Origin of the sequence: Bacillus sp. AR4-2 (genome assembly GCF_008274865.1) — a bacterium.
GTDB classification, from domain to species: domain Bacteria; phylum Bacillota; class Bacilli; order Bacillales; family Bacillaceae_G; genus Bacillus_A; species Bacillus_A cereus.
On record NZ_CP031062.1, the window covers coordinates 2,745,474 to 2,803,144 of the forward strand.

Consider the following 57,671-nt stretch of genomic DNA (forward strand, 5'->3'; position numbering starts at 1 on the left):
AAGTCATTACTGTAGTCACCTATAATTTCTTATTACACTCGTTTTTTCTAAATCATTTATAAAGGGGCAATTATTTTATGAAATTTAAAGTATTCTTTTTAACCATTACCATTCAAAGAAATAAATTTTCTGAGTCTGAAATGCTTCATGAACGACAAATTAATCAGGCTATGAATTCTGTAAAAGAAAGACAAAGTCATTACTGTAGTCATCTGTAATTCCAATTCGAAAGGAGGAATTCACATATGAAGTTTCACCTTTTCTTTTTAACGATTACGATTCAAAAAGAAACAATATCTCAAAATGAATTAAAACAAGAAAGACAATATAAACAAGTTATTGATGAAATTCGAGATCGTAGAAGCAAGTACTACACTCACCTTTAATCGTTTAACTATATAGAATTGAAAGGAGTCGATTATGATGTTGATAGCACGCTGTAAGGAAATGATTTGGATAGTTCAGAGGGATTCCACATAGTTTTATAGAGCTTATATCACACAAGTTTATCACTGAATTTGATGTATAAAAAATATATAATAAAATCAAATCAACCCGCTTTTAATTATTTATTTATAAACAAAAGATACACCACTTAAAAAGCGGTGTATCTTCCTCAGTTTTTACTATTTTCGGTTACTTCTCTTCGTCTTAAACAATCTCACTAAGTTCGAAACAACTGTTTTTGTTACTGCATAAACTGGTACTGCTAAAATCATTCCGATGATTCCAGCAAAGTTTCCTACCCCTAAAATTAGGATAATAATTGTTAATGGGTGGATGTTTAATTTCGAGCTCATAATACGTGGTGAAATAATATTACTTTCAAACTGTTGTACAATTGTTACGATAATAATTACGTATAAGGCTTGCATCGGAGATACGAACAGTCCTACAATAACAGCTGGTGCTGCCCCGATAAATGGACCTAAGTTAGGAATGATGTTTGTAAATGCTGCGATAATTCCTAAAACGAAAGCGTACGGTAAATCGATAATTAAATAACCGATAAAAGTAAACGCACCTACAAATATACAAACGAGCGCTTGCCCTTGAATATATGCAGATAATGTTTCGTTCGTTTCCTTAATGATACGAAGCCCCTCTTCACGGTAAGACTCTGGTAATAAACTTACCGCTTTTCCTGGAAAGGCATGTCCATCTTTAAACATGTAAAATAAAATGAACGGTACAGTAAATACAACTAATGCAACGTTCGTGATAATACCAAATAAAGCCGTTGCACTCGACGTAATTGTATTTGGTATATCTTTTAAGTATTCAATCGCATTTTTTTCAATTGTTTCAATGGAAACGTAGTTTTGTGTAGATAACCATTCAAACAACCTATGATGTGATAATTCTTGTATGTATACTTTTCCCTCTTTTATGTAGCCTGGCATATTTTTTACTAAGTCCATTAGCTGTTGTGAAATCGTAGGAACAACTACTCCAACGCCAACCGCAGTTAATGTTATGATAAAAAGATATAACAGCAATATCGCTAAATTTCTAGGTACTTTTTTATTCTCCAAAAAGATTAATACAGGATTAAATATGAAGTATAAAAAAAGCGCGATTAAGATTGGGAAAAATAATGTTGATATGAAGATACCAATCGGTTGAAATAAAAATGATATTTTTGTGCAAATAAATATGATTCCTACAACCATTAGCACTTCTAATGTCCAAAAGTGCACTTTTGATTTCAAAAAAATGGCCTCCTTTAAACTAGCACTTCTCTTCATTGTACCAAAATAAGTATGAATTTCACATAATATTTTCCTTTACAATATTCCAAAATACCGATAAATACACTACAATGAGATTACATACAAATTTGCAGGTAAAGGTGATAAAAATGACACAATGCATCATTTGCAGAAAAGATACGAAAGAACTTAGTGAACAATATGTCATTCCAGAAATATTATGTGGATATTATTTCACAAACTCAATTTGTGATACTTGTCATGAACAAATGACAACAAATATTGATCGTCCTTTAATTAGGCATAAATTGAGTCAATTTAAGATTGAACAAATGAAAAGACAAATTGATTCCCCACTCTATACGAATGAGCACGGTGAGGAACTTGCGGCTGCTGAGACTGATGTTGTCGAAGTAAGCGACGAAATTCTTTATTCTAATGCATTAATTATGAAACTATGTAAAAAGCACGATATTTCCTTACATAATGAAATTTGGAAAGAGGAACGTGTAACGAAAGTAGCGAGTTCTATTCAACGTGAATTACTATTAGATAACCGTAAATATAAAATGAGTATATTAAAAATGGCTTATACATTCGCTGTACAAGCAGTTGATGGCTACTTTGAAGATCAAGATGCAATTGATATTTCTACCATTCTCTCAAATGCAGATTTCGTGGAACTAAAAGAAAAAAGCATTGTACGTGATTTAAGCAAAAGTTCTTTATGGAATACGCTAAATACAAGTAGTGAAAATCATTACTTTATTTTACTTAGCGATAAAGACGGTCTGTTTTGCTTCATTCGCTTGTTTGACATCTTTGATGTTGTCGTTCATTTATCAGAAAAAAGATTTGACCTTCCATCACCCATTGTCGGTGTAAATAATGTGAATACACAGAAATTTTATGTCCAAAGTTTAAAACAGTATATGGATGGGCTGTTTAAAGAAAAAGCACCTACTATATAATAGTGACCAGAACATACGGTCTCCTTTCTTGATGAAAAGACACTGTGTTATAATGAGTATGAAAAGAACAATACAATCACATAAACCAATTATAAATTGTATATAAATAAAAAAGACTAGTGTGCGGCTACACACTAGTCCACGTAACTTAGCAGATTGGATTGTTCATTTATCCTATTTGTTTCTTACAAACAAAACAACCCACATTCTATAGGCATAGGTGGGTTGTTATTTTTTGAGCTTGTCTATTAAAACGACGACGAACGTTAACAATGCAACGAGAAACAGTCCACCTTGCAGTAGCAACGCTATTTCACTCACGTATTATCACCCCCCTCCTACTCGGAGAAGTGATAATTGAACAACCAACCGCACCTTAAGTTACCCTTTAATTTTACCATATTTTCTAATAATTTACGATGAAAACCCGCAAGCGAATAACTTGCGGATTTTTTATCCCGTATTAACAGGCAGTAAACAAAATGAAGCAATAAATAAGTGAAACTTTATTTCTCACTATCTTTTTAATGCATATGCATCAGCAATCATTTCACCAACAATTTTATTTTCTTCTTTCTTCTTGTCTTTCAATAATGGGAATAACAATTCTGCCACTTCATACGCTTCTTCTAAATGCGGATATCCTGATAAAACAAACGTATCAATTCCTAACGATTCATATTCTTTTATCCTTTCTGCTACTGTATGCGGATCGCCTACAAGTGCAGTACCTGCCCCACCTCTTACAAGTCCGATTCCAGCCCATAAATTAGGGCTTATCTCTAACGACTCTCTCGTACCTTTATTTAAATGTGTCATCCGTTTTTGACCAACCGAATCATATCTTGCAAATGTCTTTTGAGCAAGCTCAATTGTTTCATTATCCACATATTGAATTAAACGTTCGGCCTCTTCCCATGCTTCTTCTTCTGTCTCTCTTACAATTACGTGTAATCTAATGCCAAATCGTACTGTACGCCCCTTCTCTTCTGCAAGTTTTCTTACTTCTTCTATTTTCTCTTTCACTTGCTCTGGCGGCTCTCCCCACGTTAAATATACATCACTATGTTCAGCTGCTACTTCTTTTCCAGCAGCTGATGATCCTCCGAAATATATAGGAGGATATGGCGTTTGAACTGGTGGGAATACAACTTTACTATCTGTAACTTTAATATGTTTTCCTTCTAAAGAGATCGTTTTACCTTGCAATGTCGATTTCCAAACTTTTAAAAATTCATCCGCTGCTTCATATCTTTCATCATGATCAAGATATAATCCATCTCCTTGTAGTTCAACTGGATCTCCTCCAGCTACTACATTAATAAGCAATCTCCCATCTGAAATTCTATCAAATGTAGATGCCATCCTCGCTGCAACTGTAGGTGACATTAGTCCTGGCCTCACTGCTACTAAAAATTTTAGTTTTTCTGTTTCAGCAGCAAGAGCTGAAGCTAACACCCAAGGGTCTTCACATCCTTGACCAGTTGGAAGTAAAACACCCGTATATCCTAAATAATCAGCTGCCGCAGCAACTTGCTTATAATAACCATATTCAGCTGCTCTTCCTCGTTTTGTCGTTCCTAAATATCGACCATCTCCATAAGCCGGAATAAACCATAATAATTCCATACCTTTACACACCCCTTATTTATTTTGAAACGTATACTAACACATTCTATATAAATTACCCCTAATAATTTATATGTTAATTCCCAGTCTCACCTTTAAAATTATCTCGCCATCTTAAAAACTTCACTTCTAGTAAACGTACTAGAGAGTCAGAAAACTTCCCAACAAATGCAAAGATAATTATGCCGACAAATACGATATCTGTATTTGAAAATTGCCTTGCATCCATAATCATATAACCAATACCTTCTGTAGATCCCATAAGTTCTGCTACTACTAAACTCACCCATGCAACACCTAACGATAACCTTGCTCCTAGTAAAAGGTTAGGCAATGCAGATGGTAAGATGAGTTTCGTAATTAGTTTTCTTTTGCTAAACTCTAACACTCTCGCAACATCAAATAACTTTGAATCCACACCTCTAATACCTAAAAATGCGTTCACGTATAAAGGAAAAAATGCACCATCTGCAATTAATAACACTTTCGATGTTTCACCAAAACCGAACCATAATACGAAAAGTGGCGCAACAGCTAGATGAGGTACAGTTCTTAACATTTGCACAGATGGATCTAAATATTGCTCACTTCTCGTTGAAAATCCAACAATCGTTCCTAAAATGATTCCTAAGCCCCCACCAATAAAGAAACCAGCCGCAGCCCTGAATACACTAATACTTAAATGGCCGAATAACTCTCCTGTTTTAATAAGCTCTTGGAAAGCTAGAAAAATATCTAATGGTGTTGGTAAAACTGTTTTAGAAACAAGACCGAATACGCCAGCTAACTGCCAAATTATTAATATAATAACCGGTATAGTAATCGCCCTTACTAAAACTTTTACATTTAACTTTCGCACATTCTTAACGCTGTTTTTCTCAATCGTTATACTCGCTGGTTTCATAACAGCTTTCGTATTTTCCACTTTACAAAACCTCTTTTCACTTCGCTTTCAATGCTTTTTCTACGAAAGAATTATCTACAACTTTTTCCGCCTTAATTTCTTTCTTTATAGAACCGAGCTTATATTGAAAATCCGCTGTCTTTTGTTGTTCTGCTATTATTTCCTTCGTTACCGGAACTAAAATTGGTTTGTCGTGATTAAACACTTCTTTTACGATCTCCGCATCTATCTTTTTTACAGAAGTATATACTTTTATTGCTTCATCTAAGTTAGCATCTTGCCATACACGTGCTTTCTCATAAACTTCGAGGAATTTCTCAACTAATTCTGGATGTTCTTTCGCAAATTTTGTTCTCGTAATTAAAAATTCTGGCGAAGAGACATTTAATGTTTCACCGTCTGCAATCACCTTCGCACCTTTATTTAACGTATGTAATGATATGAAAGGGTCCCAAATCGCCCATGCATCTACTGATCCTGATTCGAATGCAGGCTGCGCTTCATCTGGTTGTAATTGAATGACATTTACCTCTTTTGCATCAATCCCTTCTTTATCAAGTGCTCGATACAATAAATTAAAGGCACTACTTCCTTTTGCTACTGCAATTTTTTTACCTTTTAACTCTTTTACACTCGCAATTTTGCTATCTTTTTGAACGAGAATTCCAGTTCCTTTTCTTGCATAACTTGTATTGGCGATTTCGGTAAATCCAATACCTGCTGCTTGCGCTGAAATGACTGGAGAATTCCCTACTTCACCAAAGTCTAATCGGTTTGATGCGATTGCTTCAAAATAAGGAGGTCCACTTTGGAACTCTGTCCATTTCACTTTAACTCCTTCTTTTTTAAACTCCTCTTCAAACCACCCCTTTTTCTTTGCTAGTAATAGCGGGCTTAACCCTTGCTGTATACCAATTTGTATTGTTACATCTTCTTTCTTACTACTTGCTGTACTTTTTTCACATCCTAATAAACATACTGATATAGCTAAAGCAAAAGAAAGAATTTTAAATTTTTTATACATATAAAATCACCCTTTTCCTATATACTTGTTTGAATCAACCCTCCATATTCAAACTGCTGTAATACTTTCGTTCGAAGTTGTTGGAACGATTGAGAAGTTTTATTTCGCGGATAAGGCAAATTATTTTCAATCACTTTATGTATTTTCCCTGGTTTTGCACTCATAATGATGATTCGGTTTGAAAGATATATCGCTTCGTCTATATCATGTGTAACGAATATCATTGTTGTTTTCTTCTGCTCCCAAATATTTAGCAATACTTCTTGTAAATGACTTCGAGTAAAAGCATCCAGCGCTCCAAAAGGTTCATCAAGTAATAATACATTTGGATCTCTTAATAACGCTCTCGCTATCGCAACACGTTGTGACATCCCACCTGAAATTTCTTTCGGATACGATTTTTCAAAGCCATTTAACCGAACGATTTCAACCCATTCTCTCACCTTATCTTTCACATACTTATCTTTTAACGACAAATCAGCTGCAACATTTTCTTCCACTGTTAGCCATGGAAACAATCGATGCTCTTGAAATATAAATCCTTGCTTCTTACTCGGTTTTGTTATACGCTCCCTATCAATAGTGATCTCACCTTCAAAATCGCTGTCTAAACCTGCAATGATTTTTAGTAATGTACTTTTTCCGCAACCACTCGGACCAATTACTGTAACGAAATCCCCTTTTTCTAATTGAAAATTAATATTCTCTAATACTTGAACCGTACCAGTTTGTTTCGAAAAATATTTTGATACCCCATCAATTGAAACAGTCATTTCTTCCCCTCCTTAAAATGATTCATATAAATGAACAGATTCAGTATTTATGCAATAAAAAAACCAAAGGCATTTTATCTGTTGATAAAATGCCTTTGGTTTCTCCAATCAGCAATACGTTATGGAATTAAGTACATATTATACAAATATTTCCGATAAGTCAACTAGGTTTTATTAAAACATACATATGATTTGTTTGAACATTTTACTTTTGATTATTTAAACGATATCGTTTACTTACTATTTTTTCTGATCTTTAATCCACTGTAACCAATAAGAAAACTCACACGCTAAATGCATTTGATGGGATTTAATTAGACTATTAGGACAAAGGGCTGGGAACTCAACAACTAGACTTACTTCTATCCCTGTATCAGTATCTTTAAATTGATGTCGAACTCCACCAATAGTAGTACCATCTTTCATACGTGCAACACCTGTTGATTGATATTGATAAGATTTATCTCTTGGTGTTTTCAATCCAGTTTCGTCACCAAAAACAATGAAAAATTGAACTGGAAACGGAGAATTACCAGTAGTTTCGATAACCTCTAATTCATTTTCCCCAAAGGGTCTTAGTACATAGTGATCAGGACAAGCAGATAAATTCACTTTGTTATTTTCACGTGATTGTTCAAGCATAAAACTATCAATTCCATGTATGGCTTCTTCTGCTGTAATCCCGTCTAAATAAATACTAGTTTTTGAAAATTTTCGTCTATCGCCAGATAAAAGAGTACAGATACGCATACCTATTGCACTTAATCTAAGTTTTGATTTCAACTTTTCGTACATTTCATTGTATGTATATCGCAACTTTATTTCCGTTAGCTGTTTTATCATAACGTCTGTATCATTTATTTCAGGCTCTTTATGTCCTAATATATATAATACTTTTTTTATCCGTTCTCTTTTCCATTTTATAAGTTGCTCTTGTGAGATATTATTTTCATCGATAATAATCTTCATATACTCTCTCCTTCCTTTTGATTGTATCGTAGTGTAGTTAATACTAAATTAACCATTTCTTGTTTTGTATCTAGATTCAACTTTACTTCTGAATGAGCAATACTGCTAAGACCGTATAAAATAAACCCAGAAGCTAATAATGAGTTATCAGTATAAAAAATCCCTGTTTTCACTCCCTCTTCAATTACTTGTCTAATTAACGGTTGCATACGTGCGAATAATTTCTGTTCCAGTTGAAAATGTTGTTCCGTCTGAAACGAACTCACATTTTTATAGGGTGCTAACTTTTCAATAAATGTCCAAAATATATCTAGTGAATCTTTCATCTTTTGCATGACAGACCGTTCATTTGAAATAAGTATTTCTTCAATTAACTCCATATTTTTCACAATAAAGTCATTTAAAACTTCATCAACAAAATTCTCTTTAGACTTGAAGTAATAATAAAATAAGCCCGTTGCTACACCTGCATGATTCACAACATCTTTTATGCCAAATCCTTTCATACCATTTTTCATATATAGTTCAAAACCAATATCCATTAACTCTTGGCGTCTTACATCTGGTTCTTTTGATATTCTTTTCATACGTCATCTCCTACAATGTTTTCACCACGACTGAATCTGATTCAATCATAAACGACTGAACTTGATTCAGTCAATATTATTTCATAAATTTAAAATCGATTTAATAACTAAGCGACGAAATTTCTACAAAAAAAGAGTAATCTCAAGAGATATGCTACTAACCTTAGTTTTATCAAAAAAGTTAGATCATATAACTTGAGACTACTCATTCCCATTCAAAATATTTATGTAATTAAATTTTATTTCCTCTGCACCCTGGCTGTCTCCAAAACTATTGGTGGCAGCTCTTTTTGAATGATTTCTTTTAATCCATAAAGAGCTTTCTTCACATAACCACCTTCGAAATTTCCTAATGGTTCTGGTAATTCATCCTCATCCAATATGAAGTATTCTCCATTTGGAAGTACCATAATATCGATGATTAAATCTTCAAAGGAAACCACTTCATCTTTTATTTGTGTGTTTTTTACGATATTAAAATAGGAACCTAAATACTTTCCTTTTATATCTCTCCATACGTATAAATTGTACGGACGATCTTTCCAGTAATATGCGATTGTATAACTCCCTTTTGGGATTATTAACTTAGTATCATTTGCAGTCATTGTAAATGAATACTGCACCTCGTGAAATAAAACGATACTTTGTGATTGCTTTTCAAGTAATAAGCAATTGTGATCTACTATTGTTGAGTTATACCGGATTTTTCTTTCTATAATTTCAATTTTCGATGTAAGTAACTTATTCATTATTTTGTTTCCCCTTATGCTAGTTCTATCCTCAATTATATCCATTTATGTAGTAATAAAGAAGTGTATAGTTTTTTATATAATGATTTATACAAGTACATAATAAAAACTCCTTCTTATTTAGAAAGAGTTTTTCACTATCCATGTTTCATATTTTTTCACTTCTAACGGAAGCTCATTTGTTTTTATGCAACTAACAGTACTATTACTCATGTTTTAACTTTTCCTTAACCGCATCATAAAATTTTCGTTCTTCATCAACATTTAAGTAAACACGACTTACTGTTTTAGAAAAGCCGTATAACAACTGCGCTTTCACTGGCTCTTTTAATGTTATTTCAAAAGTAGCAGGTTCTTTTATGAACTCCATAACAGTTGCATCCAATACCTGTCTCCCTTCTTTTGCCGTTAGCAATTCACCCTTGTAGAACGCAATATTATCAATTTGTGTAAATGGCATAACAATTTTCTTTCCTAATCCGATTTGAATGATTACTTGTTCTTCTGTTACGACAAGTGGATTTTTGCGCATCGCTTGTATTTCAGCTATAAAATAAATCATCGCGTATACATTTAAAATAAGTAAAATCCATGCTATTACTGGATTCCACTGATGTAGTAAATAATGAAAACCAATGCTTTCAATTGCTGTTGCGTGAATAATCATGATATACACACCTATAGCACCAGTCTTTTTATGATATGAGTATACAGATTTACCTGTTGGTACTTTTTCACGCCACGATAAAAACGCATAATAGATTAACTTACACTCTGTTAGAATGACATCTATTAACTTACCTCTTTTCATAGTAGCGTCAAACGCTGCATCAATTGCATAAGAAAAGGAATACTTTTCTCTTCTATATTCTTTATATTTTTTTATTATTTTAGGAAGCACTCTAACAATTTTATAGAGAAGGAATAATTCTAAACCTACAAATGCAATTTCAGCCGCAACAATAATATAAGAGATGAATGAAAAAGTTTGTAAATAGTCACTTGGAATAATAAATCTTGCAAAAATATAACCAGCTATTACAACAGGAACTATATATGTTAACGAGTATCTTTTTTGAATAATGAAGAAATACGTGATGATTGGAATGACAAACATGCAATCTAATAATGACCCAAGCACAACTTCTTTCGGCGCAACTGATACAATTGGAAGGGCATACAATAAATAGTTTGATAGCATAATTAAAGAGACGAGTCCAATCCAAATACCTTTTCGCCTTCGTGATAGTGTAACCTTCATACGTTCACTCCTTTATTTAAAAACCTCATTTAAATGGTCTTTATAAAATGAAATGGCACGTTCAAATTCTTTTACTTCCTCTACTTTCACGACAGTTTCAAGTAATAATTTCATCGCTGATTCGTGATCGTTTACGTTATATTTTGCTAATGATAAAAATACTTTCATTGGAGCGTTCTCTGGGAATTTTTTCACCCCAGCTTCTAATACTGTAATTGCCTTTTCATATTCCCCTATACAACGATATGTACTTCCTAAACCAATATAAGCACCGCAAAGCGATTCGCCATCAAGTCCATTTGCGATTGCCTGCTCATAATACGGAACTGCTTCTGTTTCTAGCCCCATTACATCATGTATCCACGCACACTGATACAGTACTTCTGCATCCTTTGTAAAGTTTGTTAATCCTATAAGCATCTCTTTAGACTGCGCATATTTCTTTTCATTTCTAAGTTTAATAGCTTGCTTTAATAAATGTTCCATAGAATCCACTCCTCACCAATTATTCTGTGTATAGCTCTTGATTGGTATACGCTTCACATTCGTGTAAAAGTAAAATTCCCACCAATTAAAGTTTCGCTTACTTATTACTATGCGGATTCATTCTCATCTAAAAACTTAATTTTAAAAAGCAGTGACACGATTACATAATACCTCTAAGCTTTTGACAATTTCTTTCGCTGTTTCATCTTTCCCATTACACAACTTCCCTTTACCATCCTGTCCAATTACATAATGCACAGCCCCGCGCGAATATAAAGAATGTGGTGAATTCGCAATCATTACATTCGCCCTTGCTTCTTTCATTCTATTTTTTGCTCTTTCAAACAGTTCCTCTTCATTTAAATCACTTTCAAGTTTAAAACCAACAAGTACTGTTTCTGGGTCCCATTCTTTTATTTGTTTTAATACCTTTGGAGCCTTTTGAAAGTGAATAATCGGTGCTATATCACTTGAAATTTTTCCGTTCATATTAAGAACATTACCATCTTGATCACAAATTTTCTCTACAATCCAATCTGATCCAGCTGCTGCCATAATGACTGCATCAACCTTTTCATGTGATATGATACTTTTCATTTTATCTTGTAAATCAACGATTCCTTCAAATGGATGTAATTCTAACCCTCTATGTATATCACTCGGTTTCTCCGCAAAATAACCGTGTAAATATATAACATGTGCCCCTTTAGTTAGAAGTTCTTCTGCGATTATCCTTCCGATTGTACCTTTGGCCATATTCGTATGCCCGCGTACTTGATCCCATTTTTCTAGACAACCACCGCTTGTAATTAATACCTTTTTCCCCTTCATTGTAACCATCCCTTACTAATTTTTCTTACGAAACCATTCTGTTCCAAAGTCAACTATATCACGCTGTTTCATTAGACGACACGTTGCATTCCCTATCTTCCCATTTTTTACAGTTCCTTTTCGCTCAAACTCCACACCAATTTCTACAAACTTCTCAGATTCGTAATCCATTTCAACAAACTCTTTCCACACTCTTTCACCGTTTTCTATAATAGGTGCTCCTACTTGTATTAACTCACATGCACCAGAACGCACCTCGGATAAATGAACAGATGTATTGGAATCATATCCAACACCAATTAATAATACGTACCCGTCTAAATCATATATTTTTCTTAATGGAGATTCTTCTCCAAAGCTCATTGATAACGAATGGTTCATTGTTATTTCTACTGCATGTTTTCCCCATGCAGCAAAACTTCCTAACGGATGATTACTACGTACTACATTCGGATATGTACGAAAACATTCAACTATTTCACCCATTCCCCTTGTTGGGGTTATACGTGAATCAAATGCTGGGACGTTATCTCGGATAATTTGCCACCAGTCTTCCGGTACAGGTGGTCTTGACCAATGTTTCGGATCGGACAAATCCGAAGATTGCGTTGGCATTATTATCGTTCCTTCTTCCGTAACAACTTTCATTAATGCTTCTACTACAGCAACCGCACCACCCGATATCCACCCGATAGAACTTAGTGATGAATGAACGATAATTGTCATTCCTTTTTCGACTCCTAATGCTTTTAAATCTTTTGTGATTGTTTCGATTGTATTTGGAAATTGTGTACTTGCTACTATTTCATTCATTTTCATATTGGTTCCCCCACTAGCCACGTAAATTTAAACTTTTATATAAATATATTATCATATTTTTCTTAATTTTTAACTTAATCATTTTTCATATCTATAAAAAATGGTAATATTATTACACAAAAAATTTTTAAATTATAATATCCAGATTTAAAACACAAAAAGAAAGTGAAAATTTTACATCCAACCATAAAAAGCTGTTTTATACATAGACGAAAGAGCTCATCACAAATGATGAGCTCTTTGTTTATTTTATCCTTCAATTGTAACCCCAGTAAACATTGATAAGTTTCCCGTTATTTTCTCACCTACACGTAAAAATAAGCCTGCTGCTCTTCCGCTTATACAGTGAGAGCCAATTAATAGTTTACCAGTATATGGACCATCCCATGTGTCAATGGTATAGTCAGGCATTTCTATGTATTGCTGGTATATCTTCCTTTGTTCAAAGTAATACTCTGTTTTATCTTCAGCTAATAATTCATCATTTTCGTATATAGATACTCCGCCACCTTCACGACCAAATACAGGTTTGGAAACGTATGATTCATGTCTTTCTAGAAATCGCTTATTTGAAAAATATGTTGGTAGAAAGTATTTATAAATAATGTCTTGCTCTTCTTCTGTAAAGAAAACACTTTCTTCATAAAGCTTCCAAATTAGTGCGAGTACACTTTTGTTTTGCATAACAAATGCGGCTGGCGGATTAATAATTTTCACTCTTTCTTGCGCAATATGATCTAAAAATTGTAAACCAATCCTTTTTCCATTCTTATCAACGTCCGTTACTAAATACTCTATTGGATACAGTCTATATAAATATTTTATTTTTTCTCCACTCGGCGTATATATACCATCTTCCGCAACGACAATGTCTTGTATTCCTACATAGTCCGTTGACTGATTTAAGCAATACGTTCTTAAAAACTGAACCGTTTGACTATCTTCATCGTGCCAATCATAACTAGTAAAATATATCGTCTCTTCAGGGCCTATATGATAGTCATGTTTAATTTGTTCCCATGCCTGCACAATATGCTCTTCTATATGGTTTGGGTGATTTACATCATGATAACGGCATAACACTTCATTTGCGACAGACGGTTCTAAATAGCCTGTTGGCGTATCACAATTTACTTCTATTAATTTTATATCGTCACCATTTACGATAAAATCAAACCTTGTAAAATATGAAAATAAACCATTATGTTTCATTCTCGCCATTTCCCACGCTTCAGCTGGGAATCCAAGTTTTTGAAAATCTTCTGTCGTATTTACAATATATTGATACGTTCTATATAACACATACATGATTTCTTCTGTCGCTTTTGAGATAGCAGTATAAGTTTTTGCTGGCATGCGATACATCCCTGTTGCCATATATTGATTCCATTCTTCATTCTCTAACAGACTAGGCCAAGTGAAACCATTCCTACTAGCCTCTTCTGCAAGTGAAAACCATACTTTCATATACTCTTCTTGCTCTCGTTCTGTATACATTACTCCATTACCCTTTCGTTTTAGGATCCTGCTGGCGCTTTTGCGTTTCCAATTCCACTTGAACCAGAGTTTACTTTCGGTGTTTGCGTAGTAGATGATTTTGGCGTATTTGTATCTGGTGTTACTTTATTGGATGGATTTGGCTGCTGTTTATTTAAATCTACTTTATTGGAAGTATTATTGTTACCGTTAGAACCACCAGAATAACCACCGCTACTACCGCCACCTGTTCTACGCTCATCTTTTTCACGATATGGAATAACATTATTTGCATACGGTTTCTTCATTAAATTTGGTTTTGCTGTATAATTCATATTTGAAGTTCTACTCGCTAATAAATATCCTGCTACAAATGGAAGTATCGGTAAATGAGAGTTTTCATGATAAGATGAAAATGACGGATTATTTTCCTTGCATAACTCATCTTTCTCTACATTTTCATTGGTTGGGGTTTTATCATCACAATTTAATGTTTCTTGCTCATTTCTTTGTTTTGCACCATCTGTTTTAACAGCTGTACTTTCTTGCTGAGCAGTTTCTTCTTCATAATCACCACAACCTGTTAATAAAAAAGATGACACCCCTATTGAAGTAGCTATTTTTATAAACTTACTTTTATCCATTCTCACTTGTTATACACCTATCTTCTTTTATCTATATTTTTCCAGATACCTTTATTATATATTGAAATTATTATTTTTTTCAAACTATATTCAATATGTACAATTGTATATTTTCATGCTATTTTTCCATGTAACAATGAAATCTTTCTATCCCTGGATATTTTTCTCCTAAACTTTTAACTTGAAAACCAATTCTTTTATAAAATTCTACCGCCCCATCGTCTGTCTCCGCTTCTATATAAGTCAATTGATATATCCTTACCACTTCTTTAATCATTTGCAGTGCAATTCCTTTTTGACGATAATCTGGAGCCACTGCTATATGACATATGCGTGCTTTAGTTTCTCCGATTATTTCAATACCTAGACAAGCTTTTTCTTCATATTTGTACAAAGTCCCTTTATTACTTTGATAAAATATTACTGCCTTCTTTAAGCTTATTTCATTTGGACCGACGGCATATTGTAGCACATTTAATATTGAATCTTTCTCAATTTGTTTAACACACTGTAAATTCATACTTTCATCCCTTTCTATGAAAAAAGACTAGCTCTTAATAAAAAGAGCTAATCTCATTACGCCGTTATTTTTTCTTCTTTTTTTACAACGACAGCCACATAACTATGAAGTATCATTCCAATAATAACGAGACTCATACCAATCCAAGATAATGATGATGGAATTGGTGCAGATAACCAGATCAACTCTCCTACTAGCGCAAATAAAACTTCACCAGACTGCGTCGCTTCCACTGTTGCTAATTTTTGCGGATCATCTTTCACAAGATCTGTTGCAAAGAAAAATAATACTGTCGCGATTAACCCAGAGCTAACTGCTACAATAAAACATTGAAAAACTTGGCTACTTGACGGTAATCCGCCTGTTGATACTTCGTAACCAGATAATAAAAACCAAAATGGTAAACTTGCTAATGTCATACCGAGTACTCGCTGAAATACATCTAATTCCCCTTTACAAACTTGCATCATTTTTCTATTTCCAAGAGGATACGCAAATGCTGCAATAAGTACAGGAACTACACATAAAACGGTTTCACGAATACCTAATGAAGAAGCATGTTCTGCTTGCATGAGAACAACACCGAATAAAATAATGCCCGACATTACTAATTCCTTCATCGGAAGTTTTTTATGTAGTGGATCCACCGCAAAAAATGGTGTTAACAAAATCCCTGCAACGATTGTAATTTGCCATGTTGATGCAACGAGCCAACCTGGTCCGAACGCTCCAGCAAAACTAAGCGGTGCATAAAAGAGACCAAATCCAACGATACTCCACACTAACCATTCTTTCGGATTGTTTTTCATATATTGAAAGAGTTGCTTTAAGTTCCCTCTATACATAACAATAAGTAATAGCATTGGAACCATAAAATAATACCGTAATGATGCACTCCAAATCCAGCTTCCACCTTCTAAGTCCATTGCCCTGTTTAAAACAAAAGTAAAGGCAAAGAAAAATGATGCCAGTATCCCTATAACAATTGCTTTCATTGTAAAACCCCTTGTATTTAATTTTTTATCTCTATGACATATATTTTAGTATACGCGATGAAAAATCTACATTCAAACTTACATTTCACTTTAGGATGATGAAGGAATTGTAGTAGATTTACATGGGAATAAAGTGCATTGGTATGAAATCGAGGCCATTACATGTCAAAATTTTCAACGGTCAAAATCTACTTTAATCTCGCCCCACTATACTTACCATGAAAATATACGCATCCGCTATAAAAGATGGCTACCAACTATTGCACATTCAATTTACTGGTTTTCTATTGAGAAACCAAAAGATTATCATAAAAATTTAATGATAGCTTGGGAAGAAAAGCGAACGAATAAAAACAAACGCCTCCTTTAATTATTATTTAGGGGCGTTCGTTCATTAAAAAATTAAAGAATATGTAGTTTATATTCTCTGTATAATTTCCTCAATCGACTTATATGAGCTTGATGATACCGATTATGATCTGCTATATGCCATATTCCCCATCTTATTGTCGCAGTTTCGCCTTTTTCATACAAAACTTCCTCTCTTAAAAGAACAACACCATATGTTCATCATCACTATACACACCATTCATTTTTATAGCCCTTTTTTCAATTCCGTATGTTTTAAATCCCATTGATTCATATAATCGTTTGGCTGGTTCGTTCGTTGACACAACCCCTAAATTCAATTGCTCTAGCTTCATCTCTTTTGCCCTTTCAATTGCTTTACGTATTAAATCACGTGCAAGACCACTTCTTCGATTTTCAGTATCTACATACATTGCAACGATATGTCCTTTATGCTTATATGCGTCTTTTTCTTCTGTTAATAAAGTAACAACCCCAACTAAACGATTTTCATTATTAAAAGCACCAAATGTAAAACTACTGTTGGATGAAAGATTACTAGCAACTCGTTCAAGAGGGTTTTCTTGACGTACTGCTTCTTCATAAGTCGTTATAAATGCTTCTGGATTTACTTGTAGTGCTTGTAAACGCAACTCCCAATATTTTTTTGCATCCGCTTTTGTAAGTAATCGAATCATTTTATTTTCCCCTTTTTAATTTACATAATATTTTTATAGGTTATTATTTTTTGATTCATACTCTTCTTTTAATATACTGTAACGATAGCGATGAATGAACTTTCCCTGTCTCAATCGATCATTTCTCATTAACCCTTCGCATACAAATCCGGCACTTTCATAACTCTTTTTAGCTTTTGTATTATCTTCATCTACACGTAACCAAATTTTCTCCAATTCAAACTGAGAAAAACCTATTTGTAACATGCTGTTTAGAGCTGCCATTCCAAATCCTTTACCCCAATAGTCTTTATTTCCAATCGCAATTCCTAGTTCAGCATTTTTATTTGTTTTATCAAAATTTTTAAGGTCTACCCATCCAATATGTATACCTGTCTCAGTAACGATTGCCCTTTGTTCATAACCATTTTTTCGGCTTATACAAGCTTCAATCCAGTTTCTCGTATCTCCACGAGTGAACGGAGGATATTGATCTGGTACAACTAAATGCTTTGTTACATCTCTATCTAATGACCATTGATAGCGATCTTCTACATCATCTAGTGTCAATTCTCTTAATTGAACATATGGTACATTCATTTTTTTCTCCTCTCTTTATTTACCAATAGAAAATCCTTCGAACACTCTTCCACCATACTGTTCTAACGTCTTTTCTATAAAATGAATTAATTCATTTTTCCCTCCCGTTTTATAAAAATGATCAAAAGCGGCTACAAATTTGTTTGCATATTGCTCATCATATCTTTTTAGCACTCTAATAAACCATTTTGAACTCCCAAGCCACTTACCATTTACTCTTAATACATATTCATGTACTAAATCGGCTAATAAATTAGCGATAAACAATTCTTCTTCTCTTTTTGTTGCACCAATAAAGTCATCTAAAGTATCCGTAATAAAATATCGCTTCTGCTTAATCGTTTCTTCGGTCCATTTAGCCGGTCCTTTATGTAGTAAATCATTCGCTTCTTTTTTTAATTTCTCAACAATTTCCTGTTCCCCTTTTAAGGCAATCCCTTCTGAAACTAATTGTGGTAACGACGGTCTCCCTCGATCACAATCCATTTTGAAAAAGGTTTTATATGTTTCGAAATTATGAACAAACACCTCAACAGGCCATCCATTACTATAGAAAGATTCTCTATAGCAAGAAGTTAAACTTTGATCGACTATTACAATGTCAAGGTCAGATGTTTTCGTCGCTTCTCCTCGTGCAACGCTTCCGCCGAGTAAAGCTACATCACAATTCGGAAATTGTAATGTAATTATGTTTTGTGCTGCTTCAATTGGTTTCATAACCGATCCTCTTTTCTTATTTCACTTTCTTTTTTTCAGCTCTTTCTCTCGCTTTTTTTATATAGCTTTCTGCATCTGGTGTTTTACATGATGTTGCACCATGATCAACCTCTATTTTTCCAATTTCACTTGCAATTTCAATCGCTTGTCGCTCTAAGTCTTCATTACGAATTCCTATTGCGATTAAAGCACTATTCATCGCTTCTTTTTTTCTATTTTTTTCATTATGTATATTTTCTTTAATCTCTTCTAAGTACGGAGAGAAGAAATCATCATGTAACGTTTTATTTTTAATCGCTATATTTGCTAATAAAGACCAGCCAGCTCTTCCAATCCATTCATCATTAGACTTTGTCCACTCTTCCATTCTTTCTATTGCAATTGGCGAAGTACATATAGATGTCATAAGAACATCCATTAAACAGTAATAATCAACATCCTGAATCCAACTATTAAGCTGTTCTGTCGTTATTTTTTTCGGGTCTAAAATATAAGTTGCTAATGTCATTGCGTCCATATTTTTCGTTTCCCACAATTCAACTGCTAAATCGTGATCTTTTTTTATCTTCTTTTTTAACAATTTTAAATTCGCAAAACTAACTCCAAATAACGGCTCTTTCGCTCCGTGGTTTTTATACGTTTTTCGATTTTGTTCTGTTCCATATTCCTCTAGTTGCCGCATTACTTCCTCAAGTAACATATACCCACCTCTTTATCTTTTATGTTGACTGTATATATGTATGTACGATATATTCTACATTACTTTTTGGTTTTCCTATATTTATTTTTAAAATACGGTATGTGAAATTTTTAAACATTGCACAGCTATACCATCAAAAAACTATACATGTTAAACATACAGTTTTTTGATGGTATCAATTTTCCGTAGAATAAGATATAAACTACGAAAGAACTTTTAATGAGATGTGTATTTCCAACATGTTTAGAAAACTCTTTAAAATGGTTTACTATCATACTTTTATACCTCCTTCATAAATTATGTTTATTACATTTATTCTTAGCCAAAATCTTTCTACATTTTAATAACTCTCTCAATAAGATTTTCTTATATAAAAATCCCTACAAACACTGTAGGGATTTATGTGTAAATCATTTTGTTACACTCTATTTCATATGAAAATAGTTTCATTCAGATGCATTCATAAGCACAATTCTCCAACCATCTGGATCCTCTATTGTGGTTCCTTTCTCTATCCAATATGGGTTTTCTGGTTCCACCTCATGATAACCCATATTACGTAATCGATTTACTATCTTTTCAATTTCATCTTTATTAGGCATATAAAAAACTAGTAAATTATCTTTTGTCGGTGCCGGACATGGACTTCCATTAACATGTGTAGTAAACTCCAAATGATACTCTTCATCTGGTAACCCAAACATAACCCCGTCATATCCTTCATGATTGTGAAATTCCCCTATACGTTTTAATCCTAATCCTGTTTCATAAAAACTTATCACTTTTTCAAATCTATCTGTTGGTCTTGCAATTCTAAATTGAACCCAATTCTTCATGCAAATCTCCTCCTTTTTATTTTCCAAAGCTTTATTACTATATTCCCTTTAACATCCCTCATTAGGGTAAGCTTCCTAAGTTGAAAGAACTATTAGTTAATAAACAATAGGACTTTAGTATAAATTGCTATTTTGCATTGTTTCTAATGTTATCCATGACTGCCCAATTGGATTAACATACTGTCTTTCCTCATTACAAATTTTACAGCGAGAAGGTGCTTCTTCATTTTCGGGATACTATACTCCACATGTAGTGCAAATATAATTATTCATATTCCCACTCCTTTTTTCATGTAATTGTTTCTTCACCAATATTTTAATAAAAATCAAAAATATTCGAATCAATAATTGGAACGAAAACGAAGTGATACGAAAGTATGATTTGGTGATTGAAAGTTTAAATAATAAAGTTTAAATTCATCCTACTTTTCAAAACTGCAATTGATATAAAATCTTGCATACTTTTGAGTAAACTTTTTTACACTTGTAAAAAAGTTTTTTTGCATTTCCCTACCTATAATTGCTAATATAGTAGAGTAGAACTTTTATAGAGAGAAGGAAAATTATGCACAATGGAATTCGAATGACAACTTTAGTAAAAAGGGCTATGTTAGTTTGTGCGGGGGTATTATTCACATACGAAGTAGCTTTTGGATCAGTACATACTGCTCTAGCTAGTACAGAGGATGAAGCAAAATCTGTTCAACTTGTAAGTGAGATTCAAACATCTCTTGCTCCGAAAGAAGCTCCAAAACATTATAACGGGCAAGTTAGAAAAGTCGCTTATTTAACATTTGATGACGGTCCTGGAAAATACACAGCTGAGCTTTTAGATATGTTAAAGAAAGAAAATGCAAAAGCAACATTCTTCCTAATTGGTTCAAACGTAAAAGCTTTCCCTGATCTTGTAAAACGCGAAGATGCTGAGGGCCACTACGTTGGGATGCACAGTATGACTCATAACTACAAGAAACTTTACACTGAAGGTCATTACGTAGATGAAATGAAGGAAGACCAAGGCTTAATCGCTGGTGTTTTAGGTAAATCACCAGTATTAACTCGTCCATCTTACGGCTCTATGCCAGGATTAAACGAAGCTCTTCGCAACAAAGTTGTAGAAAATGGCTTAAAAGTTTGGGATTGGACAATTGATTCTTTAGACTGGAAATATAACAAAATGCAAGTTGATGCTGCATCTGCTAAAATTGTAGAAAACGTTCTAGCTCATTCTACAAATCCAACAGAAGTTATCCTTATGCATGATATTCATCCACAATCAGTAAAAGCAGTACCTGGAATTATTAAAGGACTGAAAGAAAAAGGATATGAATTAGAAGCATATAATGAGAACGAACACTTCCCATTAAACTTCTGGCATGATAATCGTATGTAATGAAAAGACTTGATTTCCTTTAGCTGGGAATCAAGTCTTTTTATCATTTTGGGAATTACTCCTCGTATATTCGACTCAAACTCCCCCTTCTCTAATATCAATAAAAATTCAAAATCACATGTTATACTATAATTTAGTTTAAATAAGTAGGTGCCATATGATCGTATATACAGTACAAACTGAAGAAGCATGGAAACAATTTAAGAAACTTGGTTATTTAGAAGGTAATAAAGAATTCATCGATCCGGACGATGTATATTCATATGACTGGATGGTGCGCGTCGCTAAAACAAGATTGCCTCATTACGAAGGTAACTACCCTATTTGGGTCTGGGAAGCAAATAATTACCCAAATCGAAATCATAAGGCTTGGGGTAGAACAAATTCAAAAATGGTAATTTTAACACTAGATGTACCGAAAGAATGGGTACTATGGAGCTATTTTGACTATTGGTGCTGTGCTATGACTGATGGATCAACATATTTACATACAAAAAATAAGTGTACTTTAGATGAATGGTATACATATATGGATAAGGAATACGGGATAATATTTGATTTCGACTATTTATTATCTCATCCTGATTGGTGTCTAGGTAAAGAGGATTCGTTAGAAAAACAAGGTGTTATCGGCAAAATACCCCTTTCCTTCGTGAAAAAAGTAAGACGTTTTCGTGCTAAGACAGATAAGTCTATTAGTAAAATCCGAAGTGATAACTGGGATAATAGAAAAGAAAACCGCATTAAAAAGATGAATCGAAAATTAAGAAAGCGAAACGATAAACAAAAAAGAATACAAAAGCGACTTATACGAAATTAAAACATATATCAAAATACAGTAAGAAATTATGGATTGAATATACAAATTCAATCCTATTTTTTATATTATCAACACTTTAGCACATATTACTCTTAAGGAGTGATATGTATATGGATTTTCTTTCATCTGAATATTTGTCTGCCTTGCTTGCCATTATTGTAATCGATTTAGTGTTAGCCGGAGATAACGCCATTGTAATTGGATTAGCAGCAAGAAGATTACCGAAAGACCAACAAAAGAAAGTTATCATTTGGGGAACCATTGGAGCAATCGCTATTAGAGCTCTCGCTACCTTAGTTGTCGTTTGGTTATTAAAAATACCTGGATTACTCCTAATTGGTGGTGTACTTCTTATTTGGATCGCTTACAAGCTGATCGCTGAGGGCAAAAATCATGATATTAAAGCCGAAGAAGGATTTTGGTCTGCTATTAAAACCATTATTATTGCTGATGCGTTAATGGGCATTGATAATGTACTAGCTGTTGCAGGAGCTGCCCATGGTAACTTTTCTTTAGTAATCATCGGATTATTAGTGTCTATTCCAGTAGTCGTATGGGGCAGTACATTGATTTTAAAATGGGTGGATCGTTTTCCTGTCATTATTACGATCGGAGCAGCCGTTTTAGCTTATACTGCCGCGAAAATGATTGTAGATGAGAAATGGTTCGCTGGATTTTTCGAAAGTAACCCTTTCGTTAAATGGGCATTTATCATTATTATTATCGTCGGTGTAGTTTTCTTCGGAAAGGCAAAACAAAAAGCAACAGCTGGTTCTGTCTCATAATGATGGTATATTTACAAATAAAAGGCGCTATTCATATGAATAGCGCCTTTTATTATTTATTTAGCTTCCCCTTCCGGAGTCGTTTTTACCTTCGTTTTGTTTTTATCGCGGTTGTTATAGTTATACTTCGAACGATCTACTGGAGTGAATCCTTCCGGTGTGTAGAATCGTAATAAGTCACCATTTACGACTTGGTCAGAGTATTTTAGTGAGTTTTGAACCATTTGTTCATTTTTCTTTATTTCATCTGTAAATTCTACAGGTTTTCCAGTAGTTGTATCATAGTATTTGCCGTTTAGTGCAGTAACTGTTGGGCTTACGTAGTTACCGTTACGGAACGCAACGACTTGTTTATGATCTGGTGATAATAAATCAGAACCGAATTGAACATAGTTTTTTGTATCTGTACCTAGTAAGTGTAATAGCGTTGGGAGAACGTCAATTTCACCACCGTATTGATGTTGTACGCCACCTTTCACTCCTGGTACACGAACGATTAATGGTACACGTTGTAACTGTGCATTTTCAAATGAGTTCATTTCTTTACCCATTACTTTTGACATTGCTGCGTTATGATTATCTGAAATACCGTAATGGTCTCCGTACATAACAATAATTGAGTTATCATATAAACCAGATTGTTTCAAGTAATCGATGAAGCCTTTTACAGATTCATCTAAATAGCGTGCTGTTTGGAAGTACGTATCTACTGATGAATCACCTGTTGTTGCTGGTTCAATCGTTGCTTCTGCCTTATCGATTGGATAAGGGAAATGGTTCGATAACGTAATAAACTTCGTATAGAACGGTTGTTTCAACGTTTGTAATAACGGAATAGATTCATTAAAGAACGGTTTATCTTTTAATCCGTAGTTTACTACATCTTTTTCATTCATATCGTAGTATGACGCATCAAAGAATTTATTAAAACCAAATGATTTATAAATATCGTCACGGTTCCAGAATGTTTTGTAGTTACCGTGGAATACTGCTGATGTGTATCCTTGTTGTCCTAAAATAGCTGGTGCTGATTGATACGTATTATGAGATTTCGTTGTAAAGACAGAACCTTGCGGTAAACCAAACATTGAATTCTCTAACATAAACTCCGCATCAGATGTTTTCCCTTGTCCTGTTTGATGGAAGAAGTTATCAAAATAAAGTGTATTCGCATCTTTTGTAAATGAGTTTAAGAACGGTGTAACTTCTTGACCATTTAATTTGTAATCAATTAAGAAGTTTTGGAATGACTCTAAATGAATGTAAATTACGTTCATTCCCTTTCCTTTACCGAAATACTCAGGGTTTGGACTTGCATAAGTTGATGTTAAATAATTTCGTACTTCTGTCATATTATCGCCATCAGCTAATGCTCGTTCTGTCGATGCTTTCGCACTTTGAATTCCATCATAAATTGTGTAGTTGTATGCACCTAAATATTTCACAATATAATTACGGTCAAACGTTCTTGTTAATAATTCAGGACGGTCAGACTCTGCAAGACCTAAGTTAACACTGAATAATAAAATACCTGCTACAAATACTAGAGATAATTTATGCTTCGCAACACGAATTGGTTTTGGATTTGCAAATTTTGTTGCGACTAACACAATTAATATAATCGTGTCTAAGAAGTATAATGGATCATAAAGATGTAGCAACGCAAGAATACTACCACCTAAATCTCCAAAGTTATTCGTTTGTGTTAATGTCGGGAACGTAATAAAGTCACTGAAAAAGCGATAGTATACTACGTTTGCGTATAAAAGAATCGACAATAACAAATTAATGATAATTAACCAAATATAAGATCGTTTCCCTTTTGCAAATAATGCAAGTCCTAAAAATAGAACTGCTGAACTAAGCGGGTTAAAAAACAGCAAGAATTTTTGAATTGTGTTTGAAATTCCTAAATTGAATTCCGTTACATAAGCTGCATATGTTTTGAGCCACAATAAAATAACGGCAAACAGAAAGAATCCAAAATGATTGCTTAACACACTTTTGCTCTTTAATAAGAACTGTTTCATTTCTCCACCTCTTTTGATCATCCAAGGCTTATTTTTTATAAGTCTGTCTCTCTATTCAGATTTTCTTCTTCAAATAGATTATCTTTATTTAACTATATGAAGAATATTAGTAATTATAATTTGAAGCTAGTATTTATTCAACTATTTCTTTCTAGACATTTTGACCTTGGTTTCTATTTAACAAAATAAATTTGTAACATTTCCTGTTTTCTCCCAAGATTCATCCACTAATTATGACACCCCATACTATATACCTTTATAAACTCATTCGCAAACTATTCTATCTCCAAATTTGGTACATATTTCACATGACAAAATAATACGATTTGATTATATTACTCCACTTACATTTCCCTTCTTCAACTAACTCTTTAAATCTTAAAGTCATTACATCCCTTCATACATGAAAAAATTCTCCTGTTCATTAATATTATATTTGAATAATTATTCATTTGACCGACCAGCGATGTTACGTTTTCTCGACAAAAAAACTCGCTCTAAAAAGAGCGAGTTTTTTCATTATATATTATTGACCTTTGTACATTGCATCTACTTGTTTTTGAAGTTCCTCATTTTCTAAGAACTCATCATAAGTAGCCTCTTTATCGATTACACCGTTTGGTGTTACTTCGATAATGCGGTTTGCAATTGTTTGCACGAACTGATGGTCATGAGATGTGAATAAGATTGTACCTTTGAATGCAATTAAACCGTTATTTAATGCTGTGATTGACTCAAGGTCTAAGTGGTTCGTTGGATCGTCAAGTGTGATTACGTTCGCACCACTTAACATCATTTTAGATAACATACAACGAACTTTTTCGCCTCCAGATAATACAGAAACGTTCTTCTTAACTTCTTCACCTGAGAATAACATACGGCCTAAGAAACCACGTAAGAAGCTTTCAGACTCATCTTGTGGAGAGAATTGACGTAACCATTCAACTAAGTTGTAATCACTGTTCTCAAAGTACTTAGAGTTATCTCTTGGGAAGTAAGATTGAGAGGTTGTAACACCCCATTTGAATGAACCGCTATCCGGCTCCATTTCACCCATAAGAATTTTAAATAATGTTGTCATCGCAATATCGTTACGGCCGATAAATGCAACTTTATCACCTTTATTTAAAGTGAAGTACACATTATCTAACACTTTTTCACCATCAATTGTTTTAGACAGACCTTCAACAGTTAATAAGTCATTTCCTACTTCACGCTCAGGTGTGAAGCCAACGAATGGGTAACGACGTGATGACGGTCTAATATCATCTAATGTAATTTTGTCTAATAATTTTTTACGAGAAGTTGCTTGTTTCGCTTTAGAAGCGTTTGAACTAAAGCGTGCAATGAAGTTTTGTAACTCTTTTACTTTCTCTTCTTTTTTCTTATTAGCATCTTGTGTTAATTTTAAAGCTAATTGGCTTGACTCATACCAGAAGTCATAGTTACCAACATAAAGTTGAATTTTACCGAAATCAAGGTCAGCCATGTGCGTACATACTTTATTTAAGAAGTGACGGTCATGGGATACTACGATAACTGTGTTTTCAAAGTTCATTAAGAAGTTTTCTAACCATTGAATCGCTTTTAAGTCCAAGTGGTTGGTAGGCTCATCTAATAATAGAATGTCAGGTTGACCGAATAAAGCTTGAGCAAGTAATACTTTTACTTTCTCTGCCCCAGTTAATTCTGACAATTTCTTATCATGAAGGTCTTCACCAATACCTAAACCTTTAAGAAGAATTGCAGCTTCTGACTCAGCTTCCCAACCGTTAAGCTCAGCGAACTCACCTTCAAGTTCAGCAGCGCGCATTCCATCTTCATCACTAAAGTCTTCTTTCATGTAAATAGCATTTTTCTCTTGCATTACTTTGTAAAGTTGCGTGTGACCCATAATTACTGTTTCTAATACTGGGAACTCTTCATATTCGAAGTGGTTCTGTTTTAATACTGCTAGACGCTCACCTGGCGTAATATGTATGTCACCTGTTGATGGTTCAATTTCTCCAGATAAAATCTTTAGGAATGTAGATTTACCAGCACCGTTTGCTCCGATTAAACCGTAGCAGTTACCTGGCGTGAATTTTATGTTAACATCTTCAAATAATTTGCGATCCGCGAAACGCAAACTAACGTTACTTACTGTAATCATTTGTGTCCTCCTACTAATACCGCTTATTTCAGCGTTTTCTCACCGATTGTCTTAAAAAATCGCATATTACGACTCAATTATTGTAGACTATAGCTATTATATAGTAGAAGCTGGATGAATAGCAACGGTTGATTACCTTTCTACAATGAAATCGGATAGTTTTTGTCCATTCCCCTAGCTATTGTATGTATATCATCGACCTCTTTCTCATATAACCTTTCACTGCTCATTCTGTAATATATCGGATTCATTTTCATCTGAAATATTATATACCGAAAAAACTGTAGAGAAATCATTCCCTACAGTCTCTTCTTATTTCGTATTTATTATTTTCTCTTTGTAACTCTTCATTTTACTCGTTAACCCTATTAACGCCGGTAATAATATCGGCATCACAATTAAAGCTAATAGAAGAAGTGCAACGCCAACTACTGATGCAACTTGTATAAGTGTTAATACACCTGATGGAATTAATGCTGCAAATGTCCCGCCTAAAATTAGCGCCGCTGATAATACAACTCCTCCTATATGACGAGATGCAGTTACAATTTTCGTTACCGAATCCCCTTCTATCTCGTTATAGCGCATCATTACGAAAATACTATAATCCACTCCTAAAGCGACAATCATAATGAAGCTAAAGAATGGAACATTCCAGCTTAATGAATCTACATGTAATACATGTGCACTAATTTGTTCGCTTATACCGAGTGATGCGAAGTACGCTAATAGTAATGAGCCAATAATAAATATTGTGTTTAGTAATGAGCGTGTGATTACGATTAATACAATCGCAATTCCAATTAACATAATTGTAGCTGTACGTAAGAAATCTTGCCCTGTTACTTCTTTTAAATCAACGTTTCTAGCTGTTGTTCCGCCAATTGCTGTTTTCGCATCATGTAATTCCGTTCCCTTTACAGTGCCATCGATTGTTTTATTGATTTCTTGAATAATTGGCATCGCTTCTTTTGAATACGGATTTACATCTAAAATGATAGTCATTTTAGCAATTTTTCTATCCTGTGACATGTACGTGTTCAATGCTTTTTGGAAATCCTCTCCCTCTAGCACTTCTTTTGGAATATAAAACTTCTCAGAGCTCTTCGATTCATTGAGCTCCCCTAAATATTTTTGTGCGTCATGCAGGCCATTACTTACTTTTCCAAGCCCTTCTGTACTTTTAGATAAACCGGATTGTAATTGCCCCATCTTTTCTTGCAGGTCTTTAAGGCCCGTTAAAAGTTGTCCTTGCCCATCGTTTATTTTCGTTAATCCAGATTGTAACTCAACTGATTTATTTGTAATTTGTTTTGAACCTGAAGAACCTTCATTTAATCCATTTTTAAGATCGGCTGCTCCCTTTTGTAACTTATTAACTCCATTGCTCATTTCTTTTAAGCCGTTATCCACTTTCAGTAACGATTGATTCGCTTCTTTAAATGAACTCATCGCCGTTTTGTGCTGTGTTGCTAATTGATTTAATTCATTTGAAAGTACGCTTAATTTCTTTTGAGCCTCTTTAGCAATTCCTATCGTTTGTTGTATGTTTGGATCATTCGCTAATTCTGGTTTCGTTTGAACGAAATTGGTCATTAACATTTCAATTTGTTCATATCCCTTTTTCGCACCATCAATCGCTTGAGAAATACTTCCGAAGTATTGATCGTAAGAGTTTAAACCTTTTTCTAACTGTGCATAACCAGCATGCAGCTGCGACGTTGCATTAGATAGGACATTTATATTTTCGTTTACTGAAGCTAAACCACTCTCAATTTGCTGTGCTCCTTGTGCACCGTCGTTTATGCCATTTGATAATTGATGTAAAGCTGTTCCTAATGCTGATACCCCGTTTTTCGCCTCGTTCGTTCCATCAATTAATTTTTGAACATTCGCAAGACTATTTGAATCATTACTTCCCATTTTATTTTTCGCATCTGTTAATCCATCATTAATTTCCTTTATGCCACCATCGGCATCTCCTAATCCTGTATTCAATTCTCCCGCTTGCTTATTTAAATATAATTCTTTTATCTTCTCACCAGTTGGACGTGTTGGTGCATATACTTCTGACACACCTTTTACTTTCAAAATCTTATCAGTTAGTTCATCTAAAGTTTGAAGCGAACTCGCCTCATCTAACTTGTTATTCGATTGAATGACTAACGTACTTGGTGAAGAAAAACCAGGTGGAAAATGTTCTTCTATTACGTTAATCCCCATTTTCGACTCATATTTATTGTCTACTTCAAATAAATCGTTGTAATTAAGTGTATTAGAATACTTTAATATGAAAGGAATTGATATCACGAATACAATAATTAAAGCTACAAATGGTCTCACTACTGAGTTTTTCGCAAAGAATCCCCATAGACGACTGTCTTCATGACCTTTAAATGTTTTAACGGGATAAAACATCCCTTTTCCTAAAAGCACCATAAAAAACGGATTTAACGTAGTTAATACTAGTAATAAAACTGCGACACCAATTGCTACCGCTGAAGTAGATTGATATAATTTAAAACTTGCTAACGCAAGTGATGCAAAACCAATTAGCACCGCAATTCCGCTATATAATACAGTTTTACCTGCTGATTTAAATGTTTCTTTTGTAGCTAAAAATGCATTTTCTTGTTTACTTAATTCTTCTTTAAACCTCGTATATAATAAAATATTATAATCTGTTCCTACCCCAAACAGGACGACGACTACGAACACTTGTGTAAAGTTTGAAAATGGAAAATTAAATTGATCTACAAGCTGAGCAATAATCCCCATTGAAACTAAATACGATATACCAACTGTAAGAAGAGAAACAATTGGAACAACTGGTGAACGGAATACGAGGATTAATACTACAAGAATGAAAATGATTGAAATAACTTCTGTCTTTTTCACTCCCTCTTGAGAGGATTTAAGAAAATCACCCGCTATTAAGTCACTTCCTGTTAAATACGTTTTTACCTCTTTCGTTTGCACTTTTTCATGAAGATTATTTGAAACCTTTGATATTTCACCGTGTTTTTTATCTATCGATATTTGCGTTAAAATAGTCGTATTATCTTTAGAAACTAATTGTTTCTCCAAGTCTTTATTGTCTAAATGTGAAACAACTTCCTTAATTCCTAATTGCTCTTTTTCATTTTGCAGGGCGTTGATTGTTTTTGTTATTTCCTTCTTTTGTTCATCTGTTAAAGCTGCCTTATTGCCACTATTAAAAACGGCTATAATTTCATACTTTTCAACCCCTTCTTTATCCATCTCTTTCATCATCTTGTCAGCAATACTGCTTTGCTTTGTATTAGGGATTGTAATTTTCCCTTTTTCCTTCACTAATTTATCCATATTAGGCATCGTTACGACCATTGTAATAGTAATAACTATCCATAATAGAAAAGATAAACTTCTCCAACTTTTTAACTTGCTCATTTGAATCATCTCCCGTTTTGAAAGTTTCACGTTAGTAACGGAATGAACGTTCATTCCTATTATTCTATTACGTTATTTTGTAAATTCTATTAAACTAGCCTTTCCGGAATGAATGTTCATTCCCTTAGTTACACAAATATCCTTTCCTACTCTCATTTTTTTAAATCTATTTAGGAATGAATATTCATTCCTGTCCTTATAAAGCTATAGAATCAAATGATTCTAATAGCGTTCCAAGAGCTTTCTTCTAATTCTTTTACTAACTCTTTCGAGTATTCTAATTGCCCTGTTGCAATTACTTTCGTTAATTTTTCTAGCGGTTGATATACAATAATAATTAAAGCAACTGGAGGCAATGGACGAAGAAAACCTTTTGCGATTCCATCTTCAATAATATTCATAAAGAAGCCTATAAAATCATCAAATATTTTCTTACTCTGTTCATCAAGAAAATAACTATCACAGTGAGAATTTGTAAATAAAAAAGCATCTACATTGTTTCTCGCAAATTCAAATAAACGGTTGTACGTATGACTAAACTGTTCACGAATATTTGCTTCAACAGGAAAATCCGTTTTTATTATTTCAGAAAGCTCTAACATACTTTTTGAAAATAATGAGTTAACAAGTGCCTCTTTATTTTCAAAATAGCGATAAATAGTACCCGCACCGACTTTTGCCTTTTCAGCGATCATTGGAATTGTCGTACCATCGTAACCACGCTCTGCAAAAAGTTGCATCGCAGCATCAAAAATATCCTCTTGTTTGTTTTTAGCCATTTTTTCCACCTCTATTTTCAGGAATGAAAATTCATTCCGTTTTTAATTATAAATTACAGGGAATAAAAGTCAAGTGCGTGACAACGTATAGTTGCGATTCTATTCTCTTGTATGTGAATAAAATTATATCAGCGATTTTCAGGATATATCAACTTACCGACAAAAATTAATACGATGAGATGGAGCTATCCCAAAATTTTGTTCGAAACAACTCCATCTTATATGCAAATTAAAAGAAATCATAAATAAACGGCTTGCGCACTGGTACTACATTCTCAAATGCCCGTATTTCCTCTTCGCTTCCGCTAATTAATTCTAATTCATTTAGTTCTAATGGGCGTTTGTATCCAAGCAGTATTGTGGATAGTGCATTTATATCTAGCTTGATCCCTTTATCCATTGGTTCTTCTATAATTGCTATTTCATAATTTGCAAGTCTCACCGATACATTATTCCACGGTGCAAATGAATCTGTAATATGTAAAATGACTTCTTGTTGTACATTGTTCCAGTTTAACTCATACTGTTTTAAGAACTGCTCTACATCTACAATTCTTCCCATAAAATATGGTTTTATTTCTGTTTTCACACGTGGTTCTTGCAATGTATATAACAACTGTTCGTTTTCACTTACTTTCATTTCAAGCTCTTTAATCATAGAATCATGCTGGCAAATAAAATTCCATAGACCATTTCGTGCTTCATTATGCAGTGGTACAAATTCTTCTACTGTCATTTTATAGTTTTCTATTTTGTATAACATGTAACCTGCTGCCTTTTTATTTTCATCATAGTAAATCGCTAATGTTAAATCATCATAAACCGCTTGTAACCACCAGTTCTTCTCTCGAACTAACATACATGAAAAACGTTCTGCAAATGCTTCATAGAGCTTCTCGACTTCTTTTGGATGATTTTCTTTATTAAAACGTTTCACAGTACCATTTACTTGTTTTTTCATCACTAAATCGCTCTTACTTATATGACATTTGAGTAGATTCGCACAAAGTTCCCAGCCGTATTTACGGTAAAATGAAACAGCAAATGGGTGTAACATAGAGACTGTATAGCCATCTTTTTTCATTCTTTGAAGTGAATGTTGAAGTAGCTCTTTTACATACCCACTTCTTCTGTACTCTGGATACGTCGCTACTCCTGCAACGCCACCCATTTTAAATTTTTCTTTACCTATGTAAATATGAAACGGGATGAGGTGTAGTTTTGCAGCTAAGTCTTTCCCTTCCATAATGCCGTATATTTCATGACTTTCCTTCATTTTTGTAAGTTGCTGCTGTAATCGTTCCTCATCTACTTTATATTGAAAAGCGTATTCTGATAAACGTAATGCTTCTCTGAATTTATCTTCTTTTAATTGTATGACATTCATATAATTCTCCTCCATTCCCTTTTTGAATTGTATCATAATTCTCACTATTATAGTTCGGTAAGTGAAATTACAAGGACGTTTTAACAAAAAAGCAGATACATCACGTATCTGCTTTCCACCCTTTTTATTTAGCTAACTTTTGAAGTTCGTCAAAGAATGTAGGATATGATACACCTACTGCTTCTGCATCTTCAATAATTGTTTTTCCTTCTGCTAGGCAGCCAGCAATTGCAAGCATCATTCCGATACGGTGATCACCATAACTATTTACTGTATTGCCTTTTAGAGCTGATTTTCCGTAAATGATCATACCGTCATCAGTTGCTTCTATTCGAGCTCCTAGTTTCGTTAACTCAGCAACTACTGTATCAATACGGTTTGTTTCTTTTACTTTTAATTCGTGTGCATCTTTAATTACTGTAATTCCTTCTGCTTGCGTTGCCGCTAATGCGATTACAGGAATCTCATCGATTAGTCTAGGGATAATATCTCCGCCAATTTCAATTCCTTTTAATGAAGATGTTTCGATTGTAATATTTGCAGCTGGTTCTGATGCCCCTTCGTTAATTAGGTCTACAGTGAACGTAGCACCCATTTTTTCTAAAACATCAATAATACCTGTACGGGTTGGATTCATTCCTACATTTTGTAATACTAGTTTACTATTTGGGATGATTGCACCTGCTACTAAGAAAAATGCTGCTGATGATACGTCACCGGGCACTTGAATGTCTGTTGCTGTTAATTTTTGTCCACCTGACAGCTTCACTGTTTTCCCTTCGCGAGTTACTTTAACACCAAATGCTTCGAGCATTCTTTCCGTATGGTCGCGTGAAATATGTGGTTCTGTAACAGCTGTTACACCTTCTGCACGAAGACCTGCAAGTAAAATAGCTGACTTTACTTGTGCACTTGCAACAGGAGAAATATATTCAATTGCTTTTAAATCACCGCCACGTATTGTTAACGGTGTAAATGTTCCTTCTTCTCGGCCGTCTATGTTTGCGCCCATTTGTTTTAATGGGTTTGTTACACGCTTCATCGGTCTTTTTGCGATAGATTCATCACCTTGTACGCAAGAGAAAAATGGTGTGTTAGCTAATATACCTGACATTAATCGGATTGTTGTACCAGAATTACCAACATCTAATACAGCTTTTGGTTCTTGTAAACCTTCTAATCCTTTACCAACTACAGTAACCTCATCACCGTTTTGCGTAATTTCTACTCCCATTTCTTTAAAACATGAAATCGTACTTAAACAGTCTGCACCGGGCAAGAAACCTTTAATTGTTGTTTTCCCTTCTGCAATAGAACCGAACATAACAGCACGGTGTGAAATGGATTTATCACCTGGGATTGTAATATTGCCATTCAATCCGTTATTAACAGGTTGTATTGTTCTTTCTTTCACGTTTTTCACCTTCTCATTTAAATTGTTTCATAAGTTTGGTATTCTTCTTCTCCAAGCGCTAGTTTTGCTTTCATACGATCTTCTTCCCTTTGGAAGCTAATACGTAATACCCCAAGCAGTCCTTCACGCGCTTCTAATATTTGCAAGTTCGTAATACTAATTTCCTCGCGCGCCAAAATACTCGTAATATGAGCCAATGCCCCCACCTTATCTAATACATCGACGTATAAGTCGTGATAGGCAGGAATTGCCCCTCTCTTTCTTACTGGTAAAGAATCACGGTATTCTTTCGCATCTGCAAAATAGTTTTGAATCTCGCATGCATCTCCGGTAGAAACTGTTTTATATAAATCTTCCATTTCAGAGATCCACTCTTTTAATAATACCATTAAATGCTCACGATTTTGCTTTACAATATCACTCCACATTTTCGGACTACTAGATGCGATACGTGTAATGTCTTTAAACCCTCCAGCAGCTAGCTGATGAATGAGCGGATTATCTCCTGCATGTTTCTCTACTTGCTTCACTAAACCTGCTGCGATAAGGTGCGGGAAATGACTAACGATTCCTGTTACATAATCATGTTCTTCTGTATTTAAAACAAGGAAATGTGATCCCGTTCCTTTTAACCAATCTTTTAACTCTTCCACATGTTCATTTGGCACAGGATGCATCGGTGTTAAAATGTAAAATGCATTTTCAAATAAATGCGCTTTTGCACTTTCAACTCCCGTTTTATGAGAACCTGCCATTGGATGTCCACCAATGAAAGATACTTCCTTTGAAAATAAAGTTTCTGCTTCATTCATAATCGTGCCTTTTGTACTACCAACATCAGTCACTATAACATCTTCTCGTAAACGGAATGACGCAAGTTTGTGTAATAGCTTCTTTGTTTCTTCAACTGGAGAAGCAAAAACAATTAAATGTGCCTCTTCACATGCATGCTGTAAATCAACTGCTATTTCATCTACTACGTGTAATTCTTTTGCACGCTCTACTTGTTCTTGAAATATATCATAACCTGTTATCGTTACATCGTGCTCTTTCTTAATTGCTAATGCGAGAGAGCCTCCGATTAAACCAGTTCCAATTAATACTACCTTTTTACGCATTTTCCTCATCTCGAGACTTTCTTTTTTTATTTTCAAAGTGTTGTTGTAACACTGAAATCACCCCTTCATTTTGCTCCCTTGTTCCGACTGTAATACGGATACCATTCGGGAACGGACGAATAATAAATCCTGCATGTGCACAAGCTTCATAAATCTCTCCAGCATTCTCAACTGGCAAGAAGATGAAATTTGTTTGCGATGGATAAAATGGAATATCATTTTCCCTACAAAAGCTCTCGTATTGTTGTAATCCTTCTGTATTCACACGAACTATTTCTTCAATAAACTCGTCATCACCAAAAGCAATCGTCGCTGCTTTTTGCGCTAATGAAGATACGTTAAATGGCAAACGAACGACATTTAATTTTTCGATTAATTCTTCCTGTCCAACCGCATATCCAACGCGGAAAGAAGCTAATCCGTACGCTTTAGAAAATGTTCTAAGTACAAGAATATTTTTATGTTTTTCTAAAAGCGGTAATGTCTCTGGGAAATCTTTTGCTGTTACGTATTCATAGTACGCTTCATCAATGACAATTAACGTATTTTCACTAATACCTTCAATGAATTGAGTCAATTTTCGGTCATTCACATATGTGCCTGTTGGATTGTTCGGGTTACAAATCCATACAATTTTTGTATCGTTATCTACTACTGAAGAAATTTCTTCTAAGTCGTATACACCGTTATTTAACGCAACTTCCTTCACTTCGCAACCTTCTATAATGGCATGATGACGATACTGTGGGAATGTTGCACCTGTTGTTACAATGTTATCTCCCGCTCGTAATACGGCGCGGCTTATTATTTGAATGATTTCATCTAAACCACTACCACAAAGTACTTGTTCCATTTTCACATGTAACTTATCTGCGATTGTTTGACGGAGCGTTGTAGCACCTCCGTCAGGATATAAAGCATGTTCCAACCACGATTTTTGCAACTCATCTAAAACACGTGGCGAACAGCCGAATGGATTTTCATTCGATGCTAATTTCACAAACGAATGATCTCCGTACACTTCTTTCATTTGTTCTGGTGATTTACCTGGTTTATATGGTTGTAATGATGATAGTTGATCTTTTACTTGCACGTTAAACCCACCTTTTTATTAAAATTCTTTTGCGTAGTTATTGTGTTGCATAATGTTTTGTTTTAATAATTCCATACGATCTTTTCCGAATTGTTCGACTAGTGCATCTGCAAGTTCCCATGCCACAACAGATTCAGCTACTACACCCGCCGCTGGTACTGCGCAACTATCAGATCTTTCAATACTCGCTTGGAATGCTTCTTTCGTATCAATATCAACGCTTGCTAACGGTTTGTATAAAGTAGGAATTGGCTTCATCACGCCTCTTACGATAATTGGCATACCTGTTGTCATACCGCCTTCTAAACCGCCGGCATTATTCGTTCTTCTCGTGTATCCTTTTTCTTCATCCCACAGAATTTCATCATGCACTTTGCTTCCTGGTTGTCGTGCCGCTTCAAAACCTACGCCGATTTCAGCACCTTTAAATGCATTTATACTCATAATTGCACCAGCAAGTTTTGCATCTAATTTACGATCGTAATGGACGTAACTACCGACGCCAATCGGCATACCTTCTACAATGACTTCCACAATACCACCGATTGAATCTCCACTACTTTTTGCGTTGTCAATCGCATTCATCATTTCTTGCTCTACTTCTTTATCTAAACATCGAACTGGTGAGTTTTCAGTAATTGTTTGAATTTCTTCAATCGATAAGTTTGAAATATGTTTTGCTTTTACTCCACCAATTTCAAGAACATGTCCTGCAATTTCCACGCCTAATTCGCTTAAAATTTGTTTTGCAACTGCACCAGCAGCTACACGAACTGTCGTTTCTCTTGCAGATGACCGCTCTAATACGTTTCTTATATCACGATGACCATATTTAATTGCTCCATTTAAATCTGCATGTCCGGGACGTGGTTTTGTAATTGTACGTTTCATGTCTTTACTTTCTTTTTCCGAAATTGGCTCTGCACCCATTACTTTCGTCCAATGTTTGAAATCATCATTTTTTACAATTAACGTAATCGGTGATCCAAGTGTCATCCCGTGACGAACACCACTTACAATTTCAACTGTATCTGTTTCAATTTGCATACGTCTTCCGCGTCCATGACCTTTTTGTCTTCTTAATAATTCTTTATTAATATGTTCCGCCGTAAGTGTCAAACCTGCTGGTACACCTTCTAAAATAACTGTTAACTGCGGTCCATGTGATTCTCCAGCTGTAATGTATCTCATTTCTCTTGCCCCTTTACTATTTTTTTGTACAAAAAAGTCCCTACTGAGCGCTCAGTAGGGACGATGTTTATCGCGGTACCACCCTAGTTGTAGACTTCCTTCGTCTACCTCTCTTCTTCTTTAACGATCGTTTGACCGTCTTACCCTCCAAAAGTTGTCGGGAAAGATGCTCCAAGGCTGTAATTCATGCTTACCTTTGTACTGATTCACACCGACCATCAGCTCTCTTTAACAGTGAGATAAGCACTACTGTTTCCTCTTCAACGCATATATGATATGGAATTAAGATAATTTATTTTTGAAACCTTTTAACTCATCCATGAATCTATGGAATTCTGGAATGTCCATTTGTTGTGCAGAATCTGATAATGCAACTGCTGGATCTGGATGAACTTCAGCCATTACTGCATCTGCGCCAATTGCAAGTGCCGCTTTCGCTGTTGGTAATAATAAATCTCTGCGTCCAGTTGAATGTGTTACATCAACGATAACTGGTAAATGTGTTTCTTTCTTTAAAATTGGTACTGCAGAAATATCTAATGTGTTACGTGTTGCTCTTTCGTATGTGCGGATACCGCGCTCACAAAGAATAATTTGATCGTTACCTTGCGCAATGATGTATTCCGCTGCGTTAATGAACTCATCAATTGTTGCTGCTAATCCACGTTTTAATAATACTGGTTTGTTAACTTTACCTACAGCTCGTAATAAATCGAAGTTTTGCATGTTACGTGCACCAACTTGAATTACATCAACGTAGTCTAATGCCATTTCAACATCGTTCGGATTTAAAATTTCACTAATAATTGCTAAGTCAAACTCGTCTGCTACTTGACGTAAAATTTGAAGTCCTTCTACTCCCAAACCTTGGAAATCATATGGAGAAGTTCTCGGTTTGAATGCACCACCGCGCATTAATTTTAAGCCTTGGTCTTTCATCGCTTGCCCTACTTGACGAACTTGTTCTAAACTTTCTACTGCACAAGGTCCCATGATGAACGTTTGTGTTCCGTTTCCAATCAATTCACCTTTTACATCAACGATTGTATTTTCTTGTTTCTTTTTACGTGATACTAGTAACGCTTTACGGTTATCATCTTCTTGTAACTCTAAGCTTGCTTTGAAAATCGTTTTGAAAATATGTTGAACTGTTGATGTTTCGAATGGTCCTTCGTTATGCTCTGCAATCATATCAAGTACTTCACGCTCACGTACTGGATCAAAGCGTTTCGTACCTTGTACTTGCTTTTGCTCTCCAATTTTTTGAACAATTTCACCACGTTTGTTTAAAAGGTGTAATAGTTGTAAGTTAATTTCATCTACCTGTTTACGTAATTGATCTAATTCATGATTTGCCATTTGGAAATCCTCCTCTAATGTTTTAAAAGTATAGTAAGAGAATAAAAAATTCTCTATTTTCTGAACTGACTAATTATACAAATTCATAGTGGAATCGATACCTCTTCTTATTTTAAACTGATAATTCTTACAAAGACATGAACTACTAGTTAAAAATCCACTTTTTTGTACAAAAAAGCCCTACTGATCCAATCAGTAGGGACGATATTTATCGCGGTACCACCCTAGTTGTAGACTTCTTTCGTCTACCTCTCTTCATTGTTAACGATCATCTGACCGTCTTTCCCTTCATAAAGACAATACTATCTTTACTACGAAAAAGATGCTCCAGGACTGTAATTCGCTCTTGTTTATGTACTGGTTTGCACCAACCACCAGCTCTCTGTTACAGGGAAACAACAACTACTGCTTTTCCTTTCAATGCATGACTATTTAATTTTCAAGTTGAACCACTAAAATACAAAAAGTCCCTACTGAATAAATCAGTAGGGACGATATTTATCGCGGTACCACCCTAGTTGTAGACTAACTTTCCGTCTACCTCTCTTCACTGTTAACGATCAATTGACCGCTTTTTCCTCATAAAGACAAACTATCTTTATTACGAAAAAGATGCTCCAAGACTGTAATTCATGATTATCCCTGTACTGGTTCACACCAACCACCAGCTCTCTGTTACAGTAAGACTAACCACTACTGTGATCTCTTCATTGCACTTTGTTTATTCAAATGTTTTTGAAATTGAATAAGTATGATTCGTATTATAGAACGCTTTTCAAAACACTGTCAACAACTTTTTATATATTTTTTTAAATTCCACTTTCGTCCTATAATTCTTTTTGTAAATCACCCATTACAATTCCTATGCGAATTATTTCATTTTCCAGTAAATGTAAAACATATTCCTCTACTTCATACTGAACTAATAATTCTTTTATTTTTATGATTTCTTTTTCAAATAAAACGGCTTCGTGACATGTTTGTAGTAAAATAAAAAACACATTTGCAAATATTTCTTTATGCGCTTTCATACTTTCTTTTTTATGAAGCATTTCAATCAATAACTGCTTCATTTCCTCACCTGCACATTTACCATGTACACTTGAAAATGCACGAGACATAATACATAATCCTTTTTCTAATATTTCATCCATGTATAAAATAATACGTAAAAGCATTACATATTCTCTTGCAGTTATCTCACCCATTTTTGGTCGTTCTCGCAAAAATACACTGAGCCAAGCTGTCCAAAATTTTTGTTGTTCTTTTATACTTAATGTTTTGACGTAATAGCATAAAAACTGCATAAACTTAATTTTATTTTCTTCATTTTCTAGTATGAGTAACGGGTATAACCAATCTGTTTTTTGCTCCCAATATAGTACACATTTAATAAATACAAAGCTAAGCCATTTCAAGAAAGCTTCTCTCGTATGCGGATGTAATACTTCCAAATGTTCTATCGCATACTTAATAAATCGCTTCATTTCTGTAAATAAAGGTAGATTTATTTGCGTGTAACATAAGCCGGCCCATGCATATTCCGTAATCTCATTTTGTTTTTTTAAATCTAAGTATGGTAACAAATATTTTCGGCACCATTGTTTTTCAATATGATATAGGAATGTAATATCTGCTATTAAACGAGCAAACATAAAGTTTGTTCGTTCCGAATTAACTCTTACTTGTTCTTCAAATAAAAATAAATATTCATATACATTACGATCGTATAAATGATCATATGATAACAACTTTAATAATACAGCCGTCATTTTTCCAACTGGATGCTGAATTGATTCATTATAAAAATCTTGTTTCCCAAGCTTAAAGTCTGTATCACTCTTCATAACTTGAGGAAACACTGAAAAAGCAAATCGTTTTACAACACGTATACTATTCTCTTCTAACTCTTCTAGTCGATTACTAATTTCATATAGAAAACTACTAATTAACCAATGAAAAGCAGTATTTCTAACAAATTTCTGCAATAGCGGAATAATTTTTTGGATTTGCTCATTCGTCAATCCTCGATTATTTCGCCATTCTCTAATACAAACAAACCATACTTCATTACTTATTTCTTGCACTCCTACTAATTGGTATGCAAATGAAATACTCCACTCTGTGTTTAATTTACATGCTTTTGATAACATCTCTAAAAAATGGCGTTGTTCAAAAACACCATCTTGCGAAAATTGCTGAACTTGCTTCATAATTTCAACATCTTTCAGCTGTAATAATCCGTCAGCAGTTACATTACAAGTAATGCTTTCTGCTGTATCCTCTTTCTTTTGTACACTGTATCGTTCAGAATGAAAATGAGGATGCTTTTGCTTCATTAACTCATACCCATTTGCCGTAGATGGGCTATTCGAATCACACTTGAATAATAAGTCTAATACGAGACATGCATCAAATACCCTCTCTTCTGTAAGATGCTTTATTACAGTTCGAGTGACTTCTTCTTTTGTTTTTTCTAAACAATGTGCATAATGCCTTTTTAAAAGTTGAAAAACTTCGTGTTTATAAGTGAAATCTAAAAGAAGTCCTTCATGTAACAACCATTTCATTTTGTCATCTACACGAACAAAAATATTTTTATTCATCGCATCAATTGCAATTCGCTTTTGAAGTACACTATTTGCTTCTATCATTTCTGTAATATAATAATCCGCTTTTTTCTCATTGTTTTCGCATAAATAAGTTAGACACTCTTTTACAATTCGTATTAAAAATGCAAGGTCATTTTGATGAAACTCTTTCTCTACATTTTCCTTATTTCTTTTTTTCAGTGCCGTTTGTCTTAACGACAACATTCTCAATTTTTCTAATCCAATCATCATAATTGGAACAGCATAATAAGCGATATATGGCCTCATCTTTTCGTTCCAAATTTGCTCCACATGAGAAAATGTAGATACTGGTAAGCGACTCGATTCCTCGAGTTCTATTGATTCTTGCGTATCATTTCCCCATTTTCTTACACGTTTCAACTTCAGTTTTCCGTCTAAAATAAAAGTTAGTAACAATAAGGCAATTTCTTTATGCTCAGGAAAAGAACATTTTTGCAGTAACTTAGAAATCTTTTCTATAGAGCTACTATCTTTTTCAGCTGTTTCTAATAAAAGGAGTGTCCACCTTGCAAACAACAACGGGTCCATCTTACTCTTCGTTTCGTTTAAGTAGTTACAAATTGTTCTCCATAATAACGGTGATATTTTAGAATAGTTTTTATAAATTAATTGAAATAATTCTTTCTGATGACTAAAAAGAAATTGTTCCACTAACCATTCTGCAAGTAATTCATCTACTTCATTATAGTTTGGCGTAAGCATAAACAAATTTTGTAATTTACCTTCTGCTTCTAACCATTCGACCCATTCATAATCATGAGCAAATTCCACAAAGTAACGTACTGTTTCAATTTTTTTAATCGATTGCTTTATGTATGATAATTGTTCCTGTTCTACTGACGGGGGAACCGTTACAATATCCCGAATACGCATTCTTTTCGTAATATAATTATCACCCATTAATTCAGCCCAGCGTTTTACCGCTTTTACAAGGGATTGATGATTATTCACCTTATTCGGATACACAATTGGTCTTATCCCTAAATGTTCCCAGTGGTATGTATTTTCTCCTTGTGCGACAAAAGCAAATCGTCTTGTACTTGGTGGTAAACCAGTTGCTAAATATTTCATTACTGGGTCATTATGACTATATCCAACGAATAAAACGGTGTAATTTGAGAATAGATCAACTAAAAACCTTCTCGCCCACCCTTCCGTTAAGTAAGCCCTTCCAAAATCACCATCTGTTAAAATTAAAGCCTCTTTCTCCTGTTCTACATTACCATGTATGTAAGCAAGACCTTTAAAAGCTCTCCCAGTCGGTAAAGCTGGAGCGTAATAAACATTGATATCTCTATTTATTTCTTTAATTGCAGTTGTAAAATGTTGATCAAAATTTGTTGTTACAATGCGGATATCTGTATCTAAAGGAAATAACCTTGGAATTGCATAATGCAATGGATTCGGTTTTGATTTCTCTATATGAACGAGATCTCTTGCGACTTGATGTACATCTTTTGTTTTCGCAATTTTGCCAAGATAATAATCATGTGGCTCTGTTATTTCACGTTTTTCGACATATAACGTTTTTGCAATTTCATCAACTAAATCATCAAAATTCGGTAAGTTTGATTTCCCTTTCATAGAAACTCCCGCTCCAACAAATAACACTAACTTTCCTTGCTCAAGGTGATCAATTAACTCATCTGGAATTTCTACTTCTGAAGTAATCCACATCTTGGATTCCCCCTTACCTAAAAATGTCATACACTCTCATTTTACTATAACATTTTTTCATTGTTTTTATAATATTTAGACTAAATTCCGAACATGAAAAAGTTTTATGTAAATAAATCCGTTACAATGTATGAACTCCAGAATTTATTGAAAAACTATGTATAAATCGGAGGTGTAAATTTTGAATGATTTCACAGTAGTGCTTATCAAGTTTATATCGTGCATTATCGCATTTAGCATTGGGCTTGCTTTATTTTTCCCTGCAACGTTTGTTCAAATTATTTCATTCAGTCTCTTTGTTACAATCGTATCCTACATGTTCGTTGATAAAATTATTTTAAATCGAATTGGCAATACTGGTGCCATTATGTCGGATTTCTTATTAACATATTTAAGCGTATGGATTTTTGGTAATATTTTATTAGACAACTATATGCAAATTGCATGGGGCAGTATCCTTTCTGCCATCGTCTTCACTTTATCTGAAGTAATCGTTCATCGCTTCTCTAACTCTCATACAAGGCACAACAATGATAACATTCGTATTAATCGCCGCTTTGCATATGGTACAGAGTTTGCTGAAGAACAAAATATATTGGATAAAGATAAGAAAAAGTAACGTTTTAATGCAGGAGCGCCCTTTTTAATTATGTGGTGCTCCTTTTTGTATTTTTTCATTATGGTACGTGAAATTATATAAGTGATTATTTCAAAATACCGAATTACTAACAATATTTGACGCTATTTTTTCTAATAAAAAACTGCCTCTTATTTAGAGGCAGCCACTTTTAAGTCTTTTACTGCAACAACATCCGCAAACGCTCCCAATACTGCGTTATGATGTTTCACAATATCTTCAGCACGTAACACTTCTGTATTAAATGTACTATGCGCATCACTCACTAACGTTACTTTATACCCTTCACTACATGCTCTGCGCGTTGTCGTATCTACACAATACTCTGTTTGCATTCCCGAAAGAATAACGTGTTCAATTCCTTTCTCTTGTAACACTTCGCTTAAGTTTGTATTATGGAATGAATCTGGAGTCGTCTTTTCAACTATATTATCTCCTTCTTGCGGAGCGATGGCCGCATGGATTCGCCATCCATCCGTACCTTTTTCTAACGGATGGTCTTTAGGACCGTTATGTTGGATATAAATAACTGGAATATCATTTGAACGACATTCCCTAATAAGCTCTTGCAATGTTTGTAAAAACTTTCCCCCATTATGTACTGGCATTCCAGCTGTATACATACCCGCTTGCACATCAATTACGATTAATGCTTTTTTCATTTCACACATCCCCCTTTATTTGTATAAGCCATTATTATTGTTTATATTCCATCATCCAACAATCTTCTAATTTCCCCTCATGCAACTCATGTTCCTTTAAAATCTTTACTTTTTTAAATCCACTTTTTTCATAACACTTTATTGCTCGTTCATTATTTACTTTCGGATCCATTGCAATTGCTTCTGCTCCCATTTCACCCATAATATATGTAATTGCTGCCTGAACGAGTTTTGTTCCAATTCCCTTTCCCCAATAGGCTGGTTCACCGATAAATTGGTCCATACCCCATACATTTTGTGATTCTTTATAGCCATATAACGCTTTCCACTCTGAATCCACTGGGTACATTTGTATGTAACCAATCGGAATGGTATCAAATTCTATTAAACATCTTTTTTCATTACTGTTTGGACTATGTATAAAATGATCAAGCACCTTTTCTACAGATTGCGGATTATCTCGTCCTTCGTAATACCGCAGGACTGCTGGGTCCGTTAACCATTTAGAAATGATAGATGCATCATCTTCCATTACGTATCTAATCAATAAACCTTCTTTTTGAAAAAGCATATTATACCTCTATTATTTCTTTATATTTTTTCTTGCTGTTACATCTTTCATTGCACCTACTAATGCATATGGTAGTAATGTAATCGCAAAAAATGCTGTAAATACGTTAAGTTGCGGGATTGTATAGAGTGTGAACCATTCGGTGAAAAATTGAGAATTTAATATTCTATTAAAAAACTCTCCGCCTGGCCTAAAGTTTGGCGCCCACGCAGTGATTTCACACAAAATAAAGTGAAACTTTAATCAGTGGGGGTTTTGTTCATCCCCCACTGATTATTAGTTGAACCAATCGGGGTCTTACTGCCCTTTAATGCGGGGTAAACAGTAACTGAACAATAAAAAATGCCCCTAGATAACGAAACCAAGTCCGTTTCCATATAGGTTGTGCATTTTTTAATATATCTCCCATCTTACCCCCTCCTTAAATATCCATCATATTAATTATACACTTTCCTCACTTTATTTGTTAAAATTTTCTATATAATTAATGCTGTTGGGGGGAAATACATTATGTCTAATCCTATACTTACATCCACTTTAATCATTCTTAGAGGAAACTCCTCAAGTGGTAAAACAACGATTGCAAAACAACTACAAGAACATTTCGGACAAGGAACACTTTTAGTATCACAGGATGTTGTACGTAGAGATATGCTTAGAGTACACGACACAATGGGTAATTTATCACATGATTTACTATTTGAAATTACGAAGTACGGAAAAGGAAAATGTGAATTTGTTATTTTAGAAGGTATATTGAACAGTCATAGGTATGGTGAGATGTTAAAAGAATTAATTCGTTATTTTGATGAAAATGCATTTGCATATTACTTTGATTTATCATTAGAGGAAACTATTAGACGACATAACACAAGAGACAAACGACATGAATTTGGTGAGGATTCCCTACAAAAATGGTATAATCCGCACGATACTATTAAGGTTGCCACAGAAACTATTTTTACAGATAACTTTACGCAAAAAGATATATTTGATGCAATTCTTAATGATGTTGCGATCGAAAAACAAGCCTAACATAATATGTTAGGCTTGTTATGTATTTTGTATTTCAGTTTTTATAATTAAACAATCTATACATAAATAATAGTATATATTCATTTCCCCAAACTGGAAATCAACTACTGAAATAAGTCCACGTTCCTCAATATCTTGAGTAATTGTAGCAACATATTTCATCTCTTTCGCACAAGTTGGACACGCCAAATCCTTTGGAAGATCATCATATAATGGTACGCCTAATAATCTACATACATATTCAGAACCGAACAAGTCAAAAGCTTCCCAGTAACTATCTTCATCTGTAGGTATATCTTCATTTTTCATATTTATAAGCTTTACCGTTGTTTTTGGTAATGAAGCTGGTAACTTATCTTCCTCTTCCATTATCCATTCTTCTGTATTTTGCTGCTTTATGATTTGAACTGTTTTACCTCCATCACTTAACTGAAAATATTGCGGTTCCCACACCATCGCGCAGTTCAAGCATGAAACGAATGGTAAAATATTTAGTTCATTACTTTTAAGTTCAGCAAGTCTCCCATCTTTTAAATCAAAACAGGGAATTTGATGCATCTTCTCACCGCATAACTTACATACTGGCAAATTACAATCTTGACCGCCAAAGTAATGATTATATGAACCTCTTCCTTCAATTACTCTATACCCTTTCCGCTCATTACAATGTGCGCCATATAATTCTATTGTCATATTCTATCCTCGCCTTTTATAAGAATGATTCACAAAATGATAATAATTAAGACTAAAAAACATCGTCTTCCTGAATAGTTTCCATAATAAATTCTTTTAAACTCGGAGATATTTCTTCCATTTCGTCATCCGCGTGATACCAAATATATATTTTATCATCCATTTTTCCATTATTTATTTTAAAGCACAATTTATCCCCTGAACCATCGTCACCAATTATGATAAGATTTTCTGGTATAGACTCATCTCTCATGTCAATATTTTGTCTAACAATATCATCCCAAGTTTTCGTTACATTTCTATTATCTTTAATCGGATATAGTATCCATTTCCCTATTTCAGCATTATTAACTAATTTAATAAGATCCCTATATTGATTTGGGAAAGCAGCACCTAGCTTTTCTTCCGTTTCTTTTATTTGCAACTCCAATACACCTTGTTTCTTTGTTTCAATATATTCTCTTACTTCTTTCATGAAATACACCTATCCTTTGAACTTAATTACACTATTATGAGTGAAAGTGTTTAGTAAACGATTTGATCCGATTTATATATTTCATTATACGTTAACCCTTCGTTTTCAACATACTATTCTTCTCTACTTCTCAATAACCTTCTGTTCTACTTCCTTACCTCATTCTTAATAGTTTTTCTAAACATGAGACAATTTTTATGTTTTATTACAGGTTTATTAATAAGTCATTTAAAAATCCTATTATACTTCCACTAAAAAAATAAAAGCCAGCCTCAATAAAGAGAACTGACTTCTATTTGGATCATTATAGTTACTATAAAATTTTTACTTTAACAGTTTTTCTTCCCCAATTCATAGCTTTACTTTTTGACCCCATTAATACATCAATACGATTACCTTTAATTGCGCTTCCAGTATCACCAGCGATAGCTTCTCCATAACCTTCTACCCATACTTTAGATCCTAATGGGATTACTTTCGGGTCAACTGCGATAATTCTCATATTCGGATTTGCCGTTAAATCATGCCCCATCGCAGTTAAAACGCGTCCACCATATGTACCATTTTCACTTGGATCAGCAGTATACGCTGTCGCTACTACCGTTAATTCACGTTTAGCAGACTGTATGTTGTTTTTAGATGCTTCTTTCGCTCTCTCTTCTTCTTTAGCCTTTGCTATTTCTCTTGCTTTCTCTTCTTTAGCTTTTGCTATTTCTCTTGCTTTCTCTTCTTCTTTAGCTTTTGCTATTTCTCTTGCTTTCTCTTCTTCTTTAGCTTTTGCTATTTCTTGCGCTTTCTCTTCTTCTTTAACTTTTGCTATTTCTCTTGCTTTCTCTTCTTCTTTAGCTTTTGCTATTTCTCTTGCTTTCTCTTCTTCTTTAGCTTTTGCTATTTCTCTTGCTTTCTCTTCTTCTTTAGCTTTTACTATTTCTCTTGCTTTCTCTTCTTCTTTAGCTTTTGCTATTTCTTGCACTTTTTCTTCTTCTTTAGCCTTTGCTATTTCTTGCACTTTCTCTTCTTCTTTAACTTTTACTTCTTCTTTGATTTTTGCCTCTTCTTTAGGCTTTACTATTTCTTGCGCTTTTTCTTCTTCTTTAACTTTTACTTCTTCTTTGACTTTTGCCTCTTCTTTAGGTTTTACTATTTCTTGCGCTTTCCCTTCTTCTTTAGGTTTTACTATTTCTTGCGCTTTCCCTTCTTCTTTAACTTTTACTACTTTTGCCTCTTCTTTAGGCTTTACTATTTCTTGTGCTTTCGTTGTTTCTTTCGCTTTTGCTACTTTCTGCGTCTTTACTTCTTTCTTTTCTTTAACTGATTTTTGTACTTTCGCTACTTGCTTCGTTTTCTCTTCAGTTTTCTTTTCAGTTGGTGCTGTACTTGATAGGAAAGAAACGTTTGCATAAGCAGTTTTTCCTTTATACTCAAATTGCAACCATCCGTCTTTTACTTGATGCGTTGATTCAATTACATCATCTTTTTTTAGTCTGCCAAGAATTTCTGAATCTGTGTTTGCTTCAGTACGTACATTTAACAAATTCGCCGTTACATGATATACATCTTTTGTAAACTCCGAACTTACAAACACTTCTTTACCATTCAACTCAATTTTTGACCAGCCATCTTCGGTATTTATGACTTTTAATTCTTGCCCATTCTTTACTTTTTCGACCACTTTTGATTCTGTAGTCGGTTTTTCACGTACGTTAAGTACATCTGCTGTTACGATTGTTTCTGCGGTAGCAGTTGTGGTAAACGCTCCCAATCCAAAAACAGTTGCTGTTGCTGCGCCAATTACTTTTTTCATATTAGCCTCCATTAAATTTTTTTGAATTTTATCAAATGCCTCCGTAAAATTGTATAATTTTACATAATATCAAAACATTTGCAACAGTATATTAATATTGTTTAATATACTGTTATTAAAACTCCTTACTCCAATACTATCAAATTCTCATTTCTAATTCTATATATTATAAATCTCCTTATCTTTTATAAAAGCTCCATGCCCTTCTTCACACTAAATAGTTGTGGCAATTCCCGCCAAAAATAAACTTACGATTGCTAAAATTTGAGTAGCGACTATAGCCCCTCTTAAATGAAACTTATAATCTTTATAACCTTTCATACCTTCCGTACTAGGAATCACAACAAACCTTGGAGTAATCCAGCAAAAAATTAGCCAATCAATTATAAGTAAATCTACTAAATTGAAAATCATTAAAATACCAAAAGTGTGTAAATAGGCATCCATATACATTAACTTTTCATGCTTATGTAGTATATATGTAGAAACGAAAGGACTACCGAAAAGAATAGTATTATATACAATATTAAAATAAATGGTTTGCTTTTTTTCATGAATCGATTTTGGAAAAACTACTTTTTGAATATCTTTCGGATAATCAGTTAACGAAAGTCGAGGATTATAATATAAGGACCCTAAAATCATTACGGATAGTACAATAGACATGATGACACCAACGTACATCATTTGCTCAAATTGATTCATATGCTTCATTCACCCTTTTCTGTAATTACTATGATGGTCATTCACTTAATTACATATTGTATGTACGTACACAATCAAAAATTAACAACTAGCTTTAATAGCGAAGCAAAATTGTTGTAATGCAAATGCAAATTTAATACAGTGGAAGCCTAATTGATACAGATAGGATTGGTGAAACCTATGAAAATTGAACATATTGCAATTTGGGTAAATGACTTAGAATGTATGCGTGATTTTTATATGAAATACTTTAATGGTAAAGCAAACTCTTTATATCATAATAAAACGAAACAATTTGAATCTTATTTTATTACGTTCGAATCTGGAGCAAGACTTGAACTTATGCGTAAAAAAGGGATTGAAAATAAGCCTAATTTAAACATAACTGGCTATGCTCATATGGCTTTTTCTGTCGGTAGTGAAGAACGTGTGAATGAACTGACAAAGGTGATAAAAGCTGCTGGTTATCCTTTATTGAATGGACCACGTTTTACTGGAGATGGCTATTATGAAAGTGTAATAGGCGATCCGGAAGGTAATCAAATAGAAATTACGATTTAACTTACCCTTTTCCACCACCTCCGTATTTTTCCACCGATTAGGCGGTGCTGTTGCCGAGGTGCCAAATGAGGCGACTGCTTATTTTTACCGAAAAGCACTATCAAACATGTCAATATTTGCTACTTGGGGGCAATCAGAAGGTGCTGGTGGAAGTATTCGATGGGTTGAAGATTTCCGCTTGGCAATGCTCCCCTTTACAAAGGGTGTCTACGTTAATACACCTGACCTTTCCATTAAAAATTGGCCAGATGCATACTTCAGTTGCAGCTTTGACCGATTAATGAAAGTAAAAGCGAAATACGATCCGAAAAATGTTTTTAACTTTCCGCAAAGTATTCCGCTTTTTTAAACTATATATTCCACCTAATATATCAAAATATAAAACATCCATTTTTTTATGGTTGTTTTACAAAAAGAGTTTACATAATATAATTATTAGTTGCTTCTTTTACTAAATATCTATTCAACAATCGAAAGTAACACTTTCTCAAGGTCTTTTTTAGATAACATACTTTCGTTTATATAGCCATTCTTTTAATTGTACTTCATCCAAAGCTCCGTTCCCCTCTCATAATCCTTCACACTATATTCGCTCGTTTTTCACAAAAGGTTCATTTTACATGAAAATTTATTTATTACAATAAAAATATAAGGTATATTTTTATGAAAAGGAGGAATTCAATAATGAATACAGAGGATAAAATTCACGCTGAAAAAGTGTTGAAAAATCTATTCATCGGATCACAAGTTGATGGATTACAATTTGGTATTTCTCCAGGCGCTATAAAGATTCATTTCACAAACTTTCACGACTCAGTTGATTATGACGGACAATTATATATCAATATCGAATCCAAATGGTGTTTATTTAATAAACCTCAAAAAAGCTACCCATTAAATGAAGATGAATTTGAAGTTTATTCTGAGAAAGAAGAATATGAAAGAATATGTAAGATAAGAAGACAAAAAGTTACCGATATACAACTTGGCTTAGAAAGCCCTCATTTAATTATTACATTAGAGAGTGGACAAATTATTTTTTTAAATGGTTTTCATGATTATTATGAATGTTGGCAAGCTGGTGTCCTATGTGAGCAATGGCTTGTAGTCGCTGCACCTGGGAATGAAATCGCCACTTGGGCTCCCGATGAGTTTACCGATAAGTAAACTGTCTTCACGGAGAAGAAACGAAGATATTTTATGAAGTACTATACTAATGAACTACATAATCATTTCTATTACACGTAAACAAAATGACGATTTTACTTTAATAGAACTCACTTTATTAAAGTTGAAAGGATGATAATGATGGCATGTGTCCATGATTTTGGAATAATTGACGATTTTACTTCTCAAAAAAATTACGAAGATTATACACCAGAGAAATATCATTGTATATCTGTTGATGATGATATTATCAGTAGTTTAAATCAAAATTTATCAATTATGAAAACCTACTTCCATACAGTCAAAAATCAGAAATACGGTTTAGCTTATTGTGGTATTACAATTATCCCGCCTGAATCATTAGCAATTTTCTATGAAACAGTTACATCCTCAAAGTTCTTCAGAAAATCTGATGAGCTGAATGAGTTAGCTTCAAAAATTGTACAAGCTGCAGCAGAACAGAAGTACATGATCCATTATGGGGTTTAAATGTAATTCAAAAAATGCTTAGGATTTCTCCGAAGCATTTTTTGTATGTTACTAATACATTTATTCCTTAACCATTTAGTCAATGCTTGATCCTATGGCCCCATCTTTTACAAGTGAGGGCGCCCCTATTAATCTAAATAAGCGTCTCATTTCCAATCTTCCAGCTAAACCATCTCCCATGCCCTTCTGTTTCTCCAACTGTTTCACGATATTCGTTTCCGTTAATATAATAATCAATATGAAGGTCACGATCCCACATGTTGTTATACAGGTGGAATACATCACGTTTTGCTCCAATTTCTTGTATTTGTTTTTCTAACTTATGTTTTACTTGTTCTGGTATTTGATTTGCAACATGTGTATGGAAAATACAAATAACAGCTTCTTCACTTATTTGTTCAATAATAGATGATAATAGCTCTACACCGTCTCCTTCTATTAATTGGACAGATTCATTTTTCACTAAAGATGCAGCTTGATCAAACATCTCAAGCCTTTCTTTATGTTCTGGCCAAATTAAAGCACGTAACCATAAATAATCTTCCTCATTATGTAAATCATTCACATGTAAGTCCAGTCCGATTCTTTCTACGACAGATGGGCTTTCTTTTAGAAAATGCGGCACATTTTCCCCTCTTATTTCAGAAGTTACATGCACATTTGAATTTATATTCCCGTACATTTTATTCGTTTCGTACGAAGAACGATATTGGTCCCAGAACAATTGCAACCCAGAACTTGTCCCAATTTCAATTAACGCTAACGGCTTCTTCACTTTCTTAAATATGTAGCAGAAACTTGGGTATAAGTATGCGCACCGTCTTACTTCATTCGTTTGAACAAGTTTTGTTTGTAACAAAGTAATGATTTCTTCTCGGTACTCTTTACAGAAATCTTTAAAATGATTAAAAGCTTTATCTAAATTTGTATCAGCATCTTCAACTAAACTACTATAATACGTTTTTAAATGATGTTCTTTCCCTGCTAACAATAAATAATGTACTGCACCTAATAGTAAGTTTGGGACTGGTTGACCTACCTGAGCATAGGACGATAGTGTAAGTACTTCCTCATCTTCAGCAATTTTCATTGATAAATATTCATATAAATCACTTGACCCTTTACATTCCTTTATTGAAAAGTTTCGAAATAAGTTTGAAATTTGCTCTTTTGTACGCATTAAAATCCCTCCTTTTTTTCAGAATAATCTTACCATTACAGAAAGAATAATCCCATAAAAAGGTACTCGATTTAGTCCCTTAAGGATACGTAAGCTTTTTCGAGATAATTTCAAACTGTAATTTTTTTCTATTTATCACCTTAAAAGAGCTTGTTAAATAAGATTTTTAGCGAATAAAACGTTAAATAGTTTAAAATTATCAGATAACACTAGATATTTTAGTCTATTAATTATTATAATAGAGTATGAGATGGTTATATAATTGAGACAAAAAAGGTATACACCTAGGTGGGGCCTAGGCGGTGTTTCTCTTTTACGGCTTAGACATAGAAAACACCTACACTTTTTTGCCAATATAGGGGATGGAGAGATTATCATGAGCAACATGCAGCAAAAAACAGACGTTATCTTAATTGGTGCAGGAATTATGAGTGCAACGTTAGGCTCATTACTAAAAGAATTAGCACCAGAATGGGAAATTAAAGTTTTTGAAAAACTCGCAAGTGCCGGGGAAGAAAGCTCTAACGAATGGAATAATGCAGGTACAGGGCATTCTGCGCTATGCGAACTGAACTATACTTCCGAAAAAGCTGACGGATCTATAGATATTAGTAAGGCTGTAAAAGTGAATGAGCAATTCCAGCTTTCAAGACAATTTTGGGCATATCTTGTAAAGAGCAAATTAATTCGTAATCCACAAGATTTTATTATGCCACTACCTCATATGAGTTTAGTACAAGGGAAAAAAAATGTTGAGTTTCTAAAAAACCGTTTTGAAGCGCTTTCAAAAAATCCACTGTTTCAAGGAATGGAATTTTCTGATGCTCCTGAAACATTAAAAAAATGGCTTCCACTCATTATGGAAGGCCGCACATCTAATGAACCGATGGCGGCAACGAAGATTGACTCTGGAACAGATGTTAACTTCGGTGCATTAACACGTATGTTGTTTGATTACTTAAAAACAAAAAATGTCGAGCTAAACTACAAGCATAGTGTCGAAAATATTAAGCGCACGAAAAATGGTTTGTGGGAAGTAAAAGTACACGATATGAATAGTGGTAAAATTGAGCATCATACTGCTAAATTCGTCTTTATTGGCGGCGGTGGCGGTAGCCTACCTCTACTTCAAAAGACTGGTATCCCTGAATCAAAACATATCGGTGGATTCCCGGTAAGTGGACTATTTATGGTATGTAAAAACCCAAAAGTTGTAGAGCAACATCATGCGAAAGTGTACGGTAAAGCTAAGGTTGGTGCTCCGCCAATGTCTGTACCTCATCTAGATACGAGATATATAGACAATAAAAAAGCTTTACTGTTTGGACCATTCGCAGGCTTCTCACCTAAATTCTTAAAAACAGGTTCAAATCTTGACTTAATCGGTTCTGTAAAACCGAATAACGTCTTAACGATGTTAGCCGCTGGTGTAAAAGAAATGGGACTTACAAAATACTTAATTCAGCAAGTTATGTTATCACATGAAAAACGTATGGAAGAATTACGCGAATTCATTCCGAACGCGAAAAGTGAAGATTGGGATATTGTAGTTGCTGGGCAACGTGTACAAGTAATTAAAGATACTGATGCTGGCGGTAAAGGGACACTTCAATTTGGTACAGAAGTAGTAAGTGCAGCTGACGGCTCAATCGCCGCATTACTAGGCGCATCACCAGGTGCTTCTACTGCTGTTCACGTCATGCTTGAAGTATTAGAAAAATGTTTCCCAAGCCGCATGGTAGAATGGGAAGAAAAAATAAAAGAAATGATTCCTTCATATGGCATTTCACTAACTGAAAATCCAAGATTGTTCCAAGATCTTCACACTTCTACTGGTCGTACACTTGGATTAAACGAAAAAGAAACTGTTCATAATTAATGAAGAAATAAAAAAACGTCCGATATATTCGGACGTTTTTTTGTCTACTAAAAATTATACTTATCAATATTATCTTTCGTAAATACAACTCGTTCTGGTAATACGATAATTCCATTCCCTTCTGCCTCATAATCATATCCTTGAATGGAGTTTGGCTCTACCTTCACTTTTCCAATTCCTTTTACTTCGAAGCTATCCCCTACTTTTAACTTCTTCCCTTTTACAACAATTTCATTTGCTACATACGTTGCGAGAGCACCTTGTTGTTTTACATCCCATAAACCAAATTGTGCTACTGTTCCTCGTTTTACGTAATCACGCATAACGTTTGGTGTAGAGAAGCCAGTTACGACAACCTTTTTATCCATTTTTAAATTTTCAGCTGCTTGTGCCATTGCCGGAAGTGCCGTTGCATCTGGACAAATGACTGCGTTAATATCAGGATACGTTTTTAAAATATTCTCTCCTACTGACAAAGACTTTTGCGCATTATTTTCACCGTACTGCGTCGTTACAATTTCCCAGTTCGGATATTTCTTTTTAATAATTTCTTTCGCTTTCGTTACCCATTGGTTTTGATCCGTTACTGTCGGGCTAGAATAAAAGAAGGCTACTTTTCCTTTATCTCCAATTTGCTTTGAAGTCATTTCTATTAATAAATTAGCAAGTTGGTCTGGTGTTCCTTGGCTTATATAAAAAGAACGATCTTTCGGATTCACATCAGAATCCCATGTTAACACCGTCATCCCTTTTTTCTTAGCACGTTGCAGTGATTGCGATAACCCATCCACTGACGTAGATGAAACCATAAGTGCATCATAGTTTTGATTAATGAAATTGTTTATATATTTAACTTGCCCTGAAACACTCGCTTCAGACGGTCCATCATACTTCACTTGCACGCCTAACTTATCTCCCATCTCTTTTGCCCCTTCACCACCCGATGTGAAGAAACCAACCCCTGTTAATTTCGGAATAAATGCAAATTTCACATCATCAACCTTTTTCTTATCTGCCGTTTGACTAGAACACGCAATTAAACCGATTAAACAAATACATACAATCAATACAATCCCCAGTTTTCTCTTCATGACATTTCCCCCTTATGCAAATTCTTTCTTTTCTCCGCTAAGAATTGATGTAATTTGAAATGTCTCATAATAACTGAAAGAATAAGGATAATACCTATTACTACATTGGATTGTTCATTTGTTAAACCCGTCATTTGCAAGCCATACTGCATGAGCCCAATGAAAATACTCGCCAGTACAGTACCAATAATGCTTCCTTTTCCGCCTGTAATAAGTGTACCGCCTAAGACGACTGCTGTAATGATTGGTAAAATTGTTTCACTTCCCATATCAGCACGTGCGGAACCGAAGTAGGCAGTTAAGAAAGCGCCTCCTAATCCACCTCCTAACCCTGAAAGTATGTAAGCAATAATGACTACTTTTTTCGTTTTAATCCCAGTGTATTTTGCTGCATTTTCGTTCGCACCTGTTAATTTTACATGGCGCCCGTATATAGTTCGATGAAATAATACAGTACATAAAACTGTTAATACGATCAGTAGCCATAATAAATTCGGTATTCCTATAAAACTACCATTTGCCAGTTGTACAAATACGTCTGGTAAACCGCTTATTCCTTCATACCCAGAAGCACCTGCCCCTCCTGAAATGACGAGGGCAATTCCCCCGTATAAAAACATCGTTCCGAGTGTAACGACGAGTGGTTCTACATCCGTCATTTTTATAATCAGTCCGTTTAAAGCGCCTGCTAAACAACTAATTATTAGGGCGATTATAACAGCAAACAAAATAGGTATTCCGTTCATCCAAAGTACACCGATTAAGATCGAAGTGAGCCCCATTATTGAGCCGATCGATACATCAATTCCTCCTGTTACTATAACAAAAGTCATTGGTATCGCCGCAATTGCGATAAATAAGAAATCATTTGTACTAAAAAGGAGATTACTAATATTTAAGAAATCACTATTTATTAAACTAAAAAGGATGAATTCTACAAGAAGTAATACAATTAGAACCCCTTCCCATCTATATACATACTTCATAGATTCATCCTCCTTTCTGCCTTCCACTTTTTCATAACACTATCTAATATGATGATAAGTAATAATAAAAAACCTGAAATAGCATTATTCCAAAATGCTGGTATTTTTAAAAAGACGAGTGAGCTACTTATTGTTTCTAAAAATAACGCTCCTAATGCAGCTCCAAATAAAGATCCTGTTCCTCCTTTTAAGTGAATTCCTCCTAGTACAGCGGCTGCGATTACTTGTAATTCTAATCCTGTACCTGT

At 34.2% G+C, this 57,671-nt stretch carries 56 protein-coding genes, 3 pseudogenes and 3 other annotated features (2 of these 62 cut by a window edge); of the genes and pseudogenes, 14 read left to right on the top strand and 45 right to left on the bottom strand.

Annotated elements, in window-relative coordinates; all coding sequences use genetic code 11:
* The 3 genes in view from DN399_RS14235 to DN399_RS14245 are tightly spaced (at most 52 nt apart) and all read left to right on the top strand, a layout consistent with a single transcriptional unit that may run on beyond the window.
* Positions 1–25: the final stretch of a YrzI family small protein gene (locus DN399_RS14235; RefSeq protein ID WP_000669805.1), read on the top strand. 116 nt of this gene lie to the left of the window's left edge; the window shows 25 of its 141 coding nt (coding positions 117–141); its start codon lies off the left edge, out of view; the stop codon is at positions 23–25.
* A gap of 52 nt (positions 26–77) precedes the next feature.
* Entirely contained in the window at positions 78–218 is a 141-nt protein-coding gene (locus tag DN399_RS14240) for a YrzI family small protein (RefSeq protein WP_000669816.1), read from the top strand.
* A gap of 27 nt (positions 219–245) precedes the next feature.
* Complete coding sequence (locus tag DN399_RS14245) at positions 246–386, top strand: YrzI family small protein (protein ID WP_000668497.1); 141 nt, start codon at positions 246–248, stop codon at positions 384–386.
* Between the two features lie 240 nt (positions 387–626).
* Here the strand turns inward: DN399_RS14245 and DN399_RS14250 are convergent, their stop codons facing one another.
* Positions 627–1,712 carry an AI-2E family transporter gene (locus tag DN399_RS14250; protein ID WP_000837892.1) on the bottom strand — a complete coding sequence of 362 codons (1,086 nt, stop codon included), beginning with the start codon at positions 1,710–1,712 and terminating at the stop codon, positions 627–629.
* A gap of 149 nt (positions 1,713–1,861) precedes the next feature.
* On the opposite strand from DN399_RS14250, the gene DN399_RS14255 reads away from it, so the two are divergent.
* Entirely contained in the window at positions 1,862–2,683 is an 822-nt protein-coding gene (locus tag DN399_RS14255) for an HNH endonuclease (RefSeq protein ID WP_000189709.1), read from the top strand.
* Positions 2,684–2,911: 228 nt separating this feature from the next.
* Here the strand turns inward: DN399_RS14255 and DN399_RS28420 are convergent, their stop codons facing one another.
* From DN399_RS28420 to DN399_RS14365, 22 genes and pseudogenes are all read right to left on the bottom strand, one after another.
* Entirely contained in the window at positions 2,912–3,004 is a 93-nt protein-coding gene (locus DN399_RS28420) for a putative holin-like toxin (protein WP_001289320.1), read from the bottom strand.
* 195 nt (positions 3,005–3,199) lie between these two features.
* On the bottom strand, positions 3,200–4,312 hold the full coding sequence (ssuD, locus tag DN399_RS14260; RefSeq protein WP_000422248.1) for an FMNH2-dependent alkanesulfonate monooxygenase: 1,113 nt from the start codon (positions 4,310–4,312) through the stop codon (positions 3,200–3,202).
* 76 nt (positions 4,313–4,388) lie between these two features.
* Complete coding sequence (locus DN399_RS14265) at positions 4,389–5,237, bottom strand: ABC transporter permease (protein ID WP_000432131.1); 849 nt, start codon at positions 5,235–5,237, stop codon at positions 4,389–4,391.
* A 16-nt stretch (positions 5,238–5,253) separates the two neighbouring features.
* Complete coding sequence (locus DN399_RS14270) at positions 5,254–6,240, bottom strand: aliphatic sulfonate ABC transporter substrate-binding protein (protein WP_000276907.1); 987 nt, start codon at positions 6,238–6,240, stop codon at positions 5,254–5,256.
* Between the two features lie 17 nt (positions 6,241–6,257).
* Positions 6,258–7,013, bottom strand: a complete 756-nt coding sequence (locus DN399_RS14275) for an ABC transporter ATP-binding protein (RefSeq protein WP_006920219.1) — start codon at positions 7,011–7,013, stop codon at positions 6,258–6,260.
* Between the two features lie 240 nt (positions 7,014–7,253).
* Positions 7,254–7,982 carry a hypothetical protein gene (locus DN399_RS14280; RefSeq protein WP_006920217.1) on the bottom strand — a complete coding sequence of 243 codons (729 nt, stop codon included), beginning with the start codon at positions 7,980–7,982 and terminating at the stop codon, positions 7,254–7,256.
* Positions 7,979–8,569, bottom strand: coding sequence for a TetR/AcrR family transcriptional regulator (locus tag DN399_RS14285; protein ID WP_000822633.1), 591 nt, complete (start codon positions 8,567–8,569; stop codon positions 7,979–7,981). The genes DN399_RS14280 and DN399_RS14285 overlap by 4 nt, the downstream gene beginning before the upstream one ends.
* 239 nt (positions 8,570–8,808) lie before the next feature.
* The gene (locus tag DN399_RS14290; RefSeq protein ID WP_001037874.1) at positions 8,809–9,318 is read right to left on the bottom strand and encodes a ribonuclease FAU-1 family protein; all 510 of its coding nucleotides are present in this window, start codon (positions 9,316–9,318) and stop codon (positions 8,809–8,811) included.
* 205 nt (positions 9,319–9,523) lie between these two features.
* Entirely contained in the window at positions 9,524–10,579 is a 1,056-nt protein-coding gene (locus DN399_RS14295) for a hypothetical protein (RefSeq protein ID WP_006920214.1), read from the bottom strand.
* A 12-nt stretch (positions 10,580–10,591) separates the two neighbouring features.
* Positions 10,592–11,065 carry a tetratricopeptide repeat protein gene (locus DN399_RS14300; RefSeq protein WP_000400636.1) on the bottom strand — a complete coding sequence of 158 codons (474 nt, stop codon included), beginning with the start codon at positions 11,063–11,065 and terminating at the stop codon, positions 10,592–10,594.
* Between the two features lie 141 nt (positions 11,066–11,206).
* Positions 11,207–11,896: a phosphopantothenoylcysteine decarboxylase domain-containing protein gene (locus DN399_RS14305; protein WP_006920212.1), complete on the bottom strand. Its 690-nt coding sequence runs from the start codon at positions 11,894–11,896 to the stop codon at positions 11,207–11,209.
* 15 nt (positions 11,897–11,911) lie between these two features.
* The gene (locus DN399_RS14310) at positions 11,912–12,715 is read right to left on the bottom strand and encodes an AAC(3) family N-acetyltransferase (protein ID WP_000783346.1); all 804 of its coding nucleotides are present in this window, start codon (positions 12,713–12,715) and stop codon (positions 11,912–11,914) included.
* A gap of 249 nt (positions 12,716–12,964) precedes the next feature.
* Complete coding sequence (locus tag DN399_RS14315) at positions 12,965–14,212, bottom strand: glutathionylspermidine synthase family protein (RefSeq protein WP_000287883.1); 1,248 nt, start codon at positions 14,210–14,212, stop codon at positions 12,965–12,967.
* Positions 14,213–14,232: 20 nt separating this feature from the next.
* Positions 14,233–14,841, bottom strand: a complete 609-nt coding sequence (locus DN399_RS14320) for a hypothetical protein (protein WP_006920211.1) — start codon at positions 14,839–14,841, stop codon at positions 14,233–14,235.
* Positions 14,842–14,953: 112 nt separating this feature from the next.
* Positions 14,954–15,355 carry a GNAT family N-acetyltransferase gene (locus DN399_RS14325; RefSeq protein WP_001053115.1) on the bottom strand — a complete coding sequence of 134 codons (402 nt, stop codon included), beginning with the start codon at positions 15,353–15,355 and terminating at the stop codon, positions 14,954–14,956.
* Between the two features lie 56 nt (positions 15,356–15,411).
* Complete coding sequence (locus tag DN399_RS14330; RefSeq protein ID WP_000644587.1) at positions 15,412–16,350, bottom strand: DMT family transporter; 939 nt, start codon at positions 16,348–16,350, stop codon at positions 15,412–15,414.
* A gap of 402 nt (positions 16,351–16,752) precedes the next feature.
* Positions 16,753–16,899 (bottom strand): annotated as a pseudogene (locus tag DN399_RS14340) (DinB family protein); the annotation flags it as partial.
* Positions 16,896–17,396 carry a GNAT family N-acetyltransferase gene (locus DN399_RS14345; protein ID WP_000620314.1) on the bottom strand — a complete coding sequence of 167 codons (501 nt, stop codon included), beginning with the start codon at positions 17,394–17,396 and terminating at the stop codon, positions 16,896–16,898. The pseudogene DN399_RS14340 and the gene DN399_RS14345, both read right to left, overlap by 4 nt.
* Before the next feature lie 33 nt (positions 17,397–17,429).
* Positions 17,430–17,975 (bottom strand): GNAT family N-acetyltransferase, encoded by a 546-nt coding sequence (locus DN399_RS14350; protein WP_001102498.1) that lies wholly within the window; start codon positions 17,973–17,975, stop codon positions 17,430–17,432.
* Positions 17,932–18,692, bottom strand: a pseudogene (locus DN399_RS14355) (nucleotidyltransferase domain-containing protein). Before DN399_RS14355 ends, DN399_RS14350 begins: the two are co-directional and overlap by 44 nt.
* Positions 18,693–18,708: 16 nt before the next feature.
* The gene (locus DN399_RS14360) at positions 18,709–19,392 is read right to left on the bottom strand and encodes a DNA alkylation repair protein (RefSeq protein ID WP_000923471.1); all 684 of its coding nucleotides are present in this window, start codon (positions 19,390–19,392) and stop codon (positions 18,709–18,711) included.
* Positions 19,393–19,838: 446 nt separating this feature from the next.
* A complete protein-coding gene (locus DN399_RS14365; RefSeq protein ID WP_000800679.1) occupies positions 19,839–20,228 on the bottom strand; it encodes a VOC family protein in 390 nt (129 codons plus the stop codon).
* A 565-nt stretch (positions 20,229–20,793) separates the two neighbouring features.
* On the opposite strand from DN399_RS14365, the gene DN399_RS14375 reads away from it, so the two are divergent.
* The 3 genes from DN399_RS14375 (at position 20,794) to DN399_RS14385 (ending at position 23,226) form a co-directional block, all read left to right on the top strand.
* Entirely contained in the window at positions 20,794–21,621 is an 828-nt protein-coding gene (locus DN399_RS14375; protein WP_000551451.1) for a peptidoglycan-N-acetylglucosamine deacetylase, read from the top strand.
* Positions 21,622–21,778: 157 nt separating this feature from the next.
* Positions 21,779–22,441 carry a DUF3841 domain-containing protein gene (locus DN399_RS14380; protein WP_000637704.1) on the top strand — a complete coding sequence of 221 codons (663 nt, stop codon included), beginning with the start codon at positions 21,779–21,781 and terminating at the stop codon, positions 22,439–22,441.
* Positions 22,442–22,551: 110 nt separating this feature from the next.
* Positions 22,552–23,226 (top strand): TerC family protein, encoded by a 675-nt coding sequence (locus DN399_RS14385; protein ID WP_000346955.1) that lies wholly within the window; start codon positions 22,552–22,554, stop codon positions 23,224–23,226.
* A gap of 56 nt (positions 23,227–23,282) precedes the next feature.
* Here DN399_RS14385 and ltaS read toward each other — a convergent pair whose 3' ends face one another.
* The 11 genes from ltaS to DN399_RS14440 form a co-directional block, all read right to left on the bottom strand.
* Complete coding sequence (ltaS, locus tag DN399_RS14390; RefSeq protein WP_000808770.1) at positions 23,283–25,256, bottom strand: lipoteichoic acid synthase; 1,974 nt, start codon at positions 25,254–25,256, stop codon at positions 23,283–23,285.
* A gap of 526 nt (positions 25,257–25,782) precedes the next feature.
* Positions 25,783–27,408 carry an ABC-F family ATP-binding cassette domain-containing protein gene (locus tag DN399_RS14395; RefSeq protein WP_000633864.1) on the bottom strand — a complete coding sequence of 542 codons (1,626 nt, stop codon included), beginning with the start codon at positions 27,406–27,408 and terminating at the stop codon, positions 25,783–25,785.
* A 312-nt stretch (positions 27,409–27,720) separates the two neighbouring features.
* Positions 27,721–30,837, bottom strand: a complete 3,117-nt coding sequence (locus DN399_RS14400; RefSeq protein ID WP_149149717.1) for an MMPL family transporter — start codon at positions 30,835–30,837, stop codon at positions 27,721–27,723.
* A 212-nt stretch (positions 30,838–31,049) separates the two neighbouring features.
* Complete coding sequence (locus DN399_RS14405) at positions 31,050–31,616, bottom strand: TetR/AcrR family transcriptional regulator (RefSeq protein ID WP_001107299.1); 567 nt, start codon at positions 31,614–31,616, stop codon at positions 31,050–31,052.
* Positions 31,617–31,845: 229 nt separating this feature from the next.
* Positions 31,846–33,003, bottom strand: a complete 1,158-nt coding sequence (locus DN399_RS14410; RefSeq protein ID WP_001100925.1) for a GNAT family N-acetyltransferase — start codon at positions 33,001–33,003, stop codon at positions 31,846–31,848.
* A 124-nt stretch (positions 33,004–33,127) separates the two neighbouring features.
* Positions 33,128–34,417, bottom strand: coding sequence for a 3-phosphoshikimate 1-carboxyvinyltransferase (aroA, locus tag DN399_RS14415; RefSeq protein WP_000664630.1), 1,290 nt, complete (start codon positions 34,415–34,417; stop codon positions 33,128–33,130).
* Positions 34,418–34,434: 17 nt separating this feature from the next.
* Positions 34,435–35,535: a prephenate dehydrogenase gene (tyrA, locus tag DN399_RS14420; protein WP_149149718.1), complete on the bottom strand. Its 1,101-nt coding sequence runs from the start codon at positions 35,533–35,535 to the stop codon at positions 34,435–34,437.
* Entirely contained in the window at positions 35,528–36,628 is a 1,101-nt protein-coding gene (gene hisC / locus DN399_RS14425) for a histidinol-phosphate transaminase (protein ID WP_006928562.1), read from the bottom strand. The genes tyrA and hisC overlap by 8 nt, the downstream gene beginning before the upstream one ends.
* Before the next feature lie 18 nt (positions 36,629–36,646).
* Positions 36,647–37,819 (bottom strand): chorismate synthase, encoded by a 1,173-nt coding sequence (gene aroC / locus DN399_RS14430; protein ID WP_006928560.1) that lies wholly within the window; start codon positions 37,817–37,819, stop codon positions 36,647–36,649.
* A 53-nt stretch (positions 37,820–37,872) separates the two neighbouring features.
* Positions 37,873–38,092, bottom strand: a binding site (T-box leader).
* 9 nt (positions 38,093–38,101) lie between these two features.
* Complete coding sequence (locus DN399_RS14435) at positions 38,102–39,178, bottom strand: bifunctional 3-deoxy-7-phosphoheptulonate synthase/chorismate mutase (RefSeq protein WP_001273575.1); 1,077 nt, start codon at positions 39,176–39,178, stop codon at positions 38,102–38,104.
* 194 nt (positions 39,179–39,372) lie between these two features.
* Positions 39,373–39,608: a binding site (T-box leader), on the bottom strand.
* Between the two features lie 54 nt (positions 39,609–39,662).
* Positions 39,663–39,898 (bottom strand) — a binding site (T-box leader).
* A gap of 107 nt (positions 39,899–40,005) precedes the next feature.
* Complete coding sequence (locus DN399_RS14440) at positions 40,006–43,488, bottom strand: DUF4020 domain-containing protein (protein ID WP_006928558.1); 3,483 nt, start codon at positions 43,486–43,488, stop codon at positions 40,006–40,008.
* Positions 43,489–43,669: 181 nt separating this feature from the next.
* On the opposite strand from DN399_RS14440, the gene DN399_RS14445 reads away from it, so the two are divergent.
* Entirely contained in the window at positions 43,670–44,107 is a 438-nt protein-coding gene (locus DN399_RS14445) for a YndM family protein (protein ID WP_000997702.1), read from the top strand.
* Between the two features lie 149 nt (positions 44,108–44,256).
* Here DN399_RS14445 and DN399_RS14455 read toward each other — a convergent pair whose 3' ends face one another.
* The 3 genes and pseudogenes from DN399_RS14455 to DN399_RS14465 all read right to left on the bottom strand — a co-directional run bounded on the left by DN399_RS14455 (position 44,257) and on the right by DN399_RS14465 (position 45,767).
* Complete coding sequence (locus DN399_RS14455; protein ID WP_000709539.1) at positions 44,257–44,787, bottom strand: cysteine hydrolase family protein; 531 nt, start codon at positions 44,785–44,787, stop codon at positions 44,257–44,259.
* A gap of 34 nt (positions 44,788–44,821) precedes the next feature.
* The gene (locus tag DN399_RS14460) at positions 44,822–45,358 is read right to left on the bottom strand and encodes a GNAT family N-acetyltransferase (RefSeq protein ID WP_000898772.1); all 537 of its coding nucleotides are present in this window, start codon (positions 45,356–45,358) and stop codon (positions 44,822–44,824) included.
* A 12-nt stretch (positions 45,359–45,370) separates the two neighbouring features.
* Positions 45,371–45,767, bottom strand: a pseudogene (locus tag DN399_RS14465) (YfzA family protein).
* Between the two features lie 101 nt (positions 45,768–45,868).
* Between DN399_RS14465 and DN399_RS14470 the strand changes: the two are divergent.
* Positions 45,869–46,393 (top strand): kinase, encoded by a 525-nt coding sequence (locus DN399_RS14470; RefSeq protein ID WP_000070150.1) that lies wholly within the window; start codon positions 45,869–45,871, stop codon positions 46,391–46,393.
* A gap of 18 nt (positions 46,394–46,411) precedes the next feature.
* On the opposite strand, the gene DN399_RS14475 is transcribed toward DN399_RS14470, so the two are convergent.
* The 4 genes from DN399_RS14475 to DN399_RS14490 form a co-directional block, all read right to left on the bottom strand.
* Positions 46,412–47,086: a hypothetical protein gene (locus tag DN399_RS14475; protein ID WP_149149719.1), complete on the bottom strand. Its 675-nt coding sequence runs from the start codon at positions 47,084–47,086 to the stop codon at positions 46,412–46,414.
* 52 nt (positions 47,087–47,138) lie between these two features.
* Entirely contained in the window at positions 47,139–47,561 is a 423-nt protein-coding gene (locus DN399_RS14480; protein ID WP_006928545.1) for an SMI1/KNR4 family protein, read from the bottom strand.
* Between the two features lie 313 nt (positions 47,562–47,874).
* Positions 47,875–49,365: a cell wall-binding protein EntB gene (gene entB, locus DN399_RS14485; protein WP_255478080.1), complete on the bottom strand. Its 1,491-nt coding sequence runs from the start codon at positions 49,363–49,365 to the stop codon at positions 47,875–47,877.
* A gap of 213 nt (positions 49,366–49,578) precedes the next feature.
* The gene (locus DN399_RS14490; RefSeq protein ID WP_001071240.1) at positions 49,579–50,070 is read right to left on the bottom strand and encodes a hypothetical protein; all 492 of its coding nucleotides are present in this window, start codon (positions 50,068–50,070) and stop codon (positions 49,579–49,581) included.
* A 180-nt stretch (positions 50,071–50,250) separates the two neighbouring features.
* Here DN399_RS14490 and DN399_RS14495 point away from each other — a divergent pair, with 180 nt between their 5' ends.
* The 4 genes from DN399_RS14495 to DN399_RS14510 all read left to right on the top strand — a co-directional run bounded on the left by DN399_RS14495 (position 50,251) and on the right by DN399_RS14510 (position 52,287).
* Entirely contained in the window at positions 50,251–50,631 is a 381-nt protein-coding gene (locus DN399_RS14495) for a VOC family protein (protein ID WP_006924503.1), read from the top strand.
* A gap of 58 nt (positions 50,632–50,689) precedes the next feature.
* Positions 50,690–50,980 (top strand): BBE domain-containing protein, encoded by a 291-nt coding sequence (locus tag DN399_RS14500; protein ID WP_001132392.1) that lies wholly within the window; start codon positions 50,690–50,692, stop codon positions 50,978–50,980.
* A 335-nt stretch (positions 50,981–51,315) separates the two neighbouring features.
* A complete protein-coding gene (locus DN399_RS14505) occupies positions 51,316–51,798 on the top strand; it encodes a hypothetical protein (protein ID WP_001090913.1) in 483 nt (160 codons plus the stop codon).
* Positions 51,799–51,936: 138 nt separating this feature from the next.
* Complete coding sequence (locus DN399_RS14510; RefSeq protein ID WP_001999997.1) at positions 51,937–52,287, top strand: hypothetical protein; 351 nt, start codon at positions 51,937–51,939, stop codon at positions 52,285–52,287.
* 133 nt (positions 52,288–52,420) lie between these two features.
* Here the strand turns inward: DN399_RS14510 and DN399_RS14515 are convergent, their stop codons facing one another.
* Complete coding sequence (locus tag DN399_RS14515; RefSeq protein ID WP_149149721.1) at positions 52,421–53,467, bottom strand: DUF2332 domain-containing protein; 1,047 nt, start codon at positions 53,465–53,467, stop codon at positions 52,421–52,423.
* A gap of 376 nt (positions 53,468–53,843) precedes the next feature.
* Between DN399_RS14515 and DN399_RS14520 the strand changes: the two genes are divergently transcribed.
* Complete coding sequence (locus DN399_RS14520) at positions 53,844–55,346, top strand: malate:quinone oxidoreductase (protein ID WP_006924506.1); 1,503 nt, start codon at positions 53,844–53,846, stop codon at positions 55,344–55,346.
* 47 nt (positions 55,347–55,393) lie between these two features.
* Here the strand turns inward: DN399_RS14520 and lsrB are convergent, their stop codons facing one another.
* The 3 genes in view from lsrB to DN399_RS14535 are tightly spaced (each overlapping or abutting the next) and all read right to left on the bottom strand, a layout consistent with a single transcriptional unit that may run on beyond the window.
* Entirely contained in the window at positions 55,394–56,437 is a 1,044-nt protein-coding gene (gene lsrB, locus DN399_RS14525; protein ID WP_000823665.1) for an autoinducer 2 ABC transporter substrate-binding protein LsrB, read from the bottom strand.
* Positions 56,434–57,423, bottom strand: coding sequence for an ABC transporter permease (locus DN399_RS14530; RefSeq protein WP_000878526.1), 990 nt, complete (start codon positions 57,421–57,423; stop codon positions 56,434–56,436). Before DN399_RS14530 ends, lsrB begins: the two co-directional genes overlap by 4 nt.
* Positions 57,420–57,671 carry the 3' portion of an ABC transporter permease subunit gene (locus DN399_RS14535; protein ID WP_006924514.1) on the bottom strand. 702 nt of this gene lie beyond the right edge of the window, so 252 of the gene's 954 nt are visible here — the last part of the coding sequence; its start codon lies off the right edge, out of view; the stop codon is at positions 57,420–57,422. The genes DN399_RS14530 and DN399_RS14535 overlap by 4 nt, the downstream gene beginning before the upstream one ends.

Coding starts and splice junctions, on each gene's coding strand:
- DN399_RS14240 (WP_000669816.1), top strand. CDS start 78: ATGAAATTTAAAGTATTCTTTTTAACCATTACCATTCAAAGAAATAAA.
- DN399_RS14245 (WP_000668497.1), top strand. CDS start 246: ATGAAGTTTCACCTTTTCTTTTTAACGATTACGATTCAAAAAGAAACA.
- DN399_RS14255 (WP_000189709.1), top strand. CDS start 1,862: ATGACACAATGCATCATTTGCAGAAAAGATACGAAAGAACTTAGTGAA.
- ssuD (WP_000422248.1), bottom strand. CDS start 4,312: ATGGAATTATTATGGTTTATTCCGGCTTATGGAGATGGTCGATATTTA.
- DN399_RS14270 (WP_000276907.1), bottom strand. CDS start 6,240: ATGTATAAAAAATTTAAAATTCTTTCTTTTGCTTTAGCTATATCAGTA.
- DN399_RS14275 (WP_006920219.1), bottom strand. CDS start 7,013: ATGACTGTTTCAATTGATGGGGTATCAAAATATTTTTCGAAACAAACT.
- DN399_RS14280 (WP_006920217.1), bottom strand. CDS start 7,982: ATGAAGATTATTATCGATGAAAATAATATCTCACAAGAGCAACTTATA.
- DN399_RS14285 (WP_000822633.1), bottom strand. CDS start 8,569: ATGAAAAGAATATCAAAAGAACCAGATGTAAGACGCCAAGAGTTAATG.
- DN399_RS14290 (WP_001037874.1), bottom strand. CDS start 9,318: ATGAATAAGTTACTTACATCGAAAATTGAAATTATAGAAAGAAAAATC.
- DN399_RS14295 (WP_006920214.1), bottom strand. CDS start 10,579: ATGAAGGTTACACTATCACGAAGGCGAAAAGGTATTTGGATTGGACTC.
- DN399_RS14300 (WP_000400636.1), bottom strand. CDS start 11,065: ATGGAACATTTATTAAAGCAAGCTATTAAACTTAGAAATGAAAAGAAA.
- DN399_RS14305 (WP_006920212.1), bottom strand. CDS start 11,896: ATGAAGGGGAAAAAGGTATTAATTACAAGCGGTGGTTGTCTAGAAAAA.
- DN399_RS14310 (WP_000783346.1), bottom strand. CDS start 12,715: ATGAAAATGAATGAAATAGTAGCAAGTACACAATTTCCAAATACAATC.
- DN399_RS14315 (WP_000287883.1), bottom strand. CDS start 14,212: ATGTATACAGAACGAGAGCAAGAAGAGTATATGAAAGTATGGTTTTCA.
- DN399_RS14325 (WP_001053115.1), bottom strand. CDS start 15,355: ATGAATTTACAGTGTGTTAAACAAATTGAGAAAGATTCAATATTAAAT.
- DN399_RS14330 (WP_000644587.1), bottom strand. CDS start 16,350: ATGAAAGCAATTGTTATAGGGATACTGGCATCATTTTTCTTTGCCTTT.
- DN399_RS14345 (WP_000620314.1), bottom strand. CDS start 17,396: ATGATTCGATTACTTACAAAAGCGGATGCAAAAAAATATTGGGAGTTG.
- DN399_RS14350 (WP_001102498.1), bottom strand. CDS start 17,975: ATGAATGTACCATATGTTCAATTAAGAGAATTGACACTAGATGATGTA.
- DN399_RS14360 (WP_000923471.1), bottom strand. CDS start 19,392: ATGTTACTTGAGGAAGTAATGCGGCAACTAGAGGAATATGGAACAGAA.
- DN399_RS14365 (WP_000800679.1), bottom strand. CDS start 20,228: ATGAAGAATTGGGTTCAATTTAGAATTGCAAGACCAACAGATAGATTT.
- DN399_RS14375 (WP_000551451.1), top strand. CDS start 20,794: ATGCACAATGGAATTCGAATGACAACTTTAGTAAAAAGGGCTATGTTA.
- DN399_RS14380 (WP_000637704.1), top strand. CDS start 21,779: ATGATCGTATATACAGTACAAACTGAAGAAGCATGGAAACAATTTAAG.
- DN399_RS14385 (WP_000346955.1), top strand. CDS start 22,552: ATGGATTTTCTTTCATCTGAATATTTGTCTGCCTTGCTTGCCATTATT.
- ltaS (WP_000808770.1), bottom strand. CDS start 25,256: ATGAAACAGTTCTTATTAAAGAGCAAAAGTGTGTTAAGCAATCATTTT.
- DN399_RS14395 (WP_000633864.1), bottom strand. CDS start 27,408: ATGATTACAGTAAGTAACGTTAGTTTGCGTTTCGCGGATCGCAAATTA.
- DN399_RS14400 (WP_149149717.1), bottom strand. CDS start 30,837: ATGAGCAAGTTAAAAAGTTGGAGAAGTTTATCTTTTCTATTATGGATA.
- DN399_RS14405 (WP_001107299.1), bottom strand. CDS start 31,616: ATGGCTAAAAACAAACAAGAGGATATTTTTGATGCTGCGATGCAACTT.
- DN399_RS14410 (WP_001100925.1), bottom strand. CDS start 33,003: ATGAATGTCATACAATTAAAAGAAGATAAATTCAGAGAAGCATTACGT.
- tyrA (WP_149149718.1), bottom strand. CDS start 35,535: ATGCGTAAAAAGGTAGTATTAATTGGAACTGGTTTAATCGGAGGCTCT.
- aroC (WP_006928560.1), bottom strand. CDS start 37,819: ATGAGATACATTACAGCTGGAGAATCACATGGACCGCAGTTAACAGTT.
- DN399_RS14435 (WP_001273575.1), bottom strand. CDS start 39,178: ATGGCAAATCATGAATTAGATCAATTACGTAAACAGGTAGATGAAATT.
- DN399_RS14440 (WP_006928558.1), bottom strand. CDS start 43,488: ATGTGGATTACTTCAGAAGTAGAAATTCCAGATGAGTTAATTGATCAC.
- DN399_RS14455 (WP_000709539.1), bottom strand. CDS start 44,787: ATGAAAAAAGCATTAATCGTAATTGATGTGCAAGCGGGTATGTATACA.
- DN399_RS14460 (WP_000898772.1), bottom strand. CDS start 45,358: ATGCTTTTTCAAAAAGAAGGTTTATTGATTAGATACGTAATGGAAGAT.
- DN399_RS14470 (WP_000070150.1), top strand. CDS start 45,869: ATGTCTAATCCTATACTTACATCCACTTTAATCATTCTTAGAGGAAAC.
- DN399_RS14475 (WP_149149719.1), bottom strand. CDS start 47,086: ATGACAATAGAATTATATGGCGCACATTGTAATGAGCGGAAAGGGTAT.
- DN399_RS14480 (WP_006928545.1), bottom strand. CDS start 47,561: ATGAAAGAAGTAAGAGAATATATTGAAACAAAGAAACAAGGTGTATTG.
- entB (WP_255478080.1), bottom strand. CDS start 49,365: ATGAAAAAAGTAATTGGCGCAGCAACAGCAACTGTTTTTGGATTGGGA.
- DN399_RS14490 (WP_001071240.1), bottom strand. CDS start 50,070: ATGAATCAATTTGAGCAAATGATGTACGTTGGTGTCATCATGTCTATT.
- DN399_RS14495 (WP_006924503.1), top strand. CDS start 50,251: ATGAAAATTGAACATATTGCAATTTGGGTAAATGACTTAGAATGTATG.
- DN399_RS14505 (WP_001090913.1), top strand. CDS start 51,316: ATGAATACAGAGGATAAAATTCACGCTGAAAAAGTGTTGAAAAATCTA.
- DN399_RS14510 (WP_001999997.1), top strand. CDS start 51,937: ATGATGGCATGTGTCCATGATTTTGGAATAATTGACGATTTTACTTCT.
- DN399_RS14515 (WP_149149721.1), bottom strand. CDS start 53,467: ATGCGTACAAAAGAGCAAATTTCAAACTTATTTCGAAACTTTTCAATA.
- DN399_RS14520 (WP_006924506.1), top strand. CDS start 53,844: ATGAGCAACATGCAGCAAAAAACAGACGTTATCTTAATTGGTGCAGGA.
- lsrB (WP_000823665.1), bottom strand. CDS start 56,437: ATGAAGAGAAAACTGGGGATTGTATTGATTGTATGTATTTGTTTAATC.
- DN399_RS14530 (WP_000878526.1), bottom strand. CDS start 57,423: ATGAAGTATGTATATAGATGGGAAGGGGTTCTAATTGTATTACTTCTT.